This window comes from Croceifilum oryzae (assembly GCF_030814315.1).
GTDB lineage: Bacteria > Bacillota > Bacilli > Thermoactinomycetales > Thermoactinomycetaceae > Baia > Baia oryzae.
On the sequence record NZ_JAUSUV010000007.1, the window covers coordinates 114,939 to 169,730 of the forward strand.

The 54,792-nt window shown below is 41.3% G+C and carries 68 protein-coding genes and 1 other annotated feature (2 of these 69 running past the window's edge); of the genes, 43 read left to right on the forward strand and 25 right to left on the reverse strand.

The features are described from left to right. On the forward strand, positions 1–1,199 hold the 3' portion of the coding sequence (acsA, locus tag J2Z48_RS09185; protein ID WP_307252838.1) for an acetate--CoA ligase. The gene continues 520 nt to the left of window position 1, outside the view; only the last 1,199 of its 1,719 coding nucleotides appear in the window; its start codon lies off the left edge, out of view; it ends in the stop codon at positions 1,197–1,199. Positions 1,200–1,336: 137 nt separating this feature from the next. On the opposite strand, the gene J2Z48_RS09190 is transcribed toward acsA, so the two are convergent. The 3 genes from J2Z48_RS09190 to J2Z48_RS09200 all read right to left on the reverse strand — a co-directional run bounded on the left by J2Z48_RS09190 (position 1,337) and on the right by J2Z48_RS09200 (position 6,854). Further along, positions 1,337–1,846, reverse strand: a complete 510-nt coding sequence (locus J2Z48_RS09190; protein WP_307252840.1) for a thermonuclease family protein — start codon at positions 1,844–1,846, stop codon at positions 1,337–1,339. 153 nt (positions 1,847–1,999) lie between these two features. Continuing rightward, on the reverse strand, positions 2,000–4,309 hold the full coding sequence (locus J2Z48_RS09195) for a transglycosylase domain-containing protein (protein ID WP_307252843.1): 2,310 nt from the start codon (positions 4,307–4,309) through the stop codon (positions 2,000–2,002). A gap of 178 nt (positions 4,310–4,487) precedes the next feature. Continuing rightward, the gene (locus J2Z48_RS09200; RefSeq protein WP_307252844.1) at positions 4,488–6,854 is read right to left on the reverse strand and encodes a transglycosylase domain-containing protein; all 2,367 of its coding nucleotides are present in this window, start codon (positions 6,852–6,854) and stop codon (positions 4,488–4,490) included. A 45-nt stretch (positions 6,855–6,899) separates the two neighbouring features. Continuing rightward, positions 6,900–7,124, forward strand: a binding site (T-box leader). 40 nt (positions 7,125–7,164) lie between these two features. On the opposite strand from J2Z48_RS09200, the gene tyrS reads away from it, so the two are divergent. From tyrS to J2Z48_RS09215, 3 genes are all read left to right on the forward strand, one after another. Further along, positions 7,165–8,433 (forward strand): tyrosine--tRNA ligase, encoded by a 1,269-nt coding sequence (gene tyrS, locus J2Z48_RS09205; RefSeq protein WP_307252846.1) that lies wholly within the window; start codon positions 7,165–7,167, stop codon positions 8,431–8,433. Between the two features lie 500 nt (positions 8,434–8,933). Then, positions 8,934–9,179 carry a hypothetical protein gene (locus J2Z48_RS09210; protein ID WP_072333519.1) on the forward strand — a complete coding sequence of 82 codons (246 nt, stop codon included), beginning with the start codon at positions 8,934–8,936 and terminating at the stop codon, positions 9,177–9,179. 23 nt (positions 9,180–9,202) lie between these two features. Continuing rightward, complete coding sequence (locus J2Z48_RS09215; RefSeq protein ID WP_307252848.1) at positions 9,203–9,466, forward strand: spore germination protein; 264 nt, start codon at positions 9,203–9,205, stop codon at positions 9,464–9,466. A 3-nt stretch (positions 9,467–9,469) separates the two neighbouring features. On the opposite strand, the gene J2Z48_RS09220 is transcribed toward J2Z48_RS09215, so the two are convergent. Continuing rightward, on the reverse strand, positions 9,470–9,766 hold the full coding sequence (locus J2Z48_RS09220) for a hypothetical protein (protein ID WP_307252849.1): 297 nt from the start codon (positions 9,764–9,766) through the stop codon (positions 9,470–9,472). A gap of 207 nt (positions 9,767–9,973) precedes the next feature. Between J2Z48_RS09220 and J2Z48_RS09225 the strand changes: the two genes are divergently transcribed. Beyond that, positions 9,974–10,105 carry a hypothetical protein gene (locus J2Z48_RS09225; protein ID WP_307252851.1) on the forward strand — a complete coding sequence of 44 codons (132 nt, stop codon included), beginning with the start codon at positions 9,974–9,976 and terminating at the stop codon, positions 10,103–10,105. A gap of 30 nt (positions 10,106–10,135) precedes the next feature. Here J2Z48_RS09225 and J2Z48_RS09230 read toward each other — a convergent pair whose 3' ends face one another. Both J2Z48_RS09230 and J2Z48_RS09235 read right to left on the reverse strand, forming a co-directional pair. Then, entirely contained in the window at positions 10,136–10,507 is a 372-nt protein-coding gene (locus J2Z48_RS09230; protein ID WP_307252854.1) for a hypothetical protein, read from the reverse strand. Between the two features lie 25 nt (positions 10,508–10,532). Further along, positions 10,533–10,706, reverse strand: a complete 174-nt coding sequence (locus tag J2Z48_RS09235) for a hypothetical protein (protein WP_307252855.1) — start codon at positions 10,704–10,706, stop codon at positions 10,533–10,535. Between the two features lie 79 nt (positions 10,707–10,785). On the opposite strand from J2Z48_RS09235, the gene J2Z48_RS09240 reads away from it, so the two are divergent. Beyond that, positions 10,786–11,235 (forward strand): Hsp20/alpha crystallin family protein, encoded by a 450-nt coding sequence (locus J2Z48_RS09240; protein ID WP_307252857.1) that lies wholly within the window; start codon positions 10,786–10,788, stop codon positions 11,233–11,235. A 111-nt stretch (positions 11,236–11,346) separates the two neighbouring features. On the opposite strand, the gene rpsD is transcribed toward J2Z48_RS09240, so the two are convergent. After that, entirely contained in the window at positions 11,347–11,946 is a 600-nt protein-coding gene (rpsD, locus tag J2Z48_RS09245) for a 30S ribosomal protein S4 (protein WP_131849460.1), read from the reverse strand. 272 nt (positions 11,947–12,218) lie between these two features. Next, the gene (gene trmB, locus J2Z48_RS09250) at positions 12,219–12,872 is read right to left on the reverse strand and encodes a tRNA (guanosine(46)-N7)-methyltransferase TrmB (RefSeq protein ID WP_307252860.1); all 654 of its coding nucleotides are present in this window, start codon (positions 12,870–12,872) and stop codon (positions 12,219–12,221) included. Between the two features lie 144 nt (positions 12,873–13,016). Here trmB and J2Z48_RS09255 point away from each other — a divergent pair, with 144 nt between their 5' ends. Then, positions 13,017–13,439, forward strand: coding sequence for an NUDIX hydrolase (locus tag J2Z48_RS09255; protein ID WP_307252862.1), 423 nt, complete (start codon positions 13,017–13,019; stop codon positions 13,437–13,439). A gap of 156 nt (positions 13,440–13,595) precedes the next feature. Continuing rightward, positions 13,596–15,389, forward strand: a complete 1,794-nt coding sequence (locus J2Z48_RS09260; protein ID WP_307252864.1) for a N,N-dimethylformamidase beta subunit family domain-containing protein — start codon at positions 13,596–13,598, stop codon at positions 15,387–15,389. Between the two features lie 57 nt (positions 15,390–15,446). Here J2Z48_RS09260 and msrC read toward each other — a convergent pair whose 3' ends face one another. Next, positions 15,447–15,944, reverse strand: coding sequence for a free L-methionine (R)-S-oxide reductase MsrC (gene msrC / locus J2Z48_RS09265; RefSeq protein ID WP_307252865.1), 498 nt, complete (start codon positions 15,942–15,944; stop codon positions 15,447–15,449). A 148-nt stretch (positions 15,945–16,092) separates the two neighbouring features. Here msrC and J2Z48_RS09270 point away from each other — a divergent pair, with 148 nt between their 5' ends. Both J2Z48_RS09270 and J2Z48_RS09275 read left to right on the forward strand, forming a co-directional pair. Next, positions 16,093–17,217 (forward strand): aminopeptidase, encoded by a 1,125-nt coding sequence (locus J2Z48_RS09270; protein ID WP_307253059.1) that lies wholly within the window; start codon positions 16,093–16,095, stop codon positions 17,215–17,217. An 80-nt stretch (positions 17,218–17,297) separates the two neighbouring features. Then, positions 17,298–18,338 carry a M42 family metallopeptidase gene (locus J2Z48_RS09275; RefSeq protein ID WP_307252867.1) on the forward strand — a complete coding sequence of 347 codons (1,041 nt, stop codon included), beginning with the start codon at positions 17,298–17,300 and terminating at the stop codon, positions 18,336–18,338. 17 nt (positions 18,339–18,355) lie between these two features. Here the strand turns inward: J2Z48_RS09275 and J2Z48_RS09280 are convergent, their stop codons facing one another. Further along, positions 18,356–19,414: a hypothetical protein gene (locus tag J2Z48_RS09280; RefSeq protein ID WP_307252870.1), complete on the reverse strand. Its 1,059-nt coding sequence runs from the start codon at positions 19,412–19,414 to the stop codon at positions 18,356–18,358. A gap of 90 nt (positions 19,415–19,504) precedes the next feature. Beyond that, positions 19,505–19,861: a molybdopterin-binding protein gene (locus tag J2Z48_RS09285; protein WP_307252873.1), complete on the reverse strand. Its 357-nt coding sequence runs from the start codon at positions 19,859–19,861 to the stop codon at positions 19,505–19,507. 171 nt (positions 19,862–20,032) lie between these two features. Here J2Z48_RS09285 and J2Z48_RS09290 point away from each other — a divergent pair, with 171 nt between their 5' ends. Then, positions 20,033–20,311 (forward strand): Fpa/YlaN family protein, encoded by a 279-nt coding sequence (locus J2Z48_RS09290; protein WP_307252874.1) that lies wholly within the window; start codon positions 20,033–20,035, stop codon positions 20,309–20,311. Positions 20,312–20,368: 57 nt separating this feature from the next. Here the strand turns inward: J2Z48_RS09290 and J2Z48_RS09295 are convergent, their stop codons facing one another. Both J2Z48_RS09295 and cax read right to left on the reverse strand, forming a co-directional pair. Continuing rightward, positions 20,369–20,614, reverse strand: a complete 246-nt coding sequence (locus J2Z48_RS09295; protein WP_307252875.1) for a hypothetical protein — start codon at positions 20,612–20,614, stop codon at positions 20,369–20,371. 151 nt (positions 20,615–20,765) lie between these two features. After that, entirely contained in the window at positions 20,766–21,839 is a 1,074-nt protein-coding gene (gene cax, locus J2Z48_RS09300) for a calcium/proton exchanger (RefSeq protein ID WP_307252876.1), read from the reverse strand. 234 nt (positions 21,840–22,073) lie between these two features. Between cax and J2Z48_RS09305 the strand changes: the two genes are divergently transcribed. Both J2Z48_RS09305 and J2Z48_RS09310 read left to right on the forward strand, forming a co-directional pair. Next, positions 22,074–22,889: an NYN domain-containing protein gene (locus J2Z48_RS09305; protein ID WP_131849472.1), complete on the forward strand. Its 816-nt coding sequence runs from the start codon at positions 22,074–22,076 to the stop codon at positions 22,887–22,889. A 137-nt stretch (positions 22,890–23,026) separates the two neighbouring features. Continuing rightward, positions 23,027–23,383, forward strand: coding sequence for an Asp23/Gls24 family envelope stress response protein (locus J2Z48_RS09310; protein ID WP_307252877.1), 357 nt, complete (start codon positions 23,027–23,029; stop codon positions 23,381–23,383). Between the two features lie 99 nt (positions 23,384–23,482). Here the strand turns inward: J2Z48_RS09310 and J2Z48_RS09315 are convergent, their stop codons facing one another. Continuing rightward, complete coding sequence (locus J2Z48_RS09315; RefSeq protein WP_307252878.1) at positions 23,483–23,830, reverse strand: YugN family protein; 348 nt, start codon at positions 23,828–23,830, stop codon at positions 23,483–23,485. Positions 23,831–23,946: 116 nt separating this feature from the next. Here J2Z48_RS09315 and J2Z48_RS09320 point away from each other — a divergent pair, with 116 nt between their 5' ends. Both J2Z48_RS09320 and J2Z48_RS09325 read left to right on the forward strand, forming a co-directional pair. Next, entirely contained in the window at positions 23,947–25,149 is a 1,203-nt protein-coding gene (locus J2Z48_RS09320) for a M20 metallopeptidase family protein (protein WP_307252880.1), read from the forward strand. Positions 25,150–25,203: 54 nt separating this feature from the next. Continuing rightward, complete coding sequence (locus tag J2Z48_RS09325) at positions 25,204–25,641, forward strand: CBS domain-containing protein (RefSeq protein WP_307252882.1); 438 nt, start codon at positions 25,204–25,206, stop codon at positions 25,639–25,641. 52 nt (positions 25,642–25,693) lie between these two features. Here the strand turns inward: J2Z48_RS09325 and J2Z48_RS09330 are convergent, their stop codons facing one another. Beyond that, on the reverse strand, positions 25,694–26,347 hold the full coding sequence (locus J2Z48_RS09330) for a class I SAM-dependent methyltransferase (RefSeq protein WP_307252883.1): 654 nt from the start codon (positions 26,345–26,347) through the stop codon (positions 25,694–25,696). Between the two features lie 153 nt (positions 26,348–26,500). On the opposite strand from J2Z48_RS09330, the gene J2Z48_RS09335 reads away from it, so the two are divergent. From J2Z48_RS09335 to spoVAD, 3 genes are read left to right on the forward strand one after another with little or no spacing between them, the layout of a single operon-like run. After that, positions 26,501–26,857 (forward strand): YhjD family protein, encoded by a 357-nt coding sequence (locus J2Z48_RS09335; RefSeq protein WP_307252884.1) that lies wholly within the window; start codon positions 26,501–26,503, stop codon positions 26,855–26,857. Between the two features lie 53 nt (positions 26,858–26,910). After that, the gene (spoVAC, locus tag J2Z48_RS09340; protein ID WP_307252885.1) at positions 26,911–27,381 is read left to right on the forward strand and encodes a stage V sporulation protein AC; all 471 of its coding nucleotides are present in this window, start codon (positions 26,911–26,913) and stop codon (positions 27,379–27,381) included. 21 nt (positions 27,382–27,402) lie between these two features. Then, entirely contained in the window at positions 27,403–28,425 is a 1,023-nt protein-coding gene (spoVAD, locus tag J2Z48_RS09345; protein WP_307252886.1) for a stage V sporulation protein AD, read from the forward strand. Between the two features lie 169 nt (positions 28,426–28,594). On the opposite strand, the gene J2Z48_RS09350 is transcribed toward spoVAD, so the two are convergent. Further along, positions 28,595–28,816: a hypothetical protein gene (locus J2Z48_RS09350; RefSeq protein ID WP_307252888.1), complete on the reverse strand. Its 222-nt coding sequence runs from the start codon at positions 28,814–28,816 to the stop codon at positions 28,595–28,597. Between the two features lie 109 nt (positions 28,817–28,925). Between J2Z48_RS09350 and J2Z48_RS09355 the strand changes: the two genes are divergently transcribed. From J2Z48_RS09355 to J2Z48_RS09370, 4 genes are all read left to right on the forward strand, one after another. Continuing rightward, the gene (locus J2Z48_RS09355) at positions 28,926–29,459 is read left to right on the forward strand and encodes a hypothetical protein (RefSeq protein ID WP_307252890.1); all 534 of its coding nucleotides are present in this window, start codon (positions 28,926–28,928) and stop codon (positions 29,457–29,459) included. Between the two features lie 86 nt (positions 29,460–29,545). Then, positions 29,546–30,403: an SPFH domain-containing protein gene (locus tag J2Z48_RS09360; RefSeq protein WP_307252891.1), complete on the forward strand. Its 858-nt coding sequence runs from the start codon at positions 29,546–29,548 to the stop codon at positions 30,401–30,403. Continuing rightward, entirely contained in the window at positions 30,403–30,600 is a 198-nt protein-coding gene (locus J2Z48_RS09365) for a type II toxin-antitoxin system antitoxin (RefSeq protein ID WP_307252892.1), read from the forward strand. Before J2Z48_RS09360 ends, J2Z48_RS09365 begins: the two co-directional genes overlap by 1 nt. A 74-nt stretch (positions 30,601–30,674) precedes the next feature. Then, positions 30,675–31,769 (forward strand): S8 family peptidase, encoded by a 1,095-nt coding sequence (locus tag J2Z48_RS09370; protein ID WP_307252893.1) that lies wholly within the window; start codon positions 30,675–30,677, stop codon positions 31,767–31,769. A gap of 53 nt (positions 31,770–31,822) precedes the next feature. Here J2Z48_RS09370 and J2Z48_RS09375 read toward each other — a convergent pair whose 3' ends face one another. Together J2Z48_RS09375 and mgtE are read right to left on the reverse strand one after the other, a co-directional pair. Then, positions 31,823–33,169 (reverse strand): hemolysin family protein, encoded by a 1,347-nt coding sequence (locus J2Z48_RS09375; protein ID WP_307252894.1) that lies wholly within the window; start codon positions 33,167–33,169, stop codon positions 31,823–31,825. Positions 33,170–33,280: 111 nt separating this feature from the next. Further along, a complete protein-coding gene (gene mgtE / locus J2Z48_RS09380) occupies positions 33,281–34,630 on the reverse strand; it encodes a magnesium transporter (protein WP_307252895.1) in 1,350 nt (449 codons plus the stop codon). Positions 34,631–34,714: 84 nt separating this feature from the next. Here mgtE and J2Z48_RS09385 point away from each other — a divergent pair, with 84 nt between their 5' ends. Together J2Z48_RS09385 and J2Z48_RS09390 are read left to right on the forward strand one after the other, a co-directional pair. Beyond that, positions 34,715–34,924 (forward strand): hypothetical protein, encoded by a 210-nt coding sequence (locus tag J2Z48_RS09385; RefSeq protein WP_307252897.1) that lies wholly within the window; start codon positions 34,715–34,717, stop codon positions 34,922–34,924. Between the two features lie 178 nt (positions 34,925–35,102). Continuing rightward, positions 35,103–35,519 (forward strand): YlbF/YmcA family competence regulator, encoded by a 417-nt coding sequence (locus tag J2Z48_RS09390; protein WP_307252899.1) that lies wholly within the window; start codon positions 35,103–35,105, stop codon positions 35,517–35,519. Positions 35,520–35,534: 15 nt separating this feature from the next. Here the strand turns inward: J2Z48_RS09390 and J2Z48_RS09395 are convergent, their stop codons facing one another. Beyond that, entirely contained in the window at positions 35,535–35,840 is a 306-nt protein-coding gene (locus J2Z48_RS09395) for a hypothetical protein (protein WP_307252901.1), read from the reverse strand. 129 nt (positions 35,841–35,969) lie between these two features. Between J2Z48_RS09395 and J2Z48_RS09400 the strand changes: the two genes are divergently transcribed. The 4 genes from J2Z48_RS09400 (at position 35,970) to J2Z48_RS09415 (ending at position 38,022) form a co-directional block, all read left to right on the forward strand. Continuing rightward, complete coding sequence (locus J2Z48_RS09400) at positions 35,970–36,224, forward strand: YlbG family protein (RefSeq protein WP_093290885.1); 255 nt, start codon at positions 35,970–35,972, stop codon at positions 36,222–36,224. Positions 36,225–36,334: 110 nt separating this feature from the next. After that, positions 36,335–36,799 carry a zinc ribbon domain-containing protein gene (locus tag J2Z48_RS09405; protein ID WP_307252903.1) on the forward strand — a complete coding sequence of 155 codons (465 nt, stop codon included), beginning with the start codon at positions 36,335–36,337 and terminating at the stop codon, positions 36,797–36,799. Positions 36,800–36,947: 148 nt separating this feature from the next. Further along, positions 36,948–37,748 (forward strand): septum site-determining protein MinD, encoded by an 801-nt coding sequence (minD, locus tag J2Z48_RS09410; protein WP_307252906.1) that lies wholly within the window; start codon positions 36,948–36,950, stop codon positions 37,746–37,748. A 16-nt stretch (positions 37,749–37,764) separates the two neighbouring features. Next, positions 37,765–38,022 carry a cell division topological specificity factor MinE gene (locus J2Z48_RS09415; protein WP_131849492.1) on the forward strand — a complete coding sequence of 86 codons (258 nt, stop codon included), beginning with the start codon at positions 37,765–37,767 and terminating at the stop codon, positions 38,020–38,022. A 36-nt stretch (positions 38,023–38,058) separates the two neighbouring features. On the opposite strand, the gene J2Z48_RS09420 is transcribed toward J2Z48_RS09415, so the two are convergent. Next, positions 38,059–38,757: a hypothetical protein gene (locus tag J2Z48_RS09420; protein ID WP_307252911.1), complete on the reverse strand. Its 699-nt coding sequence runs from the start codon at positions 38,755–38,757 to the stop codon at positions 38,059–38,061. 151 nt (positions 38,758–38,908) lie between these two features. Between J2Z48_RS09420 and J2Z48_RS09425 the strand changes: the two genes are divergently transcribed. Continuing rightward, positions 38,909–39,328, forward strand: coding sequence for a hypothetical protein (locus tag J2Z48_RS09425; RefSeq protein ID WP_307252913.1), 420 nt, complete (start codon positions 38,909–38,911; stop codon positions 39,326–39,328). A 39-nt stretch (positions 39,329–39,367) separates the two neighbouring features. On the opposite strand, the gene J2Z48_RS09430 is transcribed toward J2Z48_RS09425, so the two are convergent. Then, positions 39,368–39,526, reverse strand: a complete 159-nt coding sequence (locus J2Z48_RS09430; RefSeq protein WP_307252915.1) for a hypothetical protein — start codon at positions 39,524–39,526, stop codon at positions 39,368–39,370. A 226-nt stretch (positions 39,527–39,752) separates the two neighbouring features. Here J2Z48_RS09430 and J2Z48_RS09435 point away from each other — a divergent pair, with 226 nt between their 5' ends. Continuing rightward, a complete protein-coding gene (locus J2Z48_RS09435) occupies positions 39,753–39,923 on the forward strand; it encodes a hypothetical protein (protein WP_307252917.1) in 171 nt (56 codons plus the stop codon). Between the two features lie 151 nt (positions 39,924–40,074). Then, on the forward strand, positions 40,075–40,278 hold the full coding sequence (locus J2Z48_RS09440) for an alpha/beta-type small acid-soluble spore protein (protein ID WP_307252920.1): 204 nt from the start codon (positions 40,075–40,077) through the stop codon (positions 40,276–40,278). Positions 40,279–40,532: 254 nt separating this feature from the next. Here J2Z48_RS09440 and J2Z48_RS09445 read toward each other — a convergent pair whose 3' ends face one another. Next, the gene (locus tag J2Z48_RS09445) at positions 40,533–41,894 is read right to left on the reverse strand and encodes a helix-turn-helix domain-containing protein (RefSeq protein ID WP_307252922.1); all 1,362 of its coding nucleotides are present in this window, start codon (positions 41,892–41,894) and stop codon (positions 40,533–40,535) included. Between the two features lie 799 nt (positions 41,895–42,693). Between J2Z48_RS09445 and J2Z48_RS09450 the strand changes: the two genes are divergently transcribed. The 3 genes from J2Z48_RS09450 (at position 42,694) to J2Z48_RS09460 (ending at position 44,261) form a co-directional block, all read left to right on the forward strand. After that, the gene (locus tag J2Z48_RS09450; protein ID WP_307252925.1) at positions 42,694–43,137 is read left to right on the forward strand and encodes a YqxI family protein; all 444 of its coding nucleotides are present in this window, start codon (positions 42,694–42,696) and stop codon (positions 43,135–43,137) included. Between the two features lie 11 nt (positions 43,138–43,148). Continuing rightward, positions 43,149–43,547 carry a DUF1878 family protein gene (locus J2Z48_RS09455; protein ID WP_307252927.1) on the forward strand — a complete coding sequence of 133 codons (399 nt, stop codon included), beginning with the start codon at positions 43,149–43,151 and terminating at the stop codon, positions 43,545–43,547. 150 nt (positions 43,548–43,697) lie between these two features. Next, positions 43,698–44,261 carry a hypothetical protein gene (locus J2Z48_RS09460; protein WP_307252930.1) on the forward strand — a complete coding sequence of 188 codons (564 nt, stop codon included), beginning with the start codon at positions 43,698–43,700 and terminating at the stop codon, positions 44,259–44,261. Between the two features lie 116 nt (positions 44,262–44,377). Here the strand turns inward: J2Z48_RS09460 and J2Z48_RS09465 are convergent, their stop codons facing one another. Next, entirely contained in the window at positions 44,378–44,860 is a 483-nt protein-coding gene (locus J2Z48_RS09465; RefSeq protein ID WP_307252932.1) for a hypothetical protein, read from the reverse strand. 77 nt (positions 44,861–44,937) lie between these two features. On the opposite strand from J2Z48_RS09465, the gene J2Z48_RS09470 reads away from it, so the two are divergent. After that, the gene (locus J2Z48_RS09470) at positions 44,938–46,080 is read left to right on the forward strand and encodes a S8 family peptidase (protein WP_307252934.1); all 1,143 of its coding nucleotides are present in this window, start codon (positions 44,938–44,940) and stop codon (positions 46,078–46,080) included. A 165-nt stretch (positions 46,081–46,245) separates the two neighbouring features. Here the strand turns inward: J2Z48_RS09470 and J2Z48_RS09475 are convergent, their stop codons facing one another. Then, positions 46,246–46,656, reverse strand: coding sequence for a hypothetical protein (locus J2Z48_RS09475; RefSeq protein WP_307252936.1), 411 nt, complete (start codon positions 46,654–46,656; stop codon positions 46,246–46,248). A gap of 131 nt (positions 46,657–46,787) precedes the next feature. Between J2Z48_RS09475 and asd the strand changes: the two genes are divergently transcribed. The 7 genes from asd to greA all read left to right on the forward strand — a co-directional run bounded on the left by asd (position 46,788) and on the right by greA (position 53,705). Continuing rightward, positions 46,788–47,627: an archaetidylserine decarboxylase gene (gene asd, locus J2Z48_RS09480; protein WP_307252938.1), complete on the forward strand. Its 840-nt coding sequence runs from the start codon at positions 46,788–46,790 to the stop codon at positions 47,625–47,627. Positions 47,628–47,755: 128 nt separating this feature from the next. Further along, a complete protein-coding gene (locus tag J2Z48_RS09485) occupies positions 47,756–48,976 on the forward strand; it encodes an MFS transporter (RefSeq protein WP_307252939.1) in 1,221 nt (406 codons plus the stop codon). 127 nt (positions 48,977–49,103) lie between these two features. Beyond that, entirely contained in the window at positions 49,104–50,471 is a 1,368-nt protein-coding gene (locus J2Z48_RS09490; protein WP_307252940.1) for an aldehyde dehydrogenase, read from the forward strand. A 39-nt stretch (positions 50,472–50,510) separates the two neighbouring features. Further along, positions 50,511–51,185, forward strand: coding sequence for a DUF2339 domain-containing protein (locus J2Z48_RS09495; RefSeq protein ID WP_307252942.1), 675 nt, complete (start codon positions 50,511–50,513; stop codon positions 51,183–51,185). Beyond that, positions 51,164–52,324, forward strand: coding sequence for a DUF2339 domain-containing protein (locus tag J2Z48_RS09500; protein ID WP_307252944.1), 1,161 nt, complete (start codon positions 51,164–51,166; stop codon positions 52,322–52,324). Before J2Z48_RS09495 ends, J2Z48_RS09500 begins: the two co-directional genes overlap by 22 nt. A gap of 4 nt (positions 52,325–52,328) precedes the next feature. Continuing rightward, positions 52,329–52,868, forward strand: coding sequence for a DUF2339 domain-containing protein (locus tag J2Z48_RS09505; protein WP_307252945.1), 540 nt, complete (start codon positions 52,329–52,331; stop codon positions 52,866–52,868). Between the two features lie 360 nt (positions 52,869–53,228). After that, on the forward strand, positions 53,229–53,705 hold the full coding sequence (gene greA, locus J2Z48_RS09510) for a transcription elongation factor GreA (RefSeq protein WP_307252947.1): 477 nt from the start codon (positions 53,229–53,231) through the stop codon (positions 53,703–53,705). A gap of 62 nt (positions 53,706–53,767) precedes the next feature. On the opposite strand, the gene J2Z48_RS09515 is transcribed toward greA, so the two are convergent. Beyond that, positions 53,768–54,238, reverse strand: a complete 471-nt coding sequence (locus J2Z48_RS09515) for a hypothetical protein (RefSeq protein ID WP_307252950.1) — start codon at positions 54,236–54,238, stop codon at positions 53,768–53,770. 118 nt (positions 54,239–54,356) lie between these two features. Here J2Z48_RS09515 and J2Z48_RS09520 point away from each other — a divergent pair, with 118 nt between their 5' ends. Further along, positions 54,357–54,792 carry the 5' portion of a metallophosphoesterase gene (locus J2Z48_RS09520; RefSeq protein WP_307252952.1) on the forward strand. Its footprint extends 710 nt past the window's final position, so 436 of the gene's 1,146 nt are visible here — the first part of the coding sequence; its start codon is at positions 54,357–54,359; the stop codon falls past the right edge of the window.

Consider the following 54,792-nt stretch of genomic DNA (forward strand, 5'->3'; position numbering starts at 1 on the left):
TAGTAGGAGATGATGCTGATACGGAAGGTGCGATCTCATATGAGAAAGAGATGGCATCAGCTTCCGCAGATTTAGAGATTGAATGGGTAGATCGAGAAGATCCGATGCTCATTCACTACACATCCGGATCGACTGGAAAGCCAAAAGGAGTCGTCCATGTCCATAACGCGATGATTCATCACTACCAAACGGGAAAATGGGTCGTGGATTTACAAGAGGATGATATCTATTGGTGTACAGCGGATCCAGGATGGGTGACAGGTACTTCCTATGGGATATTTGGACCTTGGTTACATGGGGTTACCAGTGTGATTCGAGGAGGCAGATTTACTCCGGAAGACTGGTATCAGACGATTGCAGAGAAAAAGGTAACGATCTGGTACAGTGCGCCGACTGCGTTTCGGATGTTGATGGGTGCAGGAGATGAGCTTGTAGCGAAGCATGACCTATCTTCTGTGCGCCATATTTTAAGTGTAGGAGAACCTTTGAATCCGGAAGTGGTACGTTGGGGATTAAAAGTCTACGGGAAGCGAATTCATGATAACTGGTGGATGACAGAGACCGGCGGAACCCTCATTTCCAACTATCCGCAAATGGAGGTAAAACCAGGCTCCATGGGACGACCGATTCCTGGAATTTATGCAGCGATTATCGATGATAGTGGAAATGAGCTTCCGCCGTACTCAATGGGGCACTTAGCGATTCGAGCTGGTTGGCCTTCGATGATGAGACAAATCTGGAAAAATGAAGCCAAGTATCAAGAGTACTTCCGAATCCCCGGATGGTACCTATCTGGAGACACAGCGTATCAAGATGAGGATGGCTACTTTTGGTTCCAGGGTCGGATTGATGATGTGATTAATACGGCAGGGAAGCGAGTAGGTCCTTTTGAAGTGGAGAGTGCTTTAGTCGAGCATCCAGCCGTAGCCGAAGCTGGAGTAATCGGGAAGCCTGATGCAGTAAGAGGAGAGATTATTAAAGCCTTTATTGCTCTAAGACAGGGGTATGAAGCATCTGCTGAGCTAAAAGAAGAGATTCGCCAGTTTGTAAAAGATCACATGGCTGCCCATGCAGCTCCACGTGAGATTGAGTTTATCGAGAAGCTTCCGAAAACGCGGAGCGGTAAAATCATGCGACGTGTGTTAAAAGCTTGGGAATTAGGGCTTCCTACGGGTGATTTATCAACAATGGAAGACTAAGCAATGGATTTGCATCCATTTTGACATGTAGATTTGTAATAAATTTATATGATAAAATCGTGTTTTTATAATGAAAGAGGGAAGCGCCACTACATTATCAAGTAGGGCGCTTCCCTCTTTCGTTTATGTCTATATGCTTAGTTATATTTGTGCCTAGATTGGGGCACTTGTTCGGCGAGTGTTTTATACCTTTTGTCGGACCGAAATCCACTCTTTTTGACATAGTTCGGTTGGGACCAGATTCTTAACTTTTCAGTTTTTGCTAGCTGTTCTGCTTTCCGATAGCGTGCTTTGTGCTTATGTCGTGCAAAATCATATGCATAGCGAGCGTACCCTTTGCGAAGTAATTCTTCGTTTAACAGGCGATTGGTATTAATCCAAATATGAGCTAAAATTCGCCCGTGCTGATCTCGTAGGGGATGGTCTAATTCGATTTCCAGTTTGTTAGCGAAGATCAATTCGTCATAAATATAGCTTTTAGCATCTCTCGCATATGGTTCCGGCGTGGCTCCAAACGGAGCATAATTCATTTCGGGAGTATCAATGAGAAGAAGGCGTACTTTTTCTTTCTGCCCGCGCCATAGGACAATAATCGTGTCCCCATCTACGACTTCTTCTAGGCGCACTTCTTCACGTAGGGTAGACATAGCTTCTCACCTTTCTTCAACTTTTTCTGCTTATTTATCAGGGTATCTTATTATAATTTTAAACGATTTGGTAGAGCAGGGCAAAGTGAAATGGTGAGAAATCTATGAAAAAATGATAAAAAATAATCCCGAGATGTGTTCTCGGGATTAAAATTAGTTATGGTCTTCACCATCACCATTGCCATTGCCATCACCAAATTTAAATTGGCCCTTTGTTGGGTCCTCAGGGGTACCTTTATCACCACCTGGTGGTTTTTGACCGTTATTTCGAGGTGGCTGTTGAGGTGTTGGTTGTTGTGGTTGTTTTTCTTTCTTTTGGTTATTTGTATTGGTATTTGTATTCGAATTCGTATTGGTCTGTGTTCCTGAAGAAGATTCATCATCCGTATCAACAGGTGTTCCAGATTCAAAATAAACATTTTTCGAAGTTCCACTTGCGAAGCTAGAGCCCTTCTTGATTAGATCAGGTCTAGCGGTAGCAGCGGCTTTGAACAATTTTACCCAAGCTTCTTTGGCTAAATGTTGATCTCCGATTGCGTTGTAGTCATAACCAGACCATACGCCCATTGTCACTTCTGGTGTATAGCCTACGAACCAGAGGTCAAAGTAGCTCGTAGTTGTACCTGTTTTACCTGCAACATTGTATCCACCTGTACCTGCTCCAATGCTATCTTTAGCTGTACCGCTTGTCACAACTGCACGCAACATAGAGGTAAGTTGTCTTGCAGTATTCGTTTCGAATACTCTTACTGGATTTGGTTTGTACTGATAGACGATTTTGTCATCCTTATCACGAATTTCACGAATGATATGTGTTTCGTTATATACGCCATCATTTGCAAACATGGAGTAAGCACCCGTCATTTCCTCTACAGTGTATCCAATCGATGCTCCACCCAGAACCAAACTATCTACAGTTCGGTCTTTTTGAATAATGTCGATACCCATCTTCTTGACATACCCATCAAACAGACCGCCTTGTCCGATTTTCCTTAGAACTTCACGATAGACTTTTACAGCGGGTACGTTTTTAGACCATTGAAGAGCGTACTCAGCACTCATTGGACCTCTATCGCCCTTATAGAAGTCGCTAGAACCGCCACCCTTTTTAAGGTTCTCGTCGATAATAGTTGAATTTGGACTAATGATTCCTTTATCTAGCGCTGGGCCATAGGCTAAGATGGGCTTCATCGATGAACCAGGTTGGTTTTGTGCATCAAATGCATGATCCTTCTGGTTTTTCTTAAAGTCTGCACCACCTACGAAGGAGAGGACCTCACCCGTCTTTTGGTTTATCATAACGGCTCCGATTTGTTCAGTAATCTTTCCTTTACGACCTTTGACTGATTTGCTATTGTATTTGATCTTAGAAGCAGCTTTATCCATCTCATCGTATATTCTCTTATCGATGGTTGTGTAGATTTTTAATCCACCGCTGTTTACGTACTTGTTGTATTGATCTTTTTTCTTTACTTGCTCTGGATCTTTTTCCTCATCGATCTTCTTAAGAATATCAACAGCCTCTTTTTGAACGGCAGTCATGATGTAAGGATATGTTTCCATCGCACTTTCTTCATTTAGGTCTTCCTCAGACACAAATGATTTTGAGATATCAACCTTAATGGCTTCGTCATACTCTTTTTGCGTAATCTTGTTTACTGTAAGCATATTTTTGAGGACTAACTTCATTCGTTCTGTCCCTTTTTTTATCGTGTCTTCTGGTTCCTTGGCTGGGTTGTTGGGATTGAACTTATTTGGACTTTGTACCATCCCTACGAGATAAGCAGCTTCTGGAAGAGTTAGTTTATCTACTTCTTTGTTAAAAAGTCCATGTGCTGCAACTTTGAAACCGTAAAGAAGTTTGCTGTTAGCACCGTTTCCTAGGAATACACTGTTTAAGTAGCTTACTAAAATTTCTTCTTTGTTGTAGTATTTTTCTATGCGGTTTGCATCAATTAGTTCTTTTGCTTTACGTTCATATGACTTCTCAGTGTTTTGAAGGATTTCTCGTTTGACTAATTGTTGCGTAAGGGTACTACCACCACTTCCATTTGCTTGCCCAGTAGCACTTTCCCATGTGGCGCGTAGGATTGCTTTGGGAACAAATCCGCTATGTTGATAAAACTCTCTATCTTCTGTCGCAAATAATGCATCTAGTAAGTGTTTACTTACCTCTTTTGAGCTTTTAATTAATTCTCGAGAATCTTTGCGGTGCATTTTTCCAACTTCTGTCTTGTCACCGAAATAAACATAAGAATCTGCACTGAAGTTTCCGAGAGTTTCCTCAAAATCTGTTTTGGTACGAATTTTTTCGTTTTCGGTATAAGCTCGAACAGCTCCTAAACCCACTCCAGCAGCTGCTACAGATATGGTTAATAGGGATACGGCTACGATAAAAGTAGTCTTACCCAGCTTTTTTAGTATGCGTTTACCTTTTTTAGGTTGTTGTTTTTCTGATTCCATCTTGCTACCTCCTCGTGTAAGAATTATATCACCTAGCGGCTGATTTTCTTGTGACAATTCCGTGCTACTACGTTTGTTATGGGCATAAAAAAGGGACTCCTGTATTGTATCAGAAGTCCCTAGTGTAAGGTGTGATAATTTGGTAGCGATTTATGGCAATCTGTGGATATTTGTATCGTTATGGAAACTTTCTTTCTCTTTGTGAGTCAAAAGGGAAGGGGATGTTTTGATGGTTTACATTGCCTGGCTCTTTTGGCTTACCTGGTCCGGGTGGTTTACCCGGAGGTGTAATAACGGGTATCGTGATTTCGTTTTCTCCTCCATCTCCTTTTTCCTTTTCTTCTTCCTCTTTCTTCTTCTCTTCCTCTTCTTTTCGCTTCGTCTCTTGCCATGCAGAGAAGCGGGCTCGATCAAATGAAGCGACTCCCATCTCAGAGCCTAGGTTTCCAGGATTCGAAAATTTCCCTGCAAGCAATTGGGGATTAGCTCGTTCGATTGCTTTAAAGATGTTGACCCATGCGTTTTTCGCCATGTCCTTATTGGTCATGGACATGTTGTAATCATAACCAGCCCATACGCCAATGCTGATCTTCGGCGTATATCCCACGAACCATAGGTCGTCATAATCACTACTGGTTCCGGTTTTGCCTGCTACATCATATTTGGAATTAATTTTTCTTCCGATGATGGAAGCTGTGCCCCCTTTTACAACAGCACGCAACATATTGGTGATCTTGTAGGAAGTCTGAGGGGAGAAGACTTCTACTGGTTTGTTTTTGTGCTCAAACACGACATTTCCATCAGCATCTTCGATTTTACTGATGACATACGGAGGATGATGCGTTCCGCCATTGGCAAAGGTAGCAAAGGAAGCGGTCATCTTCTCTACGGTAAATCCGTATGTATTTCCTCCGATGGCAGCGGACTCTGTATCATTGGGATGCGGATTTAAGCCCATTTGACGGATATAGTTAAACGCTCTCTCTTGTCCAACGGCTCGAAATGTTTTGATGGCAGGCGTATTAAGTGAAAATTTTAAAGCGTGCTCGACTGTAACGGGTCCTTGGAATTTTTCGTTCGCATTTTTATAATCGCCGCCACCTCCGCCTTTTTTAATGACTTCATCCACGATTTTGGCTTGAGGGGAGAGAAGACCTAGTTCGAGTGCAGGGCCATAATCCAGAACAGGTTTGATTGCCGAACCTGGCTGATTTTGGACATCGAAGCAGTGATCTTTTTGATTTTTATCAAATTTGTGCGTGCTCGGGACAAATGCAAGGACTGCGCCTGTTTGGTTTTCAATGACGCAAGCGCCCAGTTCTTCTTCGTACTTCTTGCCTGATTTAGGATATACGCGGGGACGAAGTGGTATCCCTTTTAAGACGTCATTATTGATTTCAGTGTATAATTGCTCGTTTAAAGTCGTGTAGAAACGATAACCTTTTGTCGAGGCGAGTTTTTTGTACTGTTCCAGTGTAGAGCGATATTTCCCTTGTTTGTTTAAATCAGCTAGATTTAACCCGTCTTTTTCCATCAGGGTCCTAGCGGCTTCATCTTCAATCGTAAACATGATAAAGGGATATTTGCTGTAGGCATTTTGAAATTGTTCTGGTTTGGCTAGCGACTCCTCTAGGTTAAACGCAAGGGCATCTTGGTACTCTTTTTCATTTAGATACCCATATTCTTTCATCTTAGAGAGAACAAGCTTCATTCGCTTTAGCCCGCGTTGTAACCCCTCACTTGCATCTTTTGTATCTTCTTTATTTGCTGTCGCTGAATCATTGTAGAATGGGCTAAGTGCATTGGGACGTTGAACCATTCCAGCAATGTAGGCGGCTTGGGCAGGATTGAGGTCTTTTACATCTTTTTTAAATAGTCCATTTGCCGCTGATTTAACGCCATACATTTGTTGGCCATGGGCACCGGGACCAAAATGGACGACATTCATGTAGTTACGGATAATTTCATCTTTGTTGTATACTTGTTCTAGGCGTAGAGCTAAAATGATTTCTTTTGATTTTCTTTCTAAATCTTTGGATCGATCGTTTAGAATGAGGTTCTTGACTAGTTGTTGCGTGATCGTACTGCCACCTGTTTGAGAAGAGGCATGTGTGGCAGATTGATAGGCGGCACGTACGATGGAACGTGGAACAATGCCTTGATGTTTGTAGAAGTCGCGATCTTCGATGGAGATAAAGGCATTTGTTAAGTTCGGGCTTACTTCTTTGATATCACTTAATAAGGTACGGTCCTGGTTTTCGGCACGCAGAGAGCCAATGAGGACAGAATTCCCATCTTTGTCTTTATTCTGAAAATAGGCATAACTCGTTTCAAATAGTTTCTTTAAATCTTTGTCTAGATCGTCTTTCGTGCGAACTTTTTCGTCTTTTACGATCGACTGAACAACGCCAGCTGCAACACCGACTCCCAACATCACACCCGTAAGACAAATCGTGACTACGATCATTCCGATATAAAGGAATTTTCTTAGTATTCTTTGGGTGGCTGAATGGGAGTTCTTATATTTATCGACCCGTTTCTCCATTTACTTGATACCCTCCTCGGTTTCGGGTAATATTATACCATATATTTGAAAGTGACGAACAAGTACAGTAACCAATAAGTTTTTTCGAATTCAGAGAGCTGGTGGTCGGTGCAAACCAGTCGAGCCTTTTTGGTGAATTACGCTTGGGAGCTTATGCGGACACGAATCTGCACGGTTTCAAACCGATATCATGATCGAGTGGGAGATTCATTTATAATTTATAAATGATCTTCAACAAGGGTGGTACCGCGGAATAACTTCGTCCCTTATGGGGAGTGAAGTTTTTTATTTTGCCTAAAAAGGAGCGAGAATGTTGAAACATCAAGATGAAAAAAAGCCAATGACACCAGAGGTTGAGAAAGAGTTAGAACGACAGTTAGCTATATTAGAGAGAGGGGCAGTGGAGATCCTTCCACCCGATGCCTTTCATAGTAAGTTACGCCGTTCGATTGAACAAAAGAAGCCGTTAAAAATAAAATTAGGACTAGACCCGACTGCTCCAGATATTCATATCGGACATACTGTTGTGTTTAATAAATTAAAACAATTTCAGGATCTAGGTCATACGGTTCAATTGGTGATCGGAGATTTCACGGCTCGTGTTGGAGATCCAACAGGGAAATCGGAGACTCGAAAGCAATTGACGGAGGAAGAAGTCCTTCATAATGCGAAGACATATACGACTCAATTATTTAAGCGACTCGATCCAGCTAAGACAGAGATTTCGTTTAATAGCAAGTGGCTAGCTCCTTTGACATTTGCTGATGTAACCAATTTAGCGGCGAAAGTAACCGTTGCTCGGATGTTGGAGCGTGATGATTTCTCGAAACGCTACCAAAGTGGTCAGGCGATTAGTATTCACGAATTCTTCTACCCATTGATGCAAGGATACGATTCGGTTGCGTTGCAATCAGATGTGGAACTAGGTGGTACGGACCAAACCTTTAACCTGCTCATGGGTCGTCAATTGCAAAAAGAATTTGGTCAAGAGGAACAAGTCATTTTAACGATGCCTCTTTTAGAGGGCCTCGATGGCGTGAAGAAGATGAGCAAAAGCTTGGGCAACTACATTGGTGTAGACGATGAGCCTAGTGATATGTATGGGAAATCGATGTCGATTCCAGATGAGTTGATGTACAAATACTTCCAGCTGGCAACAGATCTTCCGAATGAGGAATTGACGAATTTGAAAGCGGGTATAGAGGATGGTTCGATTCATCCACGCGATGCGAAGATGCGTCTCGCTTACACCTTTGTCGATATGTACCATGGGGAGGAAGCGGCGAAAGAAGCAGAGCAGCGTTTCCGTACTGTCTTTCAGCAAAATGCCTTGCCGGATGATATCCCTGTAGTGGAAATGGCGCAGGCTGATCTAGAGGCGGATGGAACATGGATTGTACCATTGCTCACGCAATTGAAGCTTTGCCCGTCAAATGGAGAGGCACGCCGGATGATTCAAAATGGTGGTGTGCGTGTGAATCAGGAGAAGTTGGTAGATGTGCAGGCGAGGATTCAGTTGGAAGATGGGCTTGTGATTCAGGTTGGTAAGAGGAAGTTTACACAGATAAAGCTGGTTTAGATGATCGAGGGTTAAGAAAATCAAAAAATGAATTGACTTTGTAGGAAGTGATCCCGGGGTATGTATCTGACCACAGCTCAAATAGTGAGCGCGAGGATGTGGAAATGCAAGTCCGCTTCGTCCTGCGAGGAAAGGGTAAGTGGCAAAACTCGCAAAGAACGCGGGGACATTGCCACAAAACGCCCTAGCTCGAAAGACTACGCTAAGCAGGGTCACAAACATCGCAGTGGTCAGATACATTGCCCTCTAAATCTGCAATAGGCATTCCTGCTACGATAGTGAGAGAAAATATAGAAGTCTTTACAACAAGAAAATACATTTTCTGAATAAAGAACAAAGAGATTCTACACTGAAAAGTAGAGTCTCTTTTGTATTTACATGGCACATTACACGGATAGCCAGTCCCTTTTTCCTCCGTTAATAATTGTAGGCGACTATCACGCTAGTTGGGCTGTATGCATAAACTAAACCATAAGTTAAGAATCAAAGGAGAATGGGTTATGCCAGTATCGGTGATTATGAATCAAATTAATGTGAATTTGGTTCAGGGGAACGGGGCGGTTTCGACGGGGCAAAATAACTTGTCGGATTGGACTTGTCAGGGGAAGGCGAACATAGCAAATGGCATACAGGCTGGCATCTTCTTATCGACAGCACCCATCAACTTCCAAATGGACAGTGACCTGCTCGATACTGCCATTACACAGCCTGAATTGTTTGCACCCAATACGAGTATGCAGATATAGGGTGGGATATGGGAGAGAAATAGATGGATGTTACGGTTGGAACGATCCAAGTTCAGTTGATCACCCAAAATGCAGGGATTTTTGTAGGGGAGAATTACCCGATCCAGTGGAGCACGCAGTTAAAGATTAATTCTGCCGGTGGGACTGTGGCGGGGGATGGCAATATCTTATACCGAGCTATAAATGTAATTGATGATCCTGATATGATCGATTCGAATTGGGTCAATATTGAGAAGGGTGAATCAAAGGAAGAAGGGCCAGTGGGTCCTCGCTCAAGTTGTAGATGAGGGTTATCCGTTTTGCTCGTTTTCATCCGGCTTCATTTTTTCCGTTATCAACTTTTGTAGCCAGTCCGGAATATCTTTTGAATCGGCGGCTTGTGTAAAAGTATCAATGAGATCAGAATCCTGTAAAACCGAGTAAAGATCGTGAATCTGGTTTTGGTCTCCATGGAATGATCCCAAGCCCTGATTATGCTTCTTAACACTCTCGAAATCACTCAGCCAGTTGTTTCCCATATTGACAGAAGAAGCCCCTTCCATGACTCCAATCCGGATGGTTCCAAGTAAAAATGTGGGAGATTTCACCAATATCACAGCTCCCTTTTTATTGATAGTGGACTCTTGTTGGGTAATCGAAGTTAGAAGAAGTCAATTTGATCACTTTTCGTAGAGCGGCTCGAGATCCTTAAAGGGAACAAGTAGGTGTAACAGACTAGGGGCAATGTATCTGACCACTGCGATGTTTGTGAGCCTACCTAGCGTAGTCCTTCGAAGCAAGGGTGTTTTGTGGCAATGTCTGAGCGTTCTTTGCGAGTTTTGCCACTTGCCCGAGCGAAGATGGACGAAGCGGACTTGCATTTCCACATCTTCGCGGCTCACTATTTGAGCTGTGGTCAGATACATTGCCCCGGGTCTTCTATCTAGGAAAAGTCCAATGTTTTATATTCATTCTAACTAATCCACAGGCTTGTTTGGATAGCGAATCGAAAAACCACTCTGATTGGAACTCATATTCATTTCGGATGAGCTAGTAGAAGATGGAGCTGATGGTGGCGAATGTTTGGAGACCGATTTCTTAGGGGCTTGGATACCTAAATTGTTTCCAATATTCAGCGACCCGCTTAGTTCATCGATATCCAGTTGATCCAAGCGAAAGGTGAGCTGTTCGAGCACAGGCTGATGAATATCGAGTTGATGAATATGGATATGGACCTCAGAAGATCGATTTAGCAGCTCTTTCACACTGGATTCTAAATGATCGAGTTTAGCGGATAATTGCTGAGATGTGTGTGGTGAGTTATTCCGTTTTCGAAACCAAGAGATCATATAACTCATCCTTTATGATCAATGGCTAATTCGAGTTTGGATGATGAAAGTCGAAATGGTCTTGATCATGAATTTTTTGGATCGTACGGATCATATAGTTTTGATCTCCTACAACGCTAGAACCTTCGTTCTTTTTAATAGTGGATCGGATCTGGGTATGAATGTTTTTCCCAGAGAAAATACCAGCCGATTGTGTCATGGAGTCTACTTTTAGAGAATCTAATTTAAACTTTATGTGAAAAACCTCCTAATGAGATGATAAGGAAGGTGTGGCCGTGATGAACGATATTTGGAATGCAATTCGATCAATCCCTTGGCAGGGGGGAGAAAATATTTCTCCTGGTAATTTGAATCCAACTCAAATCCAATCCTTTATTCAAAAAAGCATTCAACAATCGTTGGGTGAGGTATTTCAAAGTAATCCGATTGCCGCTTCTTTTAGTGGAAATGATTCGGGAATTCAATGGGATTTAGTAGAATTAATGGATTACGTTATTATTAAGGGTGAGCTACCAAATAGCGTTCGTCCTAGTGAGATTCGATTTTTTTGTACAAAATCAGAACTCATTATTGAGACGGGTTCGAAAGGAAGTAGAACAACCGTTGCGTTACCTTGTTTAGTAAAGGAAAAAGGGATTCGTGCCAAATGTAAAGATGGTATTTTTGAAGTACGACTCCCAAAAGAGCGTGGAGGAAGAGAAACCTTAATTGCTGTAGAATGGGAATAGCATTCATAATAGTTCCACTTCTTTTTTATATGATTCATTGTGGCTATATATGAATAGAAGGACAAAAAAACTGCCATGTCTAGTAGACATAGCAGTTGGCTTACGAAACGATTAACGAGAGTAGAACTCTACGATCAAGGTTTCGTTGATTTCGGATGGTAGCTCACTACGGTCTGGAAGACGAGTGAGGGAACCTTCCATTTTGCTCTCATCAAAAGTGAGATATTCTGGTAAGAAAGAGCGCTCTGCAAGAGCTTCTTTCACGATGGTTAGGTTTTGGCTACGCTCGCGAAGACCGATTACATCACCGATTGAAACAGTGAAAGCTGGGCGGTCTACTTTTTTGCCGTTCACAGTAACGTGACCATGAACCACTAATTGACGTGCTTGAGAACGAGTGCGTGTTAGACCAAGACGGTATACGAGGTTGTCTAGACGTACTTCAAGAGCTTTCATGAAGTTTTCACCATGAATACCTTGGGTTTTACCAGACTTGTCGAATAGGTTGCGGAACTGACGCTCGTTCAAGCCGTACATGAGACGTAGTTTTTGTTTTTCTTGCAATTGGATTCCGTACTCGCTCAATTTTTTACGAGCTTGTCCGTGTTGTCCTGGAGCATAAGGACGTTTTGCCAACTCTTTACCAGTACCGGAAAGAGAGATGCCAAGACGACGACTAAGTTTCCAGCGTGGGCCAGTATAACGTGCCATAGTGTTAACTCTCCTTTTGTGATCATTTGCGATCAATTGTGTTGTTATCGCACAAACGACAGGGACTATTTCGCTGTAATGGATCTGCTCGCTTCCGGATAGCGACGAAAGCAAGAGATTCCTATCTATGTACGATAGGGCGAAGTAGTGAGGGTGATCCCTTCACCTTTTGTGAGCTATCCTCATCTCCCTAAGGAGGGATACATTTGAGCCATACAAGGATGAATTATATCATTCTACTAAAAAAAGTCAATAGTGAGCTCTTGGACAGGTTACCTTTTTCCCTGAGGTGGAAATGCACGTACATAGTTGATCGTAAAACCTCGTCCGGAAAATTTCTCTTCGTATTCAGTGGTGATATTGGTGCTCGCCCATTCGCTTTGATGTAAATCGCGTGACATTTCAACGATCTTCCAGCCGTGTGCTTCTAACTCTTCTAATGAGAAATCGAATAGGGAGACACTATCTGTTTTTAAGATGAGATCGCCGTCTGGTTTTAATACGTTGCGATATTTGTCTAGAAATGTGTGATGGGTGAGGCGACGTTTGGCATGTCGGGTTTTCGGCCATGGATCGCTAAAATGAAGATAAATCCGGTCGACTTCTTCTGATGGAGCAAAAACTTCTTCTAACTTGGTAATATCCATCCATATATAACGGAGATTGGTGCATTTGGTTGCTTCCCCTTTTTGGACTGCATGCATGAGAGGCTCTTCGATCTTTTCGACGCCAATCCAGTTGATATGGGGATGAAGTTTCGCTGCTTTGGCTAAAAATTGCCCTTTTCCAGTTCCTAGTTCGATATATAACGGTTGTTTGGAAGGGAAGAGAGTCTCCCATTGACCTTTGCTTTCTTCGGGTTGTTGCACGACGAGTGGATGAGTAGATAAAATCTGCCGTGCTAATGGATGTCTTCGTAAACGCATTGATATGTCCCTCATTTGTTCAGAATTAGCTATATTATTATAGCCTAGACTGAGCTTGTCGACAAAGTAAGATTGAAAAAATTACCTAGATTGCACTCGATTCGATCGTGCGCTAAGATGGAGGTGAAGTGGAGGATTATGTATATGATGAAGCCATATAAAATTGTGGCAAAAGCGATTATCTTCGATCAAAATCGTGTGTTGATTTTGCGTAAGTCTTTGCAAGAGAGACTCGCAAAAGATTCTCATGGTTGGGATTTTCCGGGCGGAACATTGGAACCTGATGAATCATTAATGGATGGACTATCTCGGGAGTTGCGAGAGGAAGTACGTTTATCCGTAAAAGTGGTGGCCCCTGCATATATTTACGATGAAGTTCAGGAAGAGAAACATATGATGATCATTAAGTTTGCTTGTCACCAACCAAGTGGAGAGGTCATTATCAGTGAGGAGCATGATTCCTATCATTGGTTTGATCTTGATAGCTTGCATCTCGCATCGATTCCGGAGTGGATGAAAGAAGAAATTCGTCGAGCTGAACGTATCTATAAAGAATTTCAAAAATAATAGTATTTGCCTTGGAGAACATCTTGTTTTTCAAGGCTTTTCGAGCACAGAATTGCCATAAGACTGTCGCTTTTTTTAAGTAGCTTCGTGGTATACTACGGATACCGATATGTTAGAATGTTTGTTTAAATAATTTAGAAATCAGGTGTTATGATCATGACTAGGAGAAGTGTTATTAAATCTATTGCGTTATTATTTCTGTCCATAATAGCATGGCAATGGAAATGGCTTCTTTCGAAGATACAAGGACTCTTGCCAAATGCGAGCTCGACTTCCTCTGTTGCGATGCCGACTACACCTGAGTCACTGCCTAGCTTTCAGGCAAAACAATTATTATATCAATTTAAGGTGAAAGGTCAGGCACCCGCCCAAAGTTTGATTGAGCTACGAAATAAAAATGACATTTTGTTTTCCAATACGATTAAGTTAAGTAAAGAAAAAAAAGCGGACTATCCACACGTTGCGTATTCGAAAGAACAAGATGTTTCGATTGTGACAATCGCTTTGTCGCCGGAGTATGACTCCTATCCAGACTTAAAAGTGGAGGCCAAAGGGATCGCCATTCACGATCAGAGAGTGGTTCGACAAACAGAGCTGAAAATGCTTGAGAATACTCATCCCATAGAGGGATATACACCAAAAATTAGTTATCAACCGGGAGAGAAAGTAGAATTTAAAGTTCATACACAGCAAAAAGAATTTAATCTAGTGATTAGCCGATTTGGATTGGAAGAGAAAGTTCTATATCAAAAAACAGGAATAAAAGGAGCGACTCAAAACTATCCAGCTTACGCATATCGGGAAGGATGTAATTGGCAAACTAGCTTTGAATTTACGATCCCAGAGGATTGGGAGTCGGGGATGTATGCTGCTAAGGTATGGGACGAAAGCAAACGAGAATTTTATATCACCTGGATTGTTCGTCCAAAACCAATGAAAGATAAGGTAACAGCGGAGACGAAGAAGAAGCGTATCGCTATGCTTTCTGCTACCAATACATGGCAAGCCTACAATCCATGGGGCGGCGCTTCGTTATATACGTATAAGAGAAATCCGCGGTTCCAACGATATCTGCCGGATCAAATCGGCCCAAGGTTTGCGCAATATGTAACCACACAGCGTCCGAATCCAGAGGGACGCCCGGTTCCGATGTTAGGGCAAGAGCCTACCCATTTGGCGAGTGGTGAGAGATATGTGTTTGCTTGGTTTGAACGTGAGAAGATCCCATTCGATCTATATAGTGATATGGATTTTCATCAAAATCCCCATCTGTTGGACTCATATGGCACTCTTTGTATTCAAACCCATAATGAGTATTGGACGAAGGAAATGTATGATCAACTCGAAAAATTTGTAGACCGTGGTGGTAATCTGATCTATCTATGTGGGAATGGTGTCTACTGGAAGATGGTTATCAACAATGATCTGATGGAAGTCCGTAAGGATAACGAAATGCATATGTTAAACGGTGAAATGGGCGGTACTTGGAGAAGTGTGAAACGACCAGAATCGCGATTATTAGGAGTTCGTTATACAACGCCTGGGATCACTACTTTTGCTCCTTATCGGGTTTTAAATCCAGAGCATTGGATCTTTGAAGGAACGGGAGTAAAAAAGGGGGATCTCATGGGGAAAGAAGGTCCGAGGGGGCCTGCTTCCGGACACGAAACGGATAAACGAGATGGATATTCTCCTAAAAATGTGATCCTCCTTGCCAAAGGGCTTAATCCAGATGAAGACCCACTTCAAAAGAGTGACGGAAGCCTTCCTGTCGAAACAGAAAAAGGCATGGAAGTGGGAAAGGGTGGCGGAGAAATTATTTACTACGATCATGCCAAAGGCGGAGGCGTGTACTCAGTAGGCTCGACCACTTACGGTACTTCTATGTGGGTAGATCCCGTTTTATCAAGAATGTTACGTAATGTGCTGAAACGTTTTACCGGATTATAAAGATGAAGCCATTGACTAGGTTCGATTGCCTAAGTCAATGGCTTCCTTTTTGGCTTGTTAGTGAAAACGACTCCAATTGGTATGGCTAACCAGATACTCTACATACTGTTCCAAATAAGCCTGGTCTTCTTCGTCGAACCGTTCTAACTCAGGACTATCAATATCTAAAACCCCAATGATTTCTCCTTGAAATCGCACGGGAATCACGATTTCTGATTTTGTCTCAGAGTCACAAGCGATATGTCCCGAAAATTGGTGTACGTCTGGCACGAGGACGGTTTCGTTTTCAGCTACTGCTGTACCACAAACCCCTTTTCCAACGGGGATTCGTACACAAGCTGGTTTTCCCTGAAAAGGTCCTAGCACGAGTTGACCTTGCTTTAGTAAGTAAAATCCAACCCAGTTAACTCGTCCGAGTGTGTGAAAGAGATGAGCAGCGCTGTTGGAGAGGTTGGCTAACCAATCCGTCTCTCCTTCGATCAGATGTTGAAGCTGTTTTAGAATAAGGGGGTACTGATTTTTTCGATTATCGGTTGTGATTTCAAGGGAAAACATCTTTTGCTCCTCCGCTCTGGGATTTTCATCCGAAAATATTTAGCTTGACAGAAAAAAATTAATTTATTCGCTTGTGAATACAAGGAATGATCGTTACAATATCTTTATCATATAGGACTTATTTAAACAATAGAGAAGGGGATTTATGATGCGAGATCAACGTATTACAAAGCTAGCTGATATTTTAGTCAATCACTCTTGTCGAGTGAAGAAGGGCGATAACGTCTTGATCGATATTTTTGGAGACGATCGCAACCTTGTTCGAGAAATTATTGGGAAAGTGTATGAAGCAGGTGGATTTCCACATATCCAATTAAACGACCACACTGTTACACGTGCCGTGCTAATGGGAACCAGTAAAGATCATATGACTCAAGTGACTGAGTTACAGAAGTCGATCATGCGTAAAATGGATTGCTACATAGGGATTCGCGGAGCTAATAACATCAATGAACTTAGTGATGTGCCAGCGGAAAACATGTCATTGTATATGCGTTTATTTAACAGCCAAGTGCATTCTGAAATTCGTGTGAAGCAAACTCGCTGGGTTGTACTTCGTTATCCAAACGAATCCATGGCACAACTTGCGGGAATGAGTACAGAGCAATTTGAAGACTTCTACTTCGAAGTGTGTAATGTGGACTATAAGAAGATGGATGAGGCAATGAATCCACTTCAAAAACGTATGGAAGATGCGGATTTAGTCGAAATCAAAGGACAAGGTACAGATCTACGCTTCTCGATTAAAGGGATTCCGGTTATCAAATGTGCTGGTGAATGTAACGTTCCAGATGGCGAAGTATATACCGCTCCAATCAAAGATTCAGTCAATGGGCACATTACTTTTACAGCGCCTACTCTCTATCAAGGTACGGTATTCGAAAATGTGCGCCTTGAATTTGAGAACGGCAAAATTGTAAAAGCGACGGCTAACTCTGATGCAAATACGTTAAAACTTAATGAAATTTTAGACACGGATGATGGTTCTCGTTTCATTGGAGAATTCGCGATTGGAGTAAATCCATCCATCTCGCATCCAATGAAAGATATCTTGTTTGATGAGAAGATCAACGGTAGCTTCCACTTTACTCCAGGTCAAGCCTATGAAGAGGCAGATAACTCTAACCGTTCTGCGATTCACTGGGATATGGTTTGTATCCAACGTCCAGAGTATGGTGGGGGAGAAATCTATTTTGATGGTGAGTTAATCCGCAAAGATGGATTGTTCGTGGTGGAAGATCTAGAAGGTCTAAATCCAAATAACTTAAAGTAAATGGCTATCAACGACAAAGAGAATCTCTCCAATTGAGGATTCTCTTTGTCGTATCTACTAATTAGTAAGGAGAGAGACAAATGACCGTTCCAATCGATCAAATTGTATCAACGATAAAAGACCTAGTACATATCCCAAGCCCAACAGGATGGTCTACTTCTGCAATCGACTATGTAGAGAAACGATGGACCCAAACCCGTTGGGAGATGAAGAGGAATGCCAAGGGGGCACTTACCTTAACCATCCCCGGAGAGGATCAAGAGATCCATCGATTCGTAACAGCACATGTGGATACGCTCGGTGCGATGGTGAAAGAAATCAAAAGCGATGGCAAGCTCGCTTTTATGAAAATTGGGGGCTTTGGATGGTTCGCCATCGATGGAGTCTATTGCACGATTCATACAGAAGATGAAAAAGAAATACGTGGAACGATTCTTGCAACCAATCCTTCCGTGCATGTTAATCCAGAAGCGGATACGAAAAGAGAGCAACATACGATGGCAGTTCGTCTGGATGCGAAGGTTCAGGGTAAAGAGGATGTTGAACAGTTAGGGATTCAGGTAGGAGACTTTATTTCATTTGATCCCAATTATGAGGAATCTGAGACTGGATTTATCAAAACGAGGCATTTGGACGACAAGGCGAGTGTGGCAGTGTTGGTTGAATTAGTACTTGAGATGAAAAAGCAAGGAATCGTTCTGCCTCACACGACTCATATTCAGATCGGTACCTTTGAAGAAGTTGGCTTCGGTGCTAATTCTAATATCCCAGCTCAGGTGAGAGAGTTCTTGGCTGTTGATATGGGGGCTATCGGAGAAGGACAGAGTACGGACGAGTTTACGGTTTCGATTTGTGCAATGGATGGCGTAGGGCCGTATAACTATAAACTTCGTAAGAAATTAGTGAAGTTAGCAAAAGAGCACAAGATTCCGTATCAGATCGATCTATACCCATTTTATGGTTCGGATGCGGGTGCTGCTTTAAAAGCAGGAGAGGATGTCATGCATGCCCTTATCGGCCCTGGCGTGGATGCTTCTCATGCATTTGAGCGTACTCATCGAGACTCTCTGCAAGCTACGTATCAACTACTAAACGAGTATCTAAAGACAGAGTCATTGTAAAGAAATATCGAGATTTTTTAGGAAGCATTAATAACTTGAATCTGGTTTAGTTGAGCTTTTGTAAGAGGCTGAGTACAGTCAGGGCGATTGCTTCTTCCTTTTGTCACTCCAGCACGAAACCCTCCATGTGGAGTAGGTACAGCCACCCGGATTCCAAATACTTGACTCACCCAGTGGAACGGGAAGCAGACGGAGATTCTGCCATCTGTCGTTCCTGCATATTCAACAGCCGCAGCAAAGTGATCCTGATCATGTAGCCAGACTGAGCCTGAATCTCCAGCTTTTCCAACAACTTGTTTATGTCTGGTTACAATGATTTGGTCTACAAATACGTCCTCACCATCGACGAGTACATCTGTATGGACCGATCGAATGTTACCTCTTCGAAAGCCAGTTGTCCGCCCTGTTTTGATCAATTTCATCCCTACACAACAAGAAATGAGATGTCCGGGTACAATGATTTTTTGACCTGTATTTCCTAACAGATACCGTGGATCTAGAAGTTTGTTTCGCCTTGGTTTCGCCAGCGCGGCATCTATATAGTTAATATCTGCTACGGGCTGTGCGTATTGGAATAATTTCCCGATTCTGTTTATTCTAGCTCTTCCTCGATCGTAGACTCCTGGTTGAAAGGTGGAGTTAGTAGCGTTTGGTCTTTCTGGCACGAGTACATGTTTATTGCTAAACACATATAAATGATTGGGCTTAGGAAAGTTGGTAACGATAATCCCTGCTGTTCCGGCAATAGGTTCATCTGAGCTAATACTAACTCCTCCAGGAACAGGACGAATTCGCGTTTGGTTTAGAGGCTTGGCGGCATGGTGTTGAAATTTTCCAACGCGTTCGAAGAGCACAGGAATACGAGCTGGAATACCTAGTTTTGTTCTAATGGAGGATGCCATCGAGGATTGAGTCCGTGTGGAGAGACTCTTGTCAATATAAGTGATAATACAAGCTCCTTGGGACGGTTTTTGAGGGTTGGCGTAGCCTACACCAATCGCATGAACGCCTTCACTCCGTAAAATCGCAGGAGAAATCTGTTTTTTGTGCCTGATGCATTCCATAAAAGTGGCCATGTAGCATTCTCCCTTCTAAAAAACACTAAGAATGCTACAGCCTATGCGTAATCCTGTTCTCCGCCTGTGCGTTCGCCTATACTCTATAAATTAAGAACTCACCATTTCAATGGTTTTGATGGAATCGATCGGTTGGCTATTAGGATCTTGATCTTTTAGATACAGAAGAGCAGGCCCGCCTTGACTTTCGCTGAGGGGCTTTCCATCTATCGCAAAACATAAATAGGAATCAAGGATTTCTTCGTACGAAAGGCTTATATTCTCGCCATCTCTGCGATGAATAATAGCAGTATGTGCCCCTTCTTTTGGTTCGGCGTTTAGAAGAAATGGACGAAGGGACATCCCAAGGCCGCTCGGTTCGATCGGAAATCTCCGTTCATCAAAGATCCAAACTCCTGGATCTATGTTAATAATAAAGTTGGTATCTCCCTTTATTTGTATAATCATCTCATCATCATCCAATCTTCTATGGTAAAGTCCCCCTTATTATATATATAAATTCTTCCTTTCTTCCAACTGCATTTTGCAAATCTACCACTTTTCATGATAAACTAGTTCTAGCATGCACGTTGAAGAAGTACCGTACCCCGTGTGGAACGGTCGATGGGGGGCGTAGAAATGACCACACCGACACAGACCGATTTAAATGTAAAAGCACTCGAAATTCTTAGAGGAGATGCATCTAAGATTGAGCAGCTGATTGCGGTTCAGTTAGAGCACCTAACTTTACCCAAGTGTCCACTTTACGAAGAAGTGATGAATATGCAGATGTTCGGACTTTCTCGTCAAATCGATTTTGCGGTTCGCGCTGGTATGATCAATCGTGAACAAGGTCAGCAAATCATCAATGATCTGGAACGGAAATTAGCGGATTTATTTAGTCTCATTATGCCGTAATAATATCTAGTATAGAAAATATCAGCCTTTGAGTATCCAAACTCATAGGCTGTTTTTTTATTGGGTTTGTTCCATCTGCTGTGCTTTCCATAATGCCCGTTCGGTTTGGATTAACTCACTTTTCAAATGCCGAATCTGATCATTTAACCGTAATTGTTCTTGGCGAGTTTGCCTAGCTAACGGTTCATCTCCCCGACGAGTGGCCATTTGAAAATCATTTTGCTTTTCTCGCTCTTGTTTCTCGAGTCGTTCGATTTCGATGTGTAGGTCTTCGATTTGTCGTTGATAGATCCAAATAGTCATGTTGGATACTCCTTTCCAAATTCTGTATTTTATATGTTTTTCCGTGGAAGGGATGATTTCCTGCAAAGGTCCCATATAAAATGGAGCCATTTTACACACGATGCGTGATGTGTGAAATGGCTCTTTTTTGTGAGGGTTTATTTATTTGCTTCTAAACAATAAAAAATACGGTTCCTAAAATTACATATACCAATAACAACAATGTGCCTTCGTACCAGTTGGTAGAGCCGTCTCGAGATACGGATGAGGCGATGAGGGCAGATACGGCAACGGCGGCAACTTCGTAGTTGGTAAAGACGAGATCCATGGGACGGTTGAACAATAGGCTGACGAATACGAGCACAGGAGCGACGAATAGGGCAATTTGTAAGCTACTGCCAATGGCGATTTCTACAGCGGCTCCCATCCGGTTTTTCATCGCTAAAAAGATGGCAGCACTATGTTCAGCAGCATTCCCGATGATGGCAATGAGGAATGCACCGACAAACATTTCGGTCCATCCAAGCGCATGTGCGACAGATTGAACGCTATGTACCAACCACTCGGATTGAATGGCAACAAAGGTAGTGGAGATGACGAGTACAAGGATTGAGCCCCATTTGGACCAAATCGCGTGTTCTTCGTTTTCAATCCCATCGACCATGCCATCAACTGATGCACCTAGCTCTTTTCGATGAGTGACTAAGGAGAAGATGAGCCACAAAATATAAGCAAGGATGAGTGCCACGGCGATGATCACACTAACAGTGATATCTTCTTGAGCTGTGACGTGTGCTGGATCTGTCAAAAAAGCCGCCGGTACAAAGAGCGCGATGACAGAGAGCATCATGAGTGAGGCATTATGACCCGCTAAGACAGGATTGAAATTTTGTGTTTTGTACTTTACACCACCGACAAACATGGATAAGCCTAGTACGAGTAGTAAGTTTCCAATGATGGAACCGGTGATACTCGCCTTTACCATATCAAATAGGCCTTCTTTTACGAGGAAGATGGCGATAATTAGTTCAGCGGCATTCCCAAACGTCGCATTGAGAAAACCTCCGATCCTCTCACCAGCATAATGCGCTACACTTTCGGTCGCTTTTCCGAGCAAGGCAGCCCAGAAAAGTAATGACAAACAAGCCGTACCAAATTGTAAAGGTTGAATGGAGGTATAAAAATGAGCCCAAGCACTCAATAATGTAGATACAGCTAGTAATGGGTACCAAATTTTTTTGTTCACAAAATCCACACCTTTCTATGTTAGAATGAACGATTTATATACAAATTAGACATGTATGAATCTGGATTTTGTCATAATCTGTTGAAGTTAGTTCAAACTAAGGATACGGACGACAGAAAATTTGTCAAACATACAAGAAGGCTGTAGGCTTGATTTGCCTAGTATTTAAGCAGGAAAATACAATTTTTAAGCGAAATATTGCATCATGCTAAAATTTGGAAAGGAGGGGGACAAATGGATTTTACAAGGGATACTGCCATATTTATAGATTTAGAGAATGTGTACTATGGATTAAAGAAATATCACATGGATCCAGATCATCCTGAGACACATCATAATTTATTTTTACGCCTACAAGAGTATTATGGGAAAGATTCCATTCGTATGATGGAAGCATATGCCGACTTTGAACAGATGGATCTATCGATGATGAGCTTGCAAAAGAAACGAGTACACGTAAATCAAGTTTATGGAAATGGTCGTGAAGGCAAGGAAAGAAAAAATGCAGCTGATATCCAACTTTGTTTAGACGCGATGGAGGTACTGTATCAAATTCCAGAGATCACCACTTTTGTAATCGTGAGTGCCGATCAGGATATGATTCCACTATTAGATCGTCTATGGTCAAAAGGGAAAAAAGTGGAGTTGTTTAGCTTGTGGGATGAGAGTTTATCGAAATCATCACAGATCCAAGAGTTCTGTGATCAATCACACAATATCCTTGAGTTCATTAATATTGAAAAGATGAATGACTATGCACAAATCGATCGCATTATGCACAATGCCGTTCTGCAGATTTACGAGTGGTATCGAGATCCAAATAATATCGGTAAGAGTTATGGTAGTACTTGGATTAAGAATGACTTAGCACGAAAGTTTAGTCTAAGTGAATTAGAATCGAACCACTTATTTACCCGGCTAGTAAAGGGGAAGTATCTCCTTCCTTATGAAATTGAGATTGATGAAAAGATCTTTTATGGGTATAAAGTAAACCTTACGCACCCACAGGTTCAGATGATTGTAAAGATCGCAGGATATAAAGTTAGTTAAAAGAGACTTCTGTAGAAATAACATGAAATGCTTCTCTCTTCTTTTCAAAGACCCTGTATGATACAATAAAAGAAACGAGAGTGAAAACTCTAACTTGTTATGGTTACTATCTACGTATTGTCACAGGGGTGTCTTTTATGACTGAAACTAACGGTGGAATGATTCGAATCGCCGATGATGTAGTGGCGGTCATAGCTGGGATGACAGCTAGTAAAGTTCCTGGAATTTCCAGTATGTCCGCAGGTATGACCGAGGGGCTTGCCAAACGAGTAAGTGGCAAAAACCTTACCAAAGGGGTACATGTGGAAGTTGGAGAAAAAGAGACAGTAGTCGACTTGCGCGTGATTGTTGAATATGGAAGAGAAATTCCCGCTGTATGTCGAGAGCTACAATATGAAGTAAAAGAAGCGGTAGAAAATATGACAGGTCTCCATGTTGTGCAGGTAAATGTAAAAGTAGAGGGCGTTGATTATCAAAGCCATACTACTGTATAAGTTACCTTAGCAAATGGACTGTAAATGGTATAACAAAGGAGATGCCTTTTTATAGGTCATCTCCTTTGTTTTGTGCTCTATATGTAGATATGTAGAAGTCTACGCACTCGCAAGAGCAGTTTCGAGTTCACCTATTTTTTGATGAACCTCTTCGGTTAGTTCTGCTGGAATTTCGGAGTTTTCGTCCATTCCATGTGGGAAGAAGTGACGTACGAAGTAGGGAACATCTAATTCTAGACGGGCCTTTGGGCTTTCTATTTGCTTCTTGCCTATCACGACAGCACGAATACGTAGGTAGTAATCGACCTCAGCAACTGTATATTTAATATCATACGTCGCTTTCGTGTAATCCCAAGCTCCGCGGAAGAATCCGAGTCCCGACATGATGGCTTCTAGGTCTTTGAAATCCTTTTGGACTCCTTTTGTTTTCGAATCATGAAAAAACATGGGTGTGTGCCTCCTTTGCAATGCACTACTGACATCCTCATAATGATAATATGAAGAAGATCATCGTGCAACCAAATACCTTTTTTAGCTGGAAAATATCTGGGGGGAAATGGATTATGAAACAGATGATAGAGAAAGTATATCCAAAAATCGTAGGAATACGTAGATATTTACATCAACATCCTGAGCTTTCCTACCAAGAGGAGCAGACAGCAGCACTTGTAGCAAAGCATTTAGAAGATATAGGTTTAGAAGTGAAGACGCAGGTGGGTGGATTACATGGGGTGACTGGTTACTTGCGAGGATCGAAACCAGGACCCACTGTGGCGCTTCGAGCAGATATGGATGCATTACCGATTGAAGATGCAAAAGATTCCGTGTATCGATCGACGGTTCCGGGAGTGATGCATGCTTGTGGTCATGATGGACACACTGCTACCTTACTGGGAGTAGCTGAGATCTTGTCCGAGATGAGAGATGAAATAGAAGGACAAGTGTTATTCATTTTTCAACCAGCTGAGGAGTCTCCACCAGGTGGAGCGATTGCGATGGTGCAAGATGGTGTTGTGGATCAAGTGGACGGTATATTCGGCTTACATCTTTGGGCGACTTATCCAACAGGGACCATTGGAACGAGATCGGGTGAGTTGATGGCAGCAGCTGATAATTTCACCATCGAAATTCAAGGAAAAGGTGGACACGCCGGAATTCCTCATCATTGTATAGATCCGATTGTGATTGCCTCTCATCTCGTTATTCAGTTACAGAGTATTGTAAGTAGACAGATTGATCCGCAAAAAGCAGCTGTGATTTCGGTTTGTAAGATAGAGGCGGGAGATTCTCATAATGTAATCCCTGATACTTGTCGGATTTTAGGGACCGTTCGGACTTTTGATGTGGCCGTTCGTGACAAGATCGTTGAAAGGTTAGGTCATATGTGCGAAGGGATTGGGAAGTCGTTTGGCGCAGAGTGCAAACTTACTTATCAAACTGGTTACCCAGCTGTTGTAAATCATCCAGAACCGACAGAATTGGTTCGAAGCATCGCGGTCGATGTGGTGGGGAAACAAGGATTCATCGAAATGGAACCGATTGCTCCCGGCGAAGATTTCTCTTACTTCCTCCAAAAGGTACCGGGTTCCTTTTTCTTTGTGGGGTGCGGCAATTTTGAACAATATCAGGGCTCTCATCACCATCCCCATTTTGATATCGACGAAGAAAGCATGAAAATCGGTATGGAATTACTCGCAACCGTAGCGCTTCGATTTTTACAGAAGGAAGCTAAGAATAGAGCTGAATTAGCTGAGTGCATGGAATGAGTTGGGACTGGGGAGACTACTGGGGAGTATTCCAATATAAAAGGAGTTTTCCCTATGAGTAGTCCAGTTCGAGACATCATGTCAACGGATCTTCAAGTGCTTTCGCCTGATGACAATATCTATGAAGCAGCTCTCATGATGAGGCAAAACGATGTGGGGATCATCCCTGTTTGTGATCATGGAAAAATTTGTGGAGTGGTTACGGATCGAGATTTAGTTATTCGCGGCATTGCAGAGAAACGTCCGAATTCAAGCCAAATTGGGGAAGTGATGTCGGATGAGCTTGTAACCGGAGAACCTGATATGTCAGTCGATGATGTAGCATTGTTAATGGCTGATTATCAAGTAAGACGGCTTCCGATTGTGGAAAATGGGATGCTAGTTGGAGTGGTTTCATTGGGAGACTTAGCCGTTCATATGCCGTATATGAATGAGGCAAGTGAAGCCCTAAATGAGATCTCGCATAATACGGATCACGGATATATGCAATAAACAAAAGCGATTCCCGTAAAAAGGAGTCGCTTTTGTTTATTGCATATAAAGTTTAAGTAAACGTCATGGTAGGGACGCCTGATTTAATAGTAAAGGGTTTTTGTCTGGGCTCTTTTTCGATCACTAAAACGCTATCATAGTAGGTCATGGAGCCAATTGAAGTGGTGAATTGATCCACATCTTCATTATGCCATCCATATAAGGAATCGACTATATTTTTGGTATAGTTAATAAAGTTTTCCTTGCTATTCTTGCCACCGCCATAGGGAGTAAGGTAGCTTGTGTGCATATCTTCTATGACATATACACCATTAGGAGAAACCTCAGAAAACATCTCCTCAAATGTTATTTTTTGCTGATGCATATGATGTCCTCCATCATCAATGATGATATCAAACTTGGGGAGGTGTGGTTTAATTTGTTTCCAAAAATTTCGATCCCCTTGATCTCCTATGATAATGTTCACTCGTTCTTCTACCAGTTCTTTGCATTTTTCATAAATATCTAATCCGTATATCGTCGCCTGTGGACCAAAGTAATTCTTCCACATTTGAAGGGATCCACCATGATAAATTCCAATTTCCAATACATTTATTTTTTTATTTACAAACCGACTAAAATGACGCTCGTAAATCTCTAGATAGTGATCCCATTTATCAACTAAATGATTGTTATTAGAAAAAAAGTATTCCCGTAATCTACTCATTTGCAGGTCTCCTTTGCTTACGTTTTCTACTCTTAAATGTATTAAGATCCAACAAATTTAGACCCGTGAAAAAGCGATTCCACTAAAAAGGAATCACTTTTTTTATTTGTGTAAAAACTACGAGTGATGATAGATAAGAAGGGCTGGTATTCGATGATTTTTACAACAATGATCGGGCATCAACAATTGGTTCACCAACATGTGGTGTATGAAGTATTTTTATGTACCATTCAATCGGATCAACGGAAGATGACGAGATTCCCACTGAAGTTGAGGGATGTATACCATGGTTGGTTAAAGAGGTTAGAGGAACATGCTTTTCAGCAGAAAACTTGCGTAGAGCGGGAGTTAGAGCAATGTGGGGTGCGAATTCTAAATACAAGACCGAAGCTGGGATATCGAGAAGTAAAGTATCTCCATCAAGATGCCACGTATACCAATAAGCTTCTAAATGAGTGGTTGAAGAAAGAATGTGAGCAATTATTTTGTTCGTACACTCATTTGATGTAGGAATAAAATTGCGCTTCGGGTGCAGGCTAAGAAGATGGAGGGAGTGTACATAAATGGATAAAAAACAATCACAAAAAAAGAAGAAGTTAGAAGATGAATATCAACAAATAGCTGATAAATATAGACCAAAACCAAAAGTATTTATGAATTGCTTGAAAGCATTTTTAGTAGGTGGATTTATCTGTTTGATCGGACAAGGCCTCGCTAAGCTATACGCTTATTTAGGCATGGATCCAGTAACTGCGTCTAATACGACTGTGGCCACTTTGGTATTTCTATCTTGTTTACTAACAGGGCTAGGTGTATATGACACGATTGGTCAATGGGCGGGGGCAGGGACTGCTGTTCCTGTAACGGGGTTTGCCAATTCGATGGCTTCTGCGGCATTGGAACATAAATCAGAAGGCTGGGTACTGGGAGTCGGAGGCAATATGTTTAAGTTAGCAGGGGCTGTTATTACGTTTGGAGTGGTTTCTGCGTTTTTCGTAAGTCTCATTCAGATGATCGTAAAGATGTTTATCTAGGAATTAGAAGGAGGGAGAATGGTGCACCAACGCTATATCGGATCAAGTACATTTCAATTTTTAAATGATGTACGTTTACAATCAAGTGCTGCTGTAGTAGGACCCAAAGAAGGAGCAGGACTCCTAGGCAAGGAATATGACCTGATTCACAATGATCTATATGCGGGGCAAGAGACATGGGAGAAAGCGGAGCGGAAAATACTAGAGGATGCTGTAAATACGGCTATTGAGAAGGCGGGTCTTAGCACAAAGCAGATCGGTGCGTACCTCGCAGGGGACTTGTTGAATCAAAATATTACAGCCTCCTTTTCGGCTCAGACAACGCAAATTCCGTTTATGGGTGTATATGGGGCATGTTCGACTTCTATGCTCTCTCTGCTTCTAGCCACCTCTTTAGTAGATGCTGGATTCGTGCAGTATGCAGTAGCAGGAGTAAGCAGTCATAACTGTACAGCAGAAAAACAGTATCGTTTTCCCACGGAGTTTGGTGGACAGAAGCCTGATACGGCTCAGTGGACCGTAACGGGTGCTGGAGCAGGCGTTGTAGGGATTGGAGGGAGTGGTCCCTGTATCACCCATGCTACAGTGGGCAAGGTAATGGATTTGGGTGTGAAAAATCCGTTTGATATGGGATCAGCCATGGCTCCAGCCGCCGCCAAAACGATTGCGACTCACTTTCAAGATACTGGGAGAAAGCCAAGTGATTACGATCTCATCGTAACCGGTGATTTAGCAACCGTGGGTCATCCGATTGCCAGAGAACTACTGATGAATGAAGGATATCAAATGGGGGAACGGTTCCGAGATTGTGGCATGATGATCTATAGTGAGGAACAAGAACAGTTTGCTGGAGCAAGCGGATGTGCCTCTAGTGCGTGCGTAACCTACGGACACCTCATGAAAGAAATTGAAAGAGGCAACCTTCATCGCATCTTAGTAGTCGCAACCGGCGCTCTGTTATCCCCTATTTCTTATCAGCAAGGAGAGCCTATTCCTTGTGTTGCGCATGCTGTTGCGTTTGAATCGGATACATTAACTTTTTGATGGGGATTGGTGATTAAGGATTAAAGACTAAAAGCTAAAGATTAAAGGCTAAAAACTAAAGATTAAAGGCTAAAAACTTATTGGGTATCGAGGGCAGGAGAGTCTGTTCGATCACTGCTCAGATACCGATCCCACAGAGAAGTGGAGATGTCCGCTCCTCGATCCTCCGCTAGGGCAGATGCAAAACTCGCAAAGAACGCTCAAACATGTTGCACCAAAAACGCCCTACATTACGGATCGCTACGCTAAGTAGGATCGATAACATCGCAATAATCGAACAGACTCTCCCTTCCCTCCAATCAAATTTGTTGTTAATCACAGGTTTACTATTTGAGCTGTGAGCAGATACATGCCCCGGGTAGACTCCAATAACCTGTTCCTTTCTTTTCATTTTTAAATACAAGCTATGTATCATATAAACTTACAGGAAATTGCCTCTTCATCACGAACATATCTCTTAACTAGTTGCAACACGATTCAGACTTAAAGGAGAATGCTCGATGAACGCGATTTTGTCCTATTTACCTAAGATAGAAGAGAAGCGAATTCAACAAATCTGGATTGAAGCGACGAACCAATGCCACATTGAAGACTCCGGTGCGTTTCCACCTCAACTCGTGTATCAAGTTGCCAATGGATACGAAGTGAAAGGCTTGCAAGGGATCTTAGAACGAATTATCCCACAGCAAGAATCATTTTGTATCCATTGTTGTGGAGTGGGGATGACGGAAGTGAGGAGTCCTCGATTCTACATTCCCATTGTGAAGAGCTATCCCCTTGTTCAACTTCAGCAAACGATCTGGGAGGAGACGAGGTCGATTCGAATGGGGATTTGCCCTACCTACCAGCCGGATGAATGGATACCGCGTATCTATTTTCCGTTTATACGGATGACCCCAGATGAGGCGTCCAGACTGTACAGGAAATTAAAGCAGATGCTGACACAAGATCATATTTCCATTCAACAAGTATCGTGGGTCTCTTCTAGAGCCACGGGATCGGACCAAAAGAGACATTTTTCATTTTTATCATAAAAATAGGTTTCACCCTGACGATGGGAGGTAGTATAATAATAACAAAGTGATATCACTTTGATAACAATATGAAATGGGTGATGAGAATGGAACGGATGAAAGAACAACCTGTTTGGCATGTCAACGGCTTTCTTGCTATGACGGTTCAGTTGCTTCTATTGCTCGTGGGTGGATTGGTACTAGGCAATTCTGATGGTGGAGCTCAGGTGTTTGGTATCATTTTATTTGTTTTGGGTCTCATGCTAAGTGGTGGATTTGTAGTAATCCAGCCCAATGAATCTCGTGTTTGTACGTTTTTGGGTAAGTATATAGGAGAACTTAGGGAAGAAGGATTTCATTTCGTCAATCCCTTCTCTCAACGTACGAAGATTAGTTTGCGAGTAAGGAATTTTCATACGGATCGCATAAAAGTAAATGATTCGGATGGGAATCCAATCGAGATTGCGGCTGTAATCGTGTGGAGAGTAAAGAATCCAACTCAATCTACTTTTCATGTGGATGACTATAAAAAATTTGCCGATATTCAGAGCGAAACCGCTCTTCGTTCCCTAGCAAGTCATTTTCCCTACGATGCTCCACAGGATGGATTATCTTTACGTGGGAATCCAACGGAAATTATGAATACCTTTGAGAAAGAACTTCATGAGCGTTTAGAGATGGCTGGAATCGAAGTAATGGAAGCAAGAATTAGTCACCTCGCCTATGCGCCTGAGATTGCGCAGGTGATGTTGCGTAGACAACAAGCTTCGGCTGTTGTTGCCGCTCGTCAGCAGATTGTAGAAGGTGCTATGGGGATGGTGGAGACGGTGTTAGCTAAATTAGAAAAGCAGGGCTTCGAATTAGATGATGAGAAAAAGGCAGCGATGGTAAATAATCTGCTCGTCGCTTTGGTCTCAGAAGGAAATGTAAGTCCTGTGATTAATACGGGTACTCTTTATCAATAATGAGCTCTAAAAAGAAATTCTTACTTCGTCTAGATCCAGATCTCTATCAAGACCTTGAAAAATGGGCAGCGGATGAATTTCGGAGTGTGAATGCTCAAATCGAATTCATCCTTCGCTCGTCTGTTTCCAAACATCGAAAGATGAGGAAATCAAAGGATAAACAAAGTTCAGAGGAGAATCTCGAAGATCTCCTATAGAGTAAGTATATTTTTATAGAAGTCCAAGCCATCACACCTCATTCTTCATATCTAGGAGAAAGAGGTGATTTTTTATGGAAAGTCATCAGGAGGGGCAACGGTTTACCTTTCTCTATCAGCATGAATCCAGTGCAGAGCGTCTCTTAGAGCTAGGGTGTCAAGTGGAGTATGTCGGATGCTATACACCTTTGATTACAGCAACAGTGTCATCTTGGAAACAAATGAAACAAATAGAGAGGGATCCAGAATTAGTTCATGTAGAGTCGGAAAGATCCCTGCAGCTGTTTCCATACGAATTACAAAAAGTGTATCCGAAGAAGCGCTCAGTAAAAACAAAACAAAAAGGTGAAGTATTACCATGGAATATTCGTCGAGTTCTGCGAGGGCAAAATCGATCTTTTACAGGAAAAGGAATTAAAGTTGGAATTATTGATACAGGAATTGATTTTAGTCACCCCGATTTGAGTCAAAACATCCAAGGTGGAGTCAATATTATTGAACCAGGAAAACCGCCACATGACGCAAATGGTCATGGAACACATGTATCGGGAGTGATTGGAGCGGCGATGAATCAATATGGCATTATTGGAGTAGCTCCGGATGTTTCCTTATATGCGATTAAGGTGTTAAATAAGAAAGGTGTCGGGTCTCTATCAGATCTCGTACGCGGGATTGAATGGGGAATTGCCAATAATATGGATATCTTAAATATTAGCATTAGTGGTGGAAAGGTGAGTCCAGTTGCATTAGAAAAAGCGATCCAAGCAGCTACACGTAAAGGAATATTCGTCGTTGCGGCGGCTGGAAACGCGGGGCAGTTATCCGGAAAAGGGGATACTGTAGAAGTCCCTGCGAGAGTACAGAATGCGATTGCAGTGGCTGCGCTTAGTAAAAATAACAAACGAGCCTCTTTTTCGGCGACAGGCTCTTCGGTAGATGTGGCTGCTCCGGGAGTAAAAGTGGTCAGCACATATCCGGGGATGAAGTATGCCTCTTTAAGCGGGACTTCGATGGCAGCAGCTCATGTATCGGGAGTGTTGGCTTTATTCAAGCAAAAGCATCCAAAAATCGGTCATGCGGCGATTTTGAAGCGATTATTTGCTTCAACCAAAGTGCTTAGTTCATCAGGACGAAACTCATTAACAGGACATGGTTTGGTGCAGTTTTAATCATGAAAAAACACGCTTTTCGTTAGACGGAAAGGCGTGTTTTTCATTTGGATTTATGTATGTAAGAGTGTATCGTCGTGATCCTGTAAGAGTTCAGCTTTATCAGGCTTCCGAACGAGTAAACGGGTGATGCTACGAGAGTCCATCTCTTGTACGGTAAAGATAAACTCTAGAAAATGAACTGAAACACCGACTTTCGGTAGAGCTTGTAGTTGAGAGAAGACCCAACCACCGATGGTGTCATTGTTTTCATCTTCAATCTCAATGTTAAAGTATTCGTTTACCTCTTCGATTAACAGTCTAGCATCAATAGAAGTTCCACTCGATTTTTCTTGGAAGAAAGGACGCTCATCGTCGAACTCATCTTGGATCTCTCCGACGATTTCTTCAATGATGTCTTCTAAGGTTACGATTCCAGAGGTACCACCATATTCATCAATTACAATGGCCATTTCGGTTCTGTTTTTTTGGAGAGTCCGTAAAATATCTTTGATTTCCATCGTCTCGGGAACCTGGACAGATGGACGAGCAATCTCAATTAAATCAGGAGTACCACCTTCAATCAGACATTCATATAGGTCTCTGATATGTATAACGCCTAGAATTTCATCTTTATCTTTTCCACATAACGGAAAACGTGTAAATTGGCTCTTTTTAGCGACATCAATGTTTTCTTCGATAGAGTCCGTCGCATACAGACATACCATATTGATCCGAGGAACCATTACTTCACGACCCACTCGGTCTGCGAATTCAAAGATGTTATCAAATAGAGAAAGCTCTGTTTGATCAATGATGCCACTTTTATGGCTTTGCTCTACCAGCATTCGGATCTCTTCTTCTGTGTGAGCGGCTTGGTGCTCGGCATCTATACCTACTCCTAGCCATTGTAAGAGTTTATTTGCTGATGAGTTTAACAACCAGATGGGAGCACGGAAGAGCAGAAAGAACCAGTGTAGGGGTCTTGATATGACAAGGGTAACCCGTTCTGCTTGACGAATGGCTAGCGATTTTGGTGCCATTTCACCAATGACAATATGTAGAAACGTAATAATCGAAAAGCCTATGGCAAACGAAATGATATGGACTACATTTTCGGGCAAATGAAAGGTTTGAATGAGTGGTGTAATTAGTCTCGCTACAAACGGTTCACCAACCCAACCAAGCCCTAGTGATGCCAATGTGATTCCAAGTTGTGTAGCGGATAGATATGCATCTAGATTAGCAATTAGTTTTTGTGCTGCTAGAGCGCGGAAATTGCCTTCTTCGGTTAACTGTGCAATCCGTGTGGAACGCACCTTTACCAAGGCAAACTCTGATGCTACGAAAAAGCCATTTAGAAGCACAAGAAATACAACTAATCCAAAATTCCAAAACGTACTTACCAGATCGCTATCCAACGATTGAGACCCCCTATGTGTGTAGAAAATGTTACCTATTTTGAACAACATTATACCTTAGGAACTGCCTTGTTATAAAGGAATATTAGTCCTTTGAAAATTGTATGACAGTCAACTGCTGATTAATTGGACGAAGAGGGTGGCTAAACCAAAATAAATCATCAACGAGACGACATCGTTAATCGTAGTAATAAGTGGTCCGGATGCCACGGTAGGATCGATCTTAAAAACTTGTAGGACCATCGGGATCATCGTTCCTACAATCGTTCCAATGATGAGTGTGAAAAATAGGCACACTGCCACTAAAATCCCTAGTCGCCCATCGTAACAAAGGCTAATAAATCCTAAAATGAATAAGCTACAAAAAAGCCCTATCAGCATGGCAATGGTACTTTCTTGGCGTAGTAGCTTTCCATAATTCTCTTTCGTCAATTCTCCATTTGAGATCAACCGAATCACGGTGGCCAAGGATTGCGTTGCTGCGTTTCCAGTCATCCCAGCGATCATAGGCATGAAGATTAATAAAATCGGCAGTTTTTGAGTGGTTTCTTGAAATAGATTAATCAGATTAGCGGTGATTAACCCAATGAGAAGAAGTAAGATCAGCCAAGGAATCCGCTTACGGACAGCTTGTATGGGAGAGATAAATAGACCTTGGTCGCCTCCGCCCCCAGAGAAGTTAGCAAAGTCTTCTTGTGCCTCCTCAATTAATACATCCATCACATCATCCACTGTCACAATCCCGCGTAAGGTATGCTGGTGATCCACAACAGGAACAGCAAGCAGGTTATACCTCGTAAAGACTTTCGTCACTTCTTCTTGATCCAAGTCCACAGGTACTGAGATAATTCGCTCATACATGATGTCATGGATTTTTACTTCAGGCTTTGCGATTAATAATTCCCGTAGTGAGACGACTCCTAGTAGGTGCCCATTCACATCGACTACATAAAGATAATAGATGGTTTCAGCATCAGGGGCTTTTTGACGTAGTTGATCGATCGCTTCGGAAGCGGTGATCTCACTCATAATATGAACGTACTCGGTCGTCATTAATCCGCCTGCTGTATCTTCTGGATAGTGAAGAAGATCCCGAACATTTTCTGCTTCCGGCTGGTCTAATTTGGTTAGAATCGTTTCCGCTTCATTTTGACTAATTTCTCCGAGGAAATCAGCGAGGTCATCAGAAGCGACTTCACGAAAGATCTGTGACTTTTGAGCATCTGGAATCAAATTCATAAATTGTCTTTTTTGTTCGAGATGCTCCATCTCTTCAAAAAGATGAGCCGTCTTGGAGATCGATAAGTAGGAGAGCAACTCTTTCTGCTGTTCTTCATCAATGAAGAAGAAAAATTGGCGTAGATCATAAGGTGGCAGCTCTTCTAGTAGTTCTTGAATGGCATTCGGATCCTTCATTTCTAATCTAGACTGTAATTCAGCTAATTCTGTGAGAGAGATCATGTTTCTCTCCTTTCTGACTGAACCACTACGTGGGTGATCGCATACAATAGAGCATCTAAGTTGGTGTAAGCGGAGGGAATGTACATGGAAAAATCTACAATGCACGATAAAATCCATACAAACCTTGTCTCGATTCAATCATGGATGCAATTTCGAAGCCAGTTTTTTTATCATTGGCGTCCATCCCAATTTGCATCACCTGTTAGTCTGCACAGAAACGAGGAACGTTATCATAGTTTGTGGGAATCACCTGAATCCCCACAGTCTCCTTGGATTGAAGTGAAAGACGAGTAAGGATGAATCAGAAGAATGCTTCTTACAAAAGAGGCATACATAGTAGAGGAAGCAATTTTGCTTCCGCCCTTCCTTACCATTTTCCTCCATCTAGATGACTGGAGGTTTTTTTTCGTACATCTTCCAGAACAAAGGAGGGGAAAAGTTTGTTAAAATACATAGGGAGGGTGAAACCGGAATGAAAACGATTGATATGACGGAATTATTATCAGATGCCTATGACTTGGCTGATGAAATTAATAAATCGCACGAAGTACAAAGCTATCTTTGTAGTCAAGCGGAGTTGCAAGAGGATGTTGAGGCTCAAAAATTAATAAGTGAGTTTCAAAAGAAAAAAGAGTTATATGAGGAAACAAAGAGATTTGGTATTTTTCATCCCAATTATCATGAAGCTAAGCAGGAGATAGAAGAAGTTCAGGCGCAATTACGAAACAACTCGGTGATTCGCCAGTTCCTAGAAGCAGAAGAGAGATTGGATCAACTTCTATACCAAATCTCGTCTACGATTGCAAAATCAGTCTCGCATCAAATTCATATTCCGATTCCAGATTCAAGCACACCAGGGAAACAAAGGCGAGGAGCGTGTCACCCGTAAGCACTACTTGCTTACTTAAGTGGATCGTAAACGGACACAGTCCGGACAACCGTTTCCGCAGCAAAAACTTTTTTCCATGGGTGCAACAAATTGGGCACGATATACATAGGCATGTGTTGAGGTGCGGATAAAAAGATAGGTGAAGCTCCAGATCGTCCCGAGAATTAGTTCTTGAGCGATGTCACGTAACTCATTTTCAAATGATTCCCTTGATGGATAGTGCTCCTTATTTGCATAAAGAAAGGCAACTCCTGCATAGGGACGCATGGTCAGTTTTTCGATCATTTGTTCTTGTAGTTTTTGATAGAGTGGGTTTCTCAATCCAGTTCGCCTTCTTTCTGTAGAGTTGAATGAAGTATCTTCACATGGTACGATAAAGGTAGTTCTCCCCTCGTTTCCTAACCAAATATGAAAGGAAAGCTACGGGACATATCGTAGTGGTACCTTGTTATGAATATGGTCGAACGTTTAGGGCTCGTAGTGTGGGTGAAAGATCTAAAATCAGCTAAATCCCTTTCACGTATGGGGAACATTCATTATATCTCCAAACGATTTAAGTATGTGATTCTATATATTGATCGAAAATCAGCAGATCAATGGATAAAGCGAATTGAACGCCTTCCGTATGTAGGGCGAGTTGAACGCTCTTATCGGAGCAGCATTTCACTCGATTTTGGAAAAAAAGTAGATCTTCCTACGACCTAACGAATTTTGTACAAACAATAATCAGATCTGTCGCTATCATTCTAGTGGCGGATCTTTTTTAGTTCCCGTACAATTAGAATAGAAAACTTTATACGAAAGGATGATCAAATTTGAGTAGCTTTTTACAAGATATCAAGCAAAAAATAGGAAAAGGTGTCGAACAGGTTAGTAAATCTTCTCAGAGAATGCTGGAGGTGAATCGTCTAAACCAGAAATTAAATGGAAAGAAACAGGAATTAGGTCAATTAATGGGTCAACTTGGACAGTATACCCTTCAGCAGTGGGAACAAACTCAAACCATCCAGATGAATTCAGAATTAGAAGCTCAGTTTCAGAAAGCCACGGCTATGAAAGAGGAAATGAAATCAATCGAAAATATGATCCAATCGTTAAAAGAAGAGACAAATCAAACTAGAACGGACTATATTCAACATATGCCTAATCAAGCACCACAAGCTGGTCAAATGCCAATGGCGCCGATGTCGATGGCTGTCGTTTATATTTGTCCTTCTTGTGCTCACCAAATACCGAATCAATCGAATCAATGTTCTACCTGTGGTCAGAGATTTTATTAGAATAATAAATAATTGTAATAGTGCTAAATATTTCCTTTTTTTATGTAGTCATTTTTGCTACAATATGGAGGAAACTTGTAGAAAAAACGGAAATGAATATGAGACATGTCTTCCTTCTAGTTGAATATGGAGAAAGGGGTGCTTGACATTGAATCATCGTTCTGTTGCAATTACGATTACCAGCGGAAAAGGTGGAGTAGGGAAATCAACTACTGTTGCCTCCGCTGGCTTAGGATTGGCTCAGTTAGGCTACCGGGTTTGTTTGGTGGATACGGATATTGGTCTTCGTAAGTTAGATTTGATGCTAGGGTTAGAGAACCGTATTGTGTATGACTTGGTAGATGTTGTCGAAGGACAATGTAAGATCAGACAAGCCTTGGTGCGCCATAAGGAGTACCCAGAGTTGGCGTTGTTACCAGCAGCCCAAACTCGTTATAAAGAAGAAGTAGTTCCACAACAAATGGAACAGTTGATTCATGAGCTTCGAAAAGAGTTTGATTATATTTTAATTGATTCACCAGCAGGAATTGAAGGTGGATTCCGTAATGCCATCGTGGCTGCTGATCGTGCGATTATCGTAGTAAATCCAGAAATCCCATCCGTACGAGATTCTGACCGGGTTATTGGGCTTTTGGAATCAGCCAATATAGGGCAGATTGATCTTGTAATCAATCGTGTCCAATCGGATATGATCAAGGATGGAGATATGCTTAGTGTAGAACGAGTCCAAAACCACTTAGCTATCAATTTACTCGGGATCGTACCAGAAGACAAACGGATTATCCGTTCTTCTAATACAGGAGAGCCGGTCATTTTAGATGATAAGTCAATGGCTGGGAAAGCATATGCCAATATTGCTCGTCGCCTATCTGGTCATGATGTTCCATTCCTAGAATTAGAGTCGGATACGTTGATCTCAAAAATCAAACGCTTGTTTCATATAGCATAGGAGGCGAGAGTGGAATATGACATTTTTAAATATGTTTGGTAGTAAAGAAGAGCCGACCGCTACCAAGGCAGATGATCGTTTATCCTTAGTTTTAAGCTATCAGCGTTCTGATATAGATGAGAGAAAGCTAAAGTTCTTTCAAGCTAGATTGATTGAACTTTGTGACGAGTTTGACTTTGATGTTGTGGGACAAGTGACCATCATTCCTCAATCCAAGGAACGAACTACGATTATTAACGCCAGTATTCCCGTTCGCAAAAAAGAAAATGGGTAAAAGCACGATCCATTTGGATTCGTGCTTTTTTACTCCTTATAGAAAATGCCGGTGTTGTAATCGACTGGACAAAAAATCTGCCACGATGTTAGGGAAGTTTTTGTCCTCTTCGAGTGTCAATAAAGCGATCGAAACACGAGTGCATCCGTATTGTCTCATTAATCGAACTAATTGATCTTTGGTTGCGGGAGTAGACCGACCATATCGATCTTCAAATGTTTTTAAAATTAATGATTCTTCAAACGAAGGATGTGCTTTTTGAAGCGTAGCTCGATTCAATTGCCAGTCTTGTAATTGCCGTCGTTTGCGAGGGCGTTGCTCCGGGACGAATGAGAACTTTTCCGGATTTTTTCGGCGTAATGTATAGATTCTTTGATAAATGGCACCTTGAGTCCGAGACAGTTTTGATTCTAATTCTGCAATGGCAGTTGAAAGCGATTTCCCTTCTTTTAAAAAACGATTTACCGTATCGATTACCAGATTCTCCTCTTCTTCTTCCCAGCTGTTTAAGCGGTATGTGGTAGAATCACCATCGGTATGGATAAATCGATTGGGGTTTTCTGCACGTAATTTTCGAACATGAGACATAATCCCCGCGTACCCTCTATTTAAATCCAATGAGATTTGTTTTAATAAATCCCGATCCCGTTTGCCCGCCGCTGATCCGTTATTGATAGCCTCTATGATACGGGTATTTTCTTCCTCTGTATATTTCCCTTTTTTTGGATCATACATATTCCGAACTCCTTTCTCCATAAAATCTGGATACTCTATATTTACTAATATAACAGAAAAGACAGTCATTTTTCTACGTAGGTATAAAAAGGTGGATTAATGACGATACACATTAATAGATTTTATTTTTTGGAAAAAGGAGGAAATGAGAATGAATTCTTTAACTATAAAAGAAATTAGCTCTTTCCTATCGACACGAATACATTTTCCAAAGAAGTCTCCCACGGAATCACCACCACATAAAAAATGGGATGCTTCCGCGCGTGCTGCTATTGTCATTTTATGGGGGCTTCTTGTCTATCCTCAATTAGATAAAGATCTAGAGCAAAGAAGACAGAAAAAGATTGTTACGATTGCTGAATTACAACGACTATTTTTCGAATATCTTGGCAGTAAAGAACAATGTATGCAAATTTTATTATTGTTAAAGAAACATGACTACATAAGAATGGATGAAGATCAAACGATCTCTGCGGGTACAGAGCTTTATAAAGCGGTAGACGCACTAAAGATGTATCGACTGTTTCGTGATTCGATCATATCCCGTTCATTTTATCAGCAAAATCAATGAAACCAGCTTTATGTTTCGCTAAGCTGGTTTTTTGTGCGTTTATTCCTTCGTTTCTGTATCAAGCAATTGATCGATTTCGTGGCGAATTTTTATTAAATCTTCGGGTGAGAGTTTGGAAAGATCACGGATCATGATTTCTAGTTTCATGGATCGGAATTCTTCCAGAAAAGGTGGCATATAATGTTTCTTGACTGACATAGGAAAAACTCCTTTCAGTTAAATGGTTATCTTTAGCGTATTTCCTATTTTATCAAAAGCAAGAATGGATTGTGTGTGAATAATAACTGTCTATATAGCCGTTATTCATTTGATTCATATTCAAAAAAAATGTACTTTTTTGGTTTTGATTTACGTAAATGGGGTATATAAGGTTTTAATCATGTTTATCTCGTCTCTAAAATAAAAGATAAGAGGTGCTGGAGATATGCAAGAAAAACTACATGCACTGGAAGAGCGGTTAAACCACTTGGAACAAGAATACTTATTAGCCAAAGAGCGCCATGAGTTCTTGCAACAATATGATTTATATGAAGAGATGAAGCAGATTTGGAAAGAACGTCGTGACCTTAAAAAGCAAGCAAAGCTTTGTAGTTGAAAATAAAATAGCAAAAAAAGCAGATGTCCTAAAACGGGATATCTGCTTTTTATTTGTCTGATCGCAAAATAAAAAGTACCAAAATTTCCTACACATGAAAAACTCATTTCGACACAATATAAGAGTACAAACAGCGAGGAGGTGAAAACAAATGTCTCGTAGCTCTTCTTCTAACAACTTGGTTGTAAATGGTGCTTCTCAAGCTCTTGATCAAATGAAATATGAGATCGCTTCTGAGTTTGGTGTACAACTTGGCGGTGAAACTACTTCACGTGCTAACGGTAGCGTGGGTGGAGAAATCACAAAGCGTCTTGTTGCTTTGGCTGAATCACAACTTGGCGGATTCCGTGGTTAATTGAATACTTGGTTAGAAAGGCAGTGGCGACCCCACTGCCTTTCGTTATTTTGAGGAATTGAAAAGACAGACTAAAAACACTTAGAATAGAGCCAATTTATCTAAAAGAGGACTCTGCTTAAGTGTTTTTAATTAGAGCTTACCATTCATGTAACCCTGTGGACGTATTCACCTTAGACTTCGGGTGGCTCACTTACAAAATTGAACATATGATTCACTCCCTGTAAGTGATACCTTCTTCAAAATTCAGCTATTTAGGCATCTGGCGGCTCATTCACAAAATTGAACATATGATTCACTCCTTGTAATTGTTTATGAATCTGGTTCTGAAGATAAGTCTGAAGACTATTTTCATATCCAGAAGATTGGTAACGTAGAGATATATCTGATATTAAAAGTAGTACATTGTCCCCCATATGGTCAAGTTTTAAATTGCTGTAGATTTCCCTTGCATTGTTTAAATAGGGGAGAGCTTCTAGTTCGAGTCCTTGACGATAGTAACATTCACCCATGACGGATAAAGCTTTAGCCAAATAGAATTCATCTTCCTTAGCTAGTTCAATCGCATATTTCAGATGGCTAATGGCTTCTTCGTAACGTTGTTGTTGCATAAGGATTCTTCCTAATTGAGTGTATGTGGTGGATACGAGATATTTTCGCCTAATTTTTGGTTCCAGTTGAATTGCCTTTTCGAAATATAGCTTGGCCATGAATAGATCTCCAAGTGAGGAAAAAGCAACACCCAATGAAGATAAAAATTCAAATTGGCGGTGTATATTTCGATCTAATCGAGATAGGTCCAATCCTTCTCTTGCAAATTGAATAGCTTCTCGAAACCTCCCTTGCTTCGTCAAAATCTCCACTCGAATTTGATACAGATTTAATCGAGCATCGGAAAAATCCATATACTTTCGATCATCCCACAATGATTCAATCAACCGTAAAGCTTCGTGATCGCGGTCTAGCTTTTCAAGAATAGATGCTTGATTAATACAAAGTAGTAGATAGAGATAGGTGCGCTCACCATCAGGCTGGAAGGAGTTAATTCCGTGTCTAGCTGCTTGGAGAGCTGGTAATAGTTTGTTTTGCTGGTGTAAAACTTGTGATATTCCATAATAGCTAGCACACACGAAGTTATGCACCAAAGACTCACCTGATTCGTTAGCGATGCTGATAACTTGTTTAAAATATTGAATCGCTACGTCATGACGTTCTCTCATTTTTGCATGCTTGCCCCGTAGATAGGAGCAATTCATCTCTAATAAAGGTGTTTTCCCTTCTAAGTGAATCTGTTGTGTTTCAAATTGACGAAGATGTTCCATTGCTTTCGAAAGATTCTCCGTCAGTTCCCATTCGATGAGTTGCATGATTTCAGATAGATTCCCTTCAACTGGAAGGTCCTCATCCTCCAATAGTTTTTCTAAGTTTAAATCGAACAAGTTGCAAATCTTTTGGAGCTTATCCTGATCTGCACGGATGTATCCTTTCTCGATATTATACAAATGAGCGGATGATATCCCTGTTTCGATGGAAACATCGTCTTGGTGCATATTTCGAGCGTTTCTAGCTTCTTTAATTGCTTGTGCCAGTCGACCATTCACTAAAATAAGTGCCATTTTTTCACCCTATTTGAATTGGAATTTTGCTTTCTATTGGAACGACGACTTCCGTCCAAACGAAAACAGGATGACAAGTAGATTGTATACATACTATGGTGAACTACCTACTTAGATCGAATGATTTGTATATAATTCCAAACTTTTGTACTTTTATTACAGCATAGTAGAATGTAGTCAGGAGACATCCTAGTAGATAATTGCGAAAACTTGATAAAGGGAGGGGAAAAATATGCTATGGTTTCATATCAAAGCCAAGTCTCTGGATGCGTTAAAATGCTCTACATTAGCTTTAAAACGAGTTCGATCTGGAAGAACGTCGGACGACCCAACTACCTGACGAAACTACGGAAGAGATCTATGTTGCCAGCCGTAGAAAAACAGAACAAACGCTTGTCATCACAACTGACACGAAAGTGAAGATTTATCTACCAAACATTACATGGAAACAATTCAAAATGGACGACAACAACACCATTTTTTATGGACATGGGTACGATATTTTTTCCAATTAGCATTGTCTCCCTCACATATCTAATTTCGACATTTATTTACTGATCACCTGTTCTCAGACCTTACTCTCTCCATCATTTTTTCAATTGAATTAGGAGGAGGCACGACTTTATGTACAAACTGTTTGTAGGCGATCCGCCTTTAGAAGCGAGCATCTAGTTCTCGATGTATTTGGTCTATTCTTACAGTATTTTCATTGGTTTCTTCATTATGTAAATACGAAGGGTGTAGAAGAATGAAGTAGCTCATCCTTCGTATTTTTATTACTGAAAAGGGGTTTTGAGAGATGAAAAAACTTATCTTAACACTGACTATTGCTGTTGCGGTTTTAGTTACTGGTATTGGTACAAGCTTGCAGGTTTTTGCATCAGAGGTTGAGAAAAAAGAGGATATTTTAAGAAAAGGTGTAAGTCCTAGTGGTACGGAAATCGCACAACCTACCTATTCTGCGGCCTATGAACAACAAGATTTTAAGCCAAATGGATGGAAAAAAACAGCAATGGTTTACGCTTTAAAGTATGGCGGAGACTACATTGGAAAGCTATTGAAAATACTCAACAAAGAAGCTGGAGATTATCTCAAAAAACATTCGTATGAGATTGGAGATGCATTAGACCGCTTTACTACACAGATCGAACAGAACTTAATTGACTTTATGATTCACACACTTGGATTTCCTCAATGGGTTGCTCGAAATATAGCGTGGGCAATTATGTTTCTTATCGTTTAGGAGAGGATAGCATGGAAAAAAACGTAGCAGATGAGTTAAGTAAGCTTAGGTATCACATGAAGCTAATGCAACAGATCGTGTTTAATCCCGAAAAGAATGCTTTTTTTATGTCCGTAATCGACTACGATATTAGTGAAAACCAGGTGAGAGCGATATTGAAAGTAATGTCAGCTTTCTCATATCGTTTGGAAAAAAAGGTGGATGAGCCTTCGAAGAACGACCCCGATCCAGCCCTCATCCAATTTGGGATAAGCTCTGAAGAATTGTATTCAGATCAAAAGCCAAGTTTAGATGAGTTCTCTAAGTATCTACAAGGAATTTATCCCAAGAGCATGAATCCTGAATACTTGCTTAAAAGCTTAAAAGTGCAGTCTATGTTTACTGATGTGTGTGAGTATCTACTCGATTGATCGAAACCAAAATCTATCATTCTTCCGAAACACACCACCCACTTCAAAGTTAGTTAAAGGGTGGTGTGTTTCAGAAGGCTTTGTCTGCTTTTCGTTATTTCTTTTGTTATAATGAGAGAAACTTTTCGTTATGAAAAAAGGAGTTTTTTTATGAAAACATTTGGTTACGGTAGTAATCTGAATGGTCATATGTCCACCATTGAGATGATCGCTGATACATTTACCCCTAGAGTAAATACATACTTAGAAACGTATGATGAAGTCATAATAGGTAAATTAGATTTTGATCAAAATAAGATTTATCAATACGGACTTTTAAAATCATTTGCGATTAACGAAGAAGAAGATCAAGTACAGTTATCCTTTGAGACTCTACATGAGAAGAGCCTACAATCGCTAACGGAGAACTATCAAGATTTATATCTTGCCCATGAGGGAGTTTTTGATTTACTTCTTTCTACGGATGAAAATGAGGACCAGCAGGTGCAGTATAAAGTAATATTCTTAACATGGGTCGATTTTCAATCGGGGGAAGAGAAAACGTATTTTATCGCACCGAATCATATCGTCCCAGAACCCCTTGCCTGCGTAGCGGAATTTTGGCCATTGGTAAGTGAGATTGGGAGAGATGTCGATTTTCAAAAAACGGGATGTCATGCCAATGAGATGAAAGAAATTCTAGAGCGAGCCAAACAACAATCGGAAAAAGAATAGTTAATAAAAGGGTAGAAGTCGAAAAAGCTTCTGCCCTTTTTCTATGTGATTGGGTATTGACATAGACAAAGTGTGGCATGGACACATATTTCTAAGGTATCAAGAGAGAAACAAACTTACTTCTTTTTCTTGCGAGAACTTAGCACTGTTTTCACTAAGTCGTTTAATCCAGGGGAGTTGATCAGGTTAAATAACGAGTCAGTATTACCTACATCTTCTGAGATGGTTTGCCTCTCTTCTTCGTCTGAAGCCTGTTTTGTCGGTTTTCCCTTTGGAGAGGGCTTTGGTTTTAGCTGGGATTGATTTAACTGTGATAAGGCTCCAATCAGCTGTTTGAAAGCACCTTGATCTTTAAATGCTCGCGAAAAGGACTGGAATGCTTCAATCATCTGTTTTACATCACTTGATTTCTTAGAAAAATTACCTGCTAGACCCTCGAGCTTCTTCATAGAGTCCATGAAATTTAGCCGAATCGATTTACTTTTTGCTTGGGGATTCGCGGAAATGGTTTTTCCTCTTGTGGATCGAGAGGTTTTACGTGCAGAAGTCGTGTTGTGTATAAATGGACGTTTGTGGGACTTGGGTTTTCTCGATTTCATGGTATAACACCTACCTACAAGCCCAGTTTACCTATCTATATTCACTTACCATCCTGTTAGTGAAGGGGAGTGGCAAAATGACACAGAGCTGGTGGACCCCTTCGAATTCCTCTAGGCGTGTAAAGAGGTTGCGAAGAATTTATAATCTGAAAGAAGGCTCTCAACTAGATCGTTATATTCGAGAAATGCGCCAACTCGGGGTTCGGCCTGTTCGTTTTTTAGCTGAAATTGGCATTGTGATTGGTGAGTATACACCCGACCATCAGTCTGAGATTAGACTCGGAAAGCATCCAGATGTAGAATTAGTGGAACCAGATCTTCGAATTACGATTACAGAACCTTATTTAAATAATTCAAACTCCACTTCTTTTGCTTCTCCTTATGTGACCGTTCCATGGGGGGTACAACGCGTAGAAGCGGAGAAAGTATGGGGCAGGACAAAAGGGAAAGGGATCAAAATAGCCGTAATTGATACGGGAATTGATAGCGAACACCCTGCTATTAAACCGAATTTCCGTGGTGGAGTGAATATCTTATCGCCTAGTTCCACTCCTATGGACTACAACGGACACGGAACGCATGTAGCGGGAACGATCTCAGGAAGATCGAGTGAGATGGGGATTATTGGAGTAGCTCCAAAAGCGAGCATTTATGCAGTGAAGGCATTTAATCGGAAGGGAAGTGCCAATCTTTCTGATTTATTAACGGCGATTAACTGGTGTATCGAAAATAATATGAACGTTATTAATATGAGTTTTGGAATGGAAAAAGTAAGTGAATCATTGCGACATGCGATTCAAGTAGCCCATAAAAAAGGGATTGTTATGATTGCAGCATCGGGGAATCAAGGGTTAAATGGTAGAATTGATTACCCAGCCAGATTCCCAGAAACGATTGCGGTTATGTCTGTTTCGATGGATAATGGTATTTCTTCATTTAGTAATCGGGGTAAGGGGGTAGATGTAGCAGCACCTGGAGAAAAGATTCCTTCTGCATGGCTGAATCAAACGAAGAAAGAGATGAGTGGAACCTCTATGGCGGTGCCTCATGTTTCTGGAATTGTAGCACTCATCCTTGGGCTAGATAATACGCTTAATCCAGAGCAGATTCGGTACTTGTTACTTCGTACATCAAGGAGAATTGAGGCAGAAGATATTGGGTTGGTGAATGCGGTTCAGGCATGTAAGTCATTGCAGAAGGTGGCAAGGCGTTCTCTATAATAAAATTGGTTACTTAGAAATGGATGTTTCTAGGTAACCAATTAGGCTCGTTACATAAAATTATAGATTCAATCTGTTGATCATTCTGTGGTAAACTTAACGTTACATATTATGTAACAACCCCACTCCATCTCTCATGCATTGGAGTGGGGTTGGACTGTCCGACTATCTTTGTTGATTTTTGTTCATTTTAGCCCGTGCTTGCATGTTATTAGCAACAGCATTTGATTCAGAAGCGAACTCAGTGTCCATGCCTTGCATACTGCTGTTAGCAGAAGCGGCGTTCGCAGCGGCATTAGATGTAGCTACGGAATTAGCGGCACTTGATTCAGAAGCAAACTCAGTGTCCATGCCTTGCATATTGCTGTTAGCAGAAGCGGCGGCATTAGAAACAGAATTAGATGCAGCTACAGAGTTAGCGGCACTTGATTCAGAAGCAAACTCAGTGTCCATGCCTTGCATGTTGCTGTTAGCAGAAGCGGCGTTAGCTGCAACCGAATTAGCGACACTTGATTCAGAAGCAAACTCGGTATCTCGCGCATTGTTCATTACATTTGGACCTTGTTGCGCGTTCATTTTTGATTTTCCTTGTGAAGAGTTGTTTTTATTCATGAATTCTTCACCTCCTGTGCTCATAGTCTGCCCCCTAGAGGCGGCTTAATTACATGCAAACATTCCCTTTTTTAATAAAATATCCGGAGGTTCAAATGAAAGATTCGTTATATCGTGTAATATGGAAAACACTTCCTACACGTGGAGTTTCAAGAATTACAGGAGCTTTTGCAAAGCACCCAATCAGTAAAAAGGTGATCCCATCTTACATTAACCATTTTAAAATTGAATTAGAGCCAGTAAAGAAGCCGTTAGATCAATTTAATAGCTTGCTTGATTTTTTTGTACGGGAATTAAAACCAGAAGCTCGCCCAATTGACCCGAATGCGGATCAGGTCGTTAGTCCTGTAGACGGAGCGGTTTCCCAGATTGGTATCATTCAAGAAGGGTCCTGTGTCTATGCGAAGGGAAAAGAGTACTCCCTTGCTGAACTGTTAGGAAACGATCCTCACTATGTGGAGAAGTTTCAAGGTGGAAAATTTGTCACTTTATACCTCAGTCCCCGTGATTATCATCGAATCCATATGCCTGTAGAAGGAGATGTGGAAGGGTATGCGTATCTTCCAGGACCTCTATATCCAGTAAATCCTTTGGGAATGAGATTGTTTCCAGAGTTGTTTGCAGTGAATGAACGACTCGTTACCTACGTCCGTTCATCAGCTGGCCTCGTTGCGGTAGTAAAGGTTGGAGCGACGAATGTAGGAAGTATTAAGGTAACGTATGATGAAGTGAGCACGAACAAAGGACACAGAGCAAATAAGCAAGTGCGGTATCAAGAAGAGCCTCATTTGTCAAAAGGCGACGAGCTAGGAAGATTTGAGTTTGGTTCCACTGTCATCCTATTGTTTGAACCAAATCGAATTGAATGGACGATTCCGGAGGAAGTAGGAACGCAAGTTGTTATGGGTAAATCCATTGCTAAGATAGTGGGCTAGAAAGAAGTAGCAACGACGGACGGAAGAACAAAAAACCTTTTTAGACGAAAAAAGTATGCTTTTTCGTCTAAAAAGGTTTTTCTCATAAGGAACTGCTTTTTGGAGCAGGCTAATGTTGGGTGAAGGCTATGAAGCAATTGATACATAAACATTTAGATCGAGAGGCTTGGTATCTCCTTACCATTAGCGCGTTACATGCAATTTCGTTAGCTCTGTCTAATACATTTTTAAACGTATATTTATGGAAGTTGAAACAAAATTTTCTGCTGATTGGTTGGTATAATTTAACCTATCATATCTCGGTGGCGGTAACGTTCGTATTTGCCGGTTGGCTTACGAAAAAGGTCGATCGTGTGATTGCAATACGATTAGGAGTGGCGATTCAAGCATTGTTTTATCTGACTGTCTTATTTTTAGGCACCAGTGCCGCAGATTATGTGGTGTTGCTGGGTTTCTTTATCGGTGTGGGTAGTGGATTTTACTGGCTAGCTTTTAATGTTCTGTACTTTGAGATTACGGAACGTGAGAATCGAGATTATTTTAATGGAATCAGTGGGTTTACGAACTCCTTAGCCGGGATTATAGCACCTATATTATCTGGTTGGATCATTACACGAATCAATCATTTCACGGGTTATCGGATTATTTTTTGGATTTCGCTGGGGATTTTTATCGCGGCCGTTATTGTGAGTTTCTTTTTGAAGGCACGAAGTTCTCGAGGAAGTTATCGCTTAAAAGAAGTACTTCGTATTGCGTGGAATCGGGAGAATAAATGGCACTGGATTAATCTGGCGATGCTGGTTCAGGGAATACGAGAGGGCGTTTTCGTCTTTATTACAGGGCTTTTGGTTTATCTAACGGCACGAAGCGAACTTACATTGGGTACATTTTATACAGTTTGTAACCTCGTCTCGCTTATCTCGTATTATTTTGTAGGAAAATGGATGACCCCTGAACGTAGAATCAAAGCCATGTTTGTGGGTGCGATAGCGCTCGGAGTGTGCTTTTTGCCCTATTTATTTTTGTTAAATACCTGGTCGATGTTCGCGTTTGGAATAGGCATCTTTTTGTTTTTTCCCTTTTACTATAATCCGATCTTATCCATTGTATTTGATGTAATTGGCGAAAAGGTTGAAAATGTGGAATTACGGGTTGAATATGTGGTTTCGAGAGAGCTGGCTTTAAATATAGGCAGGATTCTCAGTGTATTTGGCTTCATTATATGGATTTCGTATTATCCAGATCTCATTCATATAAGGTGGTATTTGTTGCCGATTGCCTTCATGCAGGTGCTAACATGGTGGTTAATCCGTAAGGCAGCAAATGGGAAACGAGTGGCTTCCACGTAAAAGGAAGTCACTCGTTTTTGATGAAAAAGTTAAACGCGGGGAATGGATCATAGTATACTAGAAACAGAAATATCGATCCCCAATTTCGAATCATTTGTTTAGTTAGTAGATAAAGGGAGGGAAATGAGTGTCATACCAAGAGCTATTAGAAGCACAGCGAAAGTATTACCATTCGGGGATTACGCGAACCTTATCATTTCGCCTTGAAATGTTAGAACGTTTGCGGGTTGCTGTCAAACAGTCTGAATCGCAGTTGTTTACAGCTCTACAGCAGGATCTAGGCAAAAACGAATATGAAGCCTATCTGATGGAGATTGGGATGGTTTATAAAGAAATCAGCTTTGCTAAAAAGCATCTGAAATCGTGGATGAAACCAGTAAGAGTAGCAAATCCAATTTCCTTATTCGGAGCGAAAAGCAAGATTTATTCAGAACCTTTTGGCGTTTCTCTTATTATCGCTCCGTGGAATTATCCGGTTCAGTTACTGTTAAATCCGCTCATCGGCTCGATTGGTGCTGGAAACTGCTCGATCTTGAAGCCTTCCGAATATACACCGCATGTCTCACAAGTGCTATCTCAGCTAATAGACGGGATTTTTCCTACAGAATATATTGCTGTGGTCGAAGGAGACGTGGAGGTGAGTCAAGCGCTACTGGAATTACCATTTGATCATATTTTCTTTACAGGAAGTACTTCTGTGGGGAAAGTCGTGATGAAAGCGGCTGCGGAGCATTTAACGCCTGTTGTTCTCGAGTTAGGTGGAAAAAGCCCTGTTATTGTCGAGAAGGATGCCAATTTAGACTTGGCAGCACGCCGGATTGTGTGGGGGAAATTTAGTAACTCAGGTCAGACGTGCGTAGCTCCAGACTATTTGCTGGTTCATGAAGAGGTGAAGTCTGAGCTGATTCAATTGATTCAGAAGCATATCTCGATTGTGTATGGAAATGATCCGCTTACGGCAGATAATTTCGGAAGCATTGTGAGTAAGCGCCATTTTGAACGGCTAAGAGATTTTCTTCGTGATGGTGAAGCTGTAGTAGGTGGGCAAGTGGATGAGGACAAACTACGGATTTCGCCCACTGTACTAGATCAAGTATCATGGGATTCACCCATCATGGAGGATGAAATTTTTGGACCGATCTTGCCTGTTTTTTCCTATCAGTCTTTGTCGGAATGCATAAAGCGGATTCAGCAGTATGCTAAGCCTCTAGCGCTCTATCTCTTTACTGAGAATAAAGAGAAAGTGGAAACCATTTTGCAGAACGTTTCGTTTGGTGGTGGATGTGTGAATGATACGGTAGTTCATCTATCGAATATCCATCTTCCTTTTGGAGGAGTTCAGCATAGCGGTCAGGGAGCGTATCATGGTAAGTTTAGTTTTGATGCTTTTTCGCATCAAAAAGGAATTGTTCATCAAACGACGTTATTTGACCCAAGCATCCGTTACCCTTTAAAGGAAAATAAGATTTCGCTATTGCGTTGGTTGTTTCGGTAGGGTAGTAAGGAAAAATCCCGTACTCGTCATGAGTGGGAGATGTTAATTGGTGGAAAGTGGTTAAATCGAATCGGGGCATTAGCGATTATATTTGGAATGATTTTCTTTTATAAATATGCGGTTGACCATGACTGGATTAACGAAACGATGCAAGTTTGTTTAGGGTATTTGGTAGCAGGTTTGTTTGCTTGGATGGGGATTCGGACTCATAAAAAAGGACTTCCTATTTTTGCACAAGGAATATTGGGGACTGCGATTGCAGTGTCTTATACAACGAGCTTTGCCGCTTATGAATTTTATCATTTGATTCCCACGTTGGTAGGATTTGCTTTGATGTCAGTTGTGACAATCGGGGCATTTTGGATTGGATTTCGATATTCATCCATCGCGATTGCACTTTTGGGTTGGTTCGGAGGCTTTGTGACTCCATTATTAATCCATAGTGATCATGGCTCTACGATTGGACTATTTAGTTATCTAGGAGCTCTTACAATCGGTGTGTTAATTCTGGTATATCGTCGCCCTAGTTGGTGGATTTTACAATCTCTATCATTTGGTGCAGTTCACCTGATGTTACTTATTTGGGTTTCAGATAAGCCGTATGGAGAAGAACGGGCATTACATGTTGCGTTAGCTTGTCTCTATGGGTTGATTTTTGTAAGCTTTGAATATCTGATGGATCGAGTGAAGAAGTGGAAGATTGCTATGATGTGACGGGATATCTAATACCGCTGTTCCTGTTGCTTGAGATTGGCAACATTGGAGGCTTTCGTAGATCAGTCATATCCGGCATCGTGCTATTGTTAAGTAGTGTAGTGTATCTCTGGTTGATGACACAAAGCCGAAAACGTGAAGAAATGGCCTTAAATCGAATGATACGTTGGGAGCTTTCTCCTGGTATTTTAGTCTTTCTTGGATTGGCGCAAATGTTATCAGGAGTTACGTTAGTTATCGCATGGAGTTTGTGTGGTTTGGCCGTTATCTGGTATGGATTTAAACGTATATCCCAATATTCTATTATATTAGGAAGTGTTCAATTTTTAGTGATTTTTTCTTATTTTTGCAAAGAAACATCAGTGGTGTGGGTGCAAGGTGAATTGTCCCGTCAGTGGGTGGATGTAGGGCTACTTGGTATTTTTGTAGGGATACTCTACGTAAGTGCAAATTGGATGAGTATGATACCTCGTTGGAAGTGGTGGGAGGATAGCTATCACATCGCGTGGTCAGTATTGATTGTATTGTTTTTCACCCAGAAGCTAGCACACGGACTCGATTATTATGTGGTTCATTTACAGTCCGGTCAGCTGTTGCGTAGCTTTGAGATGGAGATTATAGGGCTAATCTGGTTGGGCTTAGCGGCTCTGTATAGTATGTTCGCACGAAAAAAACAGCTTCTTTTATTTGATGGTTGGGTGTGGATTTTAGTTGGTTTTGGACTGTTTATCCTCATTCCTCAGTTAATGGAGATGTTACATCCGTCTGTGTACGTGCCTATTTTAAATATAAGAACACTTATTTCGCTACTTAGCATGCTAATTGTCTTCTTATTTTATCGGAATCGAATGCAACATCTTTTTATTAAAAGGAATCAATGGATTTCAAAAGTATTGTCTGCGATTCTGATACTCATTCCCTTTAAATGGTTGACGGTTGAAACGATCAATTATTTCTGGATCCAAGCATTAGAGAAAGGTGCAAATTTAGCGCAAATTGGATATCTAGAAAATCAAACTTTGTCAATCGATTGGACTCTATTTGCGATTGGTTTAACATGGATGAACAGAAAAATACGCTCTCGTGTTTGCTACTTGGTGCATCTTAGGTTGGAGTGCGATCTTTATCACTTGTTGTAGTGTTGTGGTACCTTCCATTGAGCAGTTTGTCCCTGTTTTTAACTTGCGATTAATCAGCTTTTTCTTATTAAGTACAGCATTATTCTTACAAATTTTATGGCGAGATCGTTGGATTGCTTGGCTTCCCAAACAGTCATCGTTTTTCTTGTACGGGTTTATCTTTACGATTGTTCTTGCCTTATTTGAACTTGTGACGGTAGGGGTTTCCAATACCTTCTCACATCTGATTACCCTTGTGCCTAAGGGAGAGGCGGAAAGATTGATTCAATTAGCCAATATGTCGCGTCTGGCCATTTCGATTGCATGGTTACTCTTTGCTTGTCTTCTATTATGGATGGGAGTACGTCAAAAGGTACAGAAGTTACGATTAACTGCATTTGGTTTAATGGCTCTAGCGATTTTAAAAATTTTCCTATTCGACCTTTCATTTTTAAACAGTTTATATAGAACTTTATCTTTGATTGTGTTGGGGATTATCTTGCTAAGTGTTTCCTATCTGTATCAGAAAAAGAAGCATTGGTTCATAAGTAACGAAATAAAATGATATCTGGAGTAACCATATTTTCTTAATAAAAGCTTAGATCTAGCAGGATTTTTATGGCGAGGGCAGAATATTAAAAACAGAAAATAATTTGATCCTCCTACTTGGATGATTGAATTCTTTGTGCTAATATAGTCGTCAGTGTAACTTGACATGGATAGGTTGGCGTGATATAAGAATACCATTGATATTTTAGAGAGCGCTTTTTTGATGCTCTATAAGTCCCCTGGATCAAAAATAGGTAATTTATACCTTTACATTTTGCATAAACAGTTAAAATGGAACATATGCATGGGACGTGAAAAAAATCCGGATCTATAAGCTAGAATAGAAAAAACGATCATGATTTAGGAGGAATTAGTCATGTCCATTCAAAAAGAAGTTCTCCTGACTGAAGAAGGACTCGAAAAAACGAAACAAGAACTTGAATACTTTAAAACAGTGAAACGCCATGAGGTAGCAGAGCGTTTAAAAGAAGCGATTGCTCAAGGTGACTTAAGTGAGAACTCTGAGTATGATGCTGCGAAGGAAGAGCAAGCGTTTATCGAATCTAGAATTATCACGCTGGAAAATATGATTCGTAATGCCAAGATTATTAGCAGTGATCAAGTTAAGAAAGATGTCGTGGGTGTGGGATCGAAAGTGACCATTCAAGAAGTTCCAGATGGGGATTTTGAAGAGTATGCCATCGTAGGTAGTGCTGAGACAGATCCGGACTCAGGTAAGATTTCGAATGAATCCCCAATCGGCTCCGAATTGATCGGTAAAAAGGTTGGCGATCTGCTAAACGTACCTGCTCCAGATGGAACGATTCAGTTTAAAATTGTAAAGATTTCTTAATTCCTTTAGCGGAATAACGATAAGAGCCGACGACTATTTAGTCATCGGCTCGTTCTTGTTTACTAGCGAGGTTGCATGGTATTCCAGGCGGTTACTTGATTGACAAAGATACTAAGAGTTCGATGCGTTTTATATTCAATCCATTGATTGTGTTGGTTTTTAATTAATAGATGGTATTCATCCCAAGCGTTGTGGGGCAATGTGACAATGATTTCATCAATGGGATGTCTCACGGGTGAGAAGAGGGTTAAAACAACGGGAGTGGGAAAGTGAACATGGTAGTAGGAAGCAGGTAATTGGAGTGAATTAAGTCCAGATAGCTGATGGATCTCCGATAAAACCATGCTTACTTCTTGTCTCATTGTAGAGCTCACTCGCAGGGGTGTGTCACCCTGTTCATGATGGTAGACTGCTTGCATCGAAGAAATGGGGATGGGCTCATGAAAAGAGGCAGAATCTCCAGTAACTTTATTACTAGGTAAAAGAAGGAAATAACAGAAAACCAAGAGAATTATTCTTCTTACGGGAACCATATTGATCTCCTCTTTCTAGGAATCTCCTATTATAGTTTCAGTTTGCCTAGCTTATATGGGATCTATACAAGAGAGTGTATAAATTTGACAGGGCGGACAAGTCATTAAGGAGGATGAAATGAAAAAAATAGAGTGGTTGCACACAGCTGATCTACATCTTGATCGACCTATCTCTGGATGGAAAGGGACAGCGGAGCAGTTGATGGTGCGTTATGAAGAGCATCGTGATACGTTTCGTCGAATCATTTCTTTTGTAGAGGATCATAAGCTTCCGTTTTTGTTCATAGCGGGTGACTTTATTGAGCATAGTGCTGTAACCAAGTCGACCATTCGTTTTGTCATGGAGCAATTAGAAAGAATCCCTTCGACGCAGGTGTTTATTGCACCTGGGAATCACGACCCTTATATGGAGGGATCTTATTACTTGCGTTCTTCTATATGGCCAAAGCATGTCCATATTTTTGGTGGCGAATGGGAAGAGCATGTGGATAGTACGCGCAAGCTTTCAATCGCGGGGAGAGGCTTTACTAGTTTTTTAGAATCACAGTCGACTC

Bases quoted from the DNA above. Each gene is read 5' to 3' on its own strand.
- J2Z48_RS09355 (WP_307252890.1), top strand. From the start codon at position 28,926: ATGAACGCGATTTTGTCCTATTTACCTAAGATAGAAGAGAAGCGAATT.
- J2Z48_RS09310 (WP_307252877.1), top strand. From the start codon at position 23,027: ATGACTGAAACTAACGGTGGAATGATTCGAATCGCCGATGATGTAGTG.
- J2Z48_RS09435 (WP_307252917.1), top strand. From the start codon at position 39,753: ATGCAAGAAAAACTACATGCACTGGAAGAGCGGTTAAACCACTTGGAA.
- J2Z48_RS09420 (WP_307252911.1), bottom strand. From the start codon at position 38,757: ATGTATGATCCAAAAAAAGGGAAATATACAGAGGAAGAAAATACCCGT.
- J2Z48_RS09280 (WP_307252870.1), bottom strand. From the start codon at position 19,414: ATGGCCACTTTTATGGAATGCATCAGGCACAAAAAACAGATTTCTCCT.
- J2Z48_RS09460 (WP_307252930.1), top strand. From the start codon at position 43,698: ATGAAAACATTTGGTTACGGTAGTAATCTGAATGGTCATATGTCCACC.
- J2Z48_RS09450 (WP_307252925.1), top strand. From the start codon at position 42,694: ATGAAAAAACTTATCTTAACACTGACTATTGCTGTTGCGGTTTTAGTT.
- J2Z48_RS09415 (WP_131849492.1), top strand. From the start codon at position 37,765: ATGACATTTTTAAATATGTTTGGTAGTAAAGAAGAGCCGACCGCTACC.
- J2Z48_RS09290 (WP_307252874.1), top strand. From the start codon at position 20,033: ATGACCACACCGACACAGACCGATTTAAATGTAAAAGCACTCGAAATT.
- J2Z48_RS09285 (WP_307252873.1), bottom strand. From the start codon at position 19,861: ATGATTATACAAATAAAGGGAGATACCAACTTTATTATTAACATAGAT.
- J2Z48_RS09455 (WP_307252927.1), top strand. From the start codon at position 43,149: ATGGAAAAAAACGTAGCAGATGAGTTAAGTAAGCTTAGGTATCACATG.
- J2Z48_RS09385 (WP_307252897.1), top strand. From the start codon at position 34,715: ATGGAAAAATCTACAATGCACGATAAAATCCATACAAACCTTGTCTCG.
- greA (WP_307252947.1), top strand. From the start codon at position 53,229: ATGTCCATTCAAAAAGAAGTTCTCCTGACTGAAGAAGGACTCGAAAAA.
- J2Z48_RS09445 (WP_307252922.1), bottom strand. From the start codon at position 41,894: ATGGCACTTATTTTAGTGAATGGTCGACTGGCACAAGCAATTAAAGAA.
- J2Z48_RS09365 (WP_307252892.1), top strand. From the start codon at position 30,403: ATGAGCTCTAAAAAGAAATTCTTACTTCGTCTAGATCCAGATCTCTAT.
- J2Z48_RS09390 (WP_307252899.1), top strand. From the start codon at position 35,103: ATGAAAACGATTGATATGACGGAATTATTATCAGATGCCTATGACTTG.
- J2Z48_RS09515 (WP_307252950.1), bottom strand. From the start codon at position 54,238: ATGGTTCCCGTAAGAAGAATAATTCTCTTGGTTTTCTGTTATTTCCTT.
- J2Z48_RS09325 (WP_307252882.1), top strand. From the start codon at position 25,204: ATGAGTAGTCCAGTTCGAGACATCATGTCAACGGATCTTCAAGTGCTT.
- J2Z48_RS09215 (WP_307252848.1), top strand. From the start codon at position 9,203: ATGGATGTTACGGTTGGAACGATCCAAGTTCAGTTGATCACCCAAAAT.
- J2Z48_RS09255 (WP_307252862.1), top strand. From the start codon at position 13,017: ATGATGAAGCCATATAAAATTGTGGCAAAAGCGATTATCTTCGATCAA.
- J2Z48_RS09240 (WP_307252857.1), top strand. From the start codon at position 10,786: ATGAACGATATTTGGAATGCAATTCGATCAATCCCTTGGCAGGGGGGA.
- rpsD (WP_131849460.1), bottom strand. From the start codon at position 11,946: ATGGCACGTTATACTGGCCCACGCTGGAAACTTAGTCGTCGTCTTGGC.
- J2Z48_RS09195 (WP_307252843.1), bottom strand. From the start codon at position 4,309: ATGGAATCAGAAAAACAACAACCTAAAAAAGGTAAACGCATACTAAAA.
- J2Z48_RS09350 (WP_307252888.1), bottom strand. From the start codon at position 28,816: ATGAAAAGAAAGGAACAGGTTATTGGAGTCTACCCGGGGCATGTATCT.
- J2Z48_RS09315 (WP_307252878.1), bottom strand. From the start codon at position 23,830: ATGTTTTTTCATGATTCGAAAACAAAAGGAGTCCAAAAGGATTTCAAA.
- trmB (WP_307252860.1), bottom strand. From the start codon at position 12,872: ATGCGTTTACGAAGACATCCATTAGCACGGCAGATTTTATCTACTCAT.
- J2Z48_RS09190 (WP_307252840.1), bottom strand. From the start codon at position 1,846: ATGTCTACCCTACGTGAAGAAGTGCGCCTAGAAGAAGTCGTAGATGGG.
- J2Z48_RS09230 (WP_307252854.1), bottom strand. From the start codon at position 10,507: ATGATCTCTTGGTTTCGAAAACGGAATAACTCACCACACACATCTCAG.
- J2Z48_RS09475 (WP_307252936.1), bottom strand. From the start codon at position 46,656: ATGAACGCGCAACAAGGTCCAAATGTAATGAACAATGCGCGAGATACC.
- J2Z48_RS09260 (WP_307252864.1), top strand. From the start codon at position 13,596: ATGACTAGGAGAAGTGTTATTAAATCTATTGCGTTATTATTTCTGTCC.
- J2Z48_RS09485 (WP_307252939.1), top strand. From the start codon at position 47,756: ATGAAGCAATTGATACATAAACATTTAGATCGAGAGGCTTGGTATCTC.
- J2Z48_RS09295 (WP_307252875.1), bottom strand. From the start codon at position 20,614: ATGACTATTTGGATCTATCAACGACAAATCGAAGACCTACACATCGAA.
- J2Z48_RS09465 (WP_307252932.1), bottom strand. From the start codon at position 44,860: ATGAAATCGAGAAAACCCAAGTCCCACAAACGTCCATTTATACACAAC.
- J2Z48_RS09225 (WP_307252851.1), top strand. From the start codon at position 9,974: ATGTCTGAGCGTTCTTTGCGAGTTTTGCCACTTGCCCGAGCGAAGATG.
- J2Z48_RS09495 (WP_307252942.1), top strand. From the start codon at position 50,511: ATGTTAATTGGTGGAAAGTGGTTAAATCGAATCGGGGCATTAGCGATT.
- J2Z48_RS09305 (WP_131849472.1), top strand. From the start codon at position 22,074: ATGGATTTTACAAGGGATACTGCCATATTTATAGATTTAGAGAATGTG.
- J2Z48_RS09320 (WP_307252880.1), top strand. From the start codon at position 23,947: ATGAAACAGATGATAGAGAAAGTATATCCAAAAATCGTAGGAATACGT.
- J2Z48_RS09200 (WP_307252844.1), bottom strand. From the start codon at position 6,854: ATGGAGAAACGGGTCGATAAATATAAGAACTCCCATTCAGCCACCCAA.
- J2Z48_RS09275 (WP_307252867.1), top strand. From the start codon at position 17,298: ATGACCGTTCCAATCGATCAAATTGTATCAACGATAAAAGACCTAGTA.
- J2Z48_RS09425 (WP_307252913.1), top strand. From the start codon at position 38,909: ATGAATTCTTTAACTATAAAAGAAATTAGCTCTTTCCTATCGACACGA.
- J2Z48_RS09210 (WP_072333519.1), top strand. From the start codon at position 8,934: ATGCCAGTATCGGTGATTATGAATCAAATTAATGTGAATTTGGTTCAG.
- J2Z48_RS09335 (WP_307252884.1), top strand. From the start codon at position 26,501: ATGATTTTTACAACAATGATCGGGCATCAACAATTGGTTCACCAACAT.
- J2Z48_RS09430 (WP_307252915.1), bottom strand. From the start codon at position 39,526: ATGTCAGTCAAGAAACATTATATGCCACCTTTTCTGGAAGAATTCCGA.
- msrC (WP_307252865.1), bottom strand. From the start codon at position 15,944: ATGTTTTCCCTTGAAATCACAACCGATAATCGAAAAAATCAGTACCCC.
- J2Z48_RS09470 (WP_307252934.1), top strand. From the start codon at position 44,938: ATGACACAGAGCTGGTGGACCCCTTCGAATTCCTCTAGGCGTGTAAAG.
- J2Z48_RS09235 (WP_307252855.1), bottom strand. From the start codon at position 10,706: ATGACACAATCGGCTGGTATTTTCTCTGGGAAAAACATTCATACCCAG.
- J2Z48_RS09370 (WP_307252893.1), top strand. From the start codon at position 30,675: ATGGAAAGTCATCAGGAGGGGCAACGGTTTACCTTTCTCTATCAGCAT.
- mgtE (WP_307252895.1), bottom strand. From the start codon at position 34,630: ATGATCTCTCTCACAGAATTAGCTGAATTACAGTCTAGATTAGAAATG.
- J2Z48_RS09330 (WP_307252883.1), bottom strand. From the start codon at position 26,347: ATGAGTAGATTACGGGAATACTTTTTTTCTAATAACAATCATTTAGTT.
- J2Z48_RS09400 (WP_093290885.1), top strand. From the start codon at position 35,970: ATGAATATGGTCGAACGTTTAGGGCTCGTAGTGTGGGTGAAAGATCTA.
- spoVAC (WP_307252885.1), top strand. From the start codon at position 26,911: ATGGATAAAAAACAATCACAAAAAAAGAAGAAGTTAGAAGATGAATAT.
- J2Z48_RS09270 (WP_307253059.1), top strand. From the start codon at position 16,093: ATGCGAGATCAACGTATTACAAAGCTAGCTGATATTTTAGTCAATCAC.
- tyrS (WP_307252846.1), top strand. From the start codon at position 7,165: ATGTTGAAACATCAAGATGAAAAAAAGCCAATGACACCAGAGGTTGAG.
- asd (WP_307252938.1), top strand. From the start codon at position 46,788: ATGAAAGATTCGTTATATCGTGTAATATGGAAAACACTTCCTACACGT.
- J2Z48_RS09440 (WP_307252920.1), top strand. From the start codon at position 40,075: ATGTCTCGTAGCTCTTCTTCTAACAACTTGGTTGTAAATGGTGCTTCT.
- J2Z48_RS09360 (WP_307252891.1), top strand. From the start codon at position 29,546: ATGGAACGGATGAAAGAACAACCTGTTTGGCATGTCAACGGCTTTCTT.